Source organism: Azomonas macrocytogenes, from assembly GCF_014191985.1.
GTDB classification, from domain to species: Bacteria; Pseudomonadota; Gammaproteobacteria; order Pseudomonadales; family Pseudomonadaceae; genus Azomonas; species Azomonas macrocytogenes.
Genome location: NZ_JACHXI010000001.1, coordinates 456,465 through 512,022, shown reverse-complemented (window position 1 = coordinate 512,022; position 55,558 = coordinate 456,465). Strand labels below are relative to the sequence as shown.

The following is a 55,558-nucleotide window of genomic DNA, read 5'->3' as shown; positions in this document are numbered from 1 at the left end:
AAGGAGCTGGGCCATCGCGTCACCGGCTCGGACGCCAATGTCTATCCCCCCATGAGTACCCAGCTCGAAGCCCAGGGCATCGAGCTGCTGCAGGGCTATCTGCCCGAGCATCTGGAGCCGGCGCCCGATCTGGTGGTGATCGGCAATGCCCTGTCGCGTGGCAACCCGGCGGTGGAGCATGTGCTGAACCAGGGCCTGCCGTATGTATCCGGTCCGCAGTGGCTGGCTGATCACGTGTTGCAGGACCGCTGGGTACTGGGTGTGGCCGGTACCCATGGCAAGACCACGACCACCAGCATGCTGGCCTGGGTGTTGGAGCATGCGGGCATGAGCCCAGGCTTTCTGATTGGTGGCGTGCCGCAGAACTTCGGTATTTCGGCGCGCCTGGGGGGAACGCCGTTTTTCGTGGTCGAGGCGGACGAGTACGACAGCGCCTTCTTCGACAAGCGTTCGAAGTTCGTTCACTACCGCCCGCGCACGGCGATCCTCAATAACCTGGAATTCGATCATGCGGACATCTTCCCGGATCTGCCGGCCATCGAGCGGCAGTTCCATCATCTGGTGCGTACCGTTCCCGGTGACGGATTGATCATCCATCCGACCACTGAGCCGGCGCTGGTGCGGGTATTGAGCATGGGTTGCTGGACGCCGGTGCAGACGACCGGTGACGGTGGCGAATGGCAAGCCAGGTTGCTGAGTGAAGACGGTTCATGTTTCGAGGTCATTCTGGCTGGCGAGATACAGGGTACGGTGACCTGGGCACTGACCGGCCGGCATAACGTGGCCAATGCTCTGGCGACTCTGGCAGCTGCACGGCATGTCGGGGTAACGCCGGCCCAGGGCATCGCTGCGCTGGCCGGGTTCAAGAGTGTCAAGCGGCGGATGGAAAAAGTCGCCCAGGTAAATGGTGTGACGATCTACGACGATTTCGCCCACCACCCGACCGCCATCGCCACGACGCTGGATGGCTTGCGCAAACACAGTGGCGATGCGCCGATCATCGCGGTGATCGAGCCGCGTTCCAATTCCATGAAGCTTGGCGCGCATCGCGATGGTCTGCCTGAGTCTGTCGCACAGGCTGATCGAGTGTTCTGGTACGCACCGCCGAATCTAGGCTGGGATCTGGCCGGCACCGTCGTTGGTTCGATCATCCCTACCGAAGTCTGCGCTTCGCTGGAGGCGATCATCGCTGGAGTCAAGACGCATGCCGTGCCGGGGACTCAGGTGGTGATCATGAGCAACGGTGGTTTCGGCGGGTTGCACGGTAAGTTGGCCGGAGCGCTGAAATGAGTGGGCCGGGACGCGTTACGCTGGCCATGACGGGGGCCTCCGGTGTTCAGTACGGGCTGCGCCTGCTCGATTGCCTGGTGCAGGAAGAGCGCGAGGTGCATTTTCTGATTTCCAAGGCTGCCCAACTGGTGGTGGCGACCGAGACGGATGTCAGCCTGCCGGCCAAACCACAGGCCATGCAGGCCTTTCTCACGGAGTATACAGGTGCCACGCCGGGGCAGATCCGCGTCTTCGGCAAGGAGGACTGGCTGGCGCCGCCGGCTTCCGGCTCCGGGGCACCGAGCGCCATGGTGGTGGTGCCTTGTTCCACCGGCACACTGTCGGCAATCGCCACCGGTGCCTGTAACAATCTGATCGAGCGGGCCGCCGATGTCGCGCTGAAGGAGCGCCGCCAACTGATTTTGGTACCACGCGAGGCACCGTTTTCCAGTATTCATCTGGAAAACATGCTCAAGCTGTCCAATCTGGGGGCGGTGATTCTACCGGCGTCGCCGGGTTTCTATCAGCAGCCGCAGAGTATTGACGATCTGGTGGATTTCGTCGTGGCGCGCATCCTCAACCAGCTCGGTATCCCGCAGGATATGCTGCCGCGTTGGGGTGAACATCATTTGGTCAGCAATGAGGATGAGTAACGCAACCGGGAGCACAGCAATAAAACCGATCGTCGGCCGTGCACAGCATGGCCGGTGGCCGTTGCCGCTGGTAGCGTTGCTTGCACTGGTTCTGCTGCCAGGCTGTGCCAGTTTTCGCACGCTCAATAGCAAGCAGCCGAACGTGCCGCTTATCTATTCCGGTACACGCCTGAACTGGTATGCACTCCACGATGGCTGCTGCGCCAAGGAACGTTTCGGCGCGCAAGCGCCAAAACATGCCGCCATCGATCTTCCGGCCAGTGTATTGCTGGATACTCTGGTGCTGCCTTTTACCGTGGCGGCCGAACTGGGAGTCAATCTGGGAATAAGGGGCGGAATGTAATCGAGTTTGTTGTTGGCGATGTCATCCGGTCATCCATTCGGAACAAGAGCCGAATATAAAGCCAGCGGTCAGATTTATGGCCGAATTGGGCACCCGCTTCAAGCGGGCGCCCGATAGAGGGTCACTCGTATTCTACGACGATATCTTCATCGCGAACGATCATCTGGCAGGCCAGGCGCCATGTCGGTGGCATGTCACCAATTTCAGAATTATCCAGTTCTTCCTCGTTGTTGAGTTTGCCATGCTCTTTCAGCACAACTTTCTCTTTCTCGGTAAGGAATCCACCCATGCGCGGTTTATGACTCAGGCTTTTGACCTTGACTAGACAAGTACCGCATTCACCATTTTCACAACTGAAGTTGATCGGGATTTTATTGGCGCGGGCAATGGATAGAATTGTTTCCGTATGACTACCAGCAACGGCATAGACAGTCTTGTCACGGTATTTAGGGTTGCTGAAGGTAATGTTCGCCATCTTATCAAATCCTTTCTTCTATACTTTGTTACTTATTGCTTGTTTGTCGCGAATATCGGCTTCAAGCAGGTTTTACCACAACTCTTCCACCCAGTATCTGGGCCTGGCAAGCCAGTCGTTGATGACGTCCTGCTGCGTTCTCGCGCAGGATACGGTCTTCGACGACCGATGGCTGGCTGAGGTTTTCCCAGCCATCCAAGACATCCATGATGCAGGTGGCACAGTCACCTTCTCGGCAACCGTAGACGATTCCAGAATTTTCTTTTTCGGAAACTTCGATGACACGTGTTCCAGTCGTGACGGACACGGTTTTATTGATGTCTTTGAATGTCAATTCTGCCTTGGCCATAACGGTTCCTTCTTTCTTTTATCTTTATGTGCAACTTCTACTCGTCGACAGATATACAGGTTATTCGTTCCGCTTGAAATATTGCCTGTTAGAAGTTCTCCCTAGCTTCGAATCTGTCTAGCGTTTTCATAACAACACTATTATTCGTGTCTGACAAGTCACTCTTCGAATATCGAATAAAAATAATTGATAGCATTGCAAACTAATGATTTTGGTCATTAATTAATGAATTTTAATTACAGAATCAAGAAGTAATTGAGAAGTTTTTCAATTGTTGGTTTGAGGGTTTTATATTTAATAATGTTTATTTTGTGTTTTTGATATTTATTTGCATATGGGTTTTTATATTGTTTGTGACGATGCAAACAGGATTGATCTGGCTGGCGCGTTGATTCATTCCGCTTCCAGCCGCGTCATTGGGGGGAACGTGCGCTTCTGGCGTAGATGAATCAACGCCTCACCAGCAGTACTCCGCTTTCCATATGCTGGGTATACGGAAATTGATCGAACAGGGCGCATCGTTCGATCCGGTGCGTGTCCTGCAATTGCGCGATGTTCTGTACCAGGGTTTGTGGGTTGCAGGATATGTAGAGGATGCGCTCGAAGCGCCGAGTCAGTTCGCAGGTATCCGGGTCCATGCCGGCGCGGGGCGGATCGACGAAGACCGTGCCGAATTCATAGCTTTTCAGATCGATCCCGGCCAGGCGACGAAAAGGGCGGACTTCGTTGAGCGCCTGGGTCAATTCTTCTGCGCAGAGACGCACTAACGTCACATTATCCACGCCATTGCCAGCGAGGTTGGCCTGGGCTGCGTTGACCGAAGTCTTGCTGATTTCGGTGGCCAACACCTTGCGTACACGGGTAGCCAGCGGCAGGGTAAAGTTACCGTTGCCGCAATAGAGTTCCAGTAGATCGTCGCTGCGCTGACCCAGAGCATCGCAGGCCCAGGTGAGCATTTTCCGGCAGACTTCGCCATTGGGTTGGGTGAAGGCTCCTTCTGGCTGGCGATAACGGTAAGTGCGGCCGGCGACCTGGAACTCTTCTTCCACATAATCACGACCGATGACTGAGCGCTTGCCTTTCGAGCGACCAACGATGCTTGCACCCAGTTCGCTGGCGAGGCGTTCGGCGGCGGCTTGCCAGGCGTCGTCCAGCGGGCGGTGGTAGCAGAGGGTGATCAGTGCATCATCGGCAAGGGTGGTAAGAAATTCCACTTGAAATAACTTGAAGCCCAGCGCCGGGTCGGCCCAGGCAGCTTGTAGGCGCGGCATCAATTCGTTGATACGGCGACTGGCGATGGGGAAATCCTGCAGCAGAATCGCTTTGCGCTTGTCGCCTGGCTCGAACATGGCGTAATGGCGTGCCTCGCCTTCGCGCCAGAGGCGGAATTCGGCACGCAGGCGATAGTGCTCGCGAGGGGATTCGAAAACTTCCGGTTCAGGCGCAGAGAAGGGTGCCAGCAATTCGCTCAGGCGAACCTTCTTCTCGGCGAGTTGGGCAGTGTAGTGGTGCGGGGCGAAAGTCGCTTGGGTCATGGGGATTCTTTGTCGGGGCGAAAGGAGTTTCTGGTGGAAAGCGCTGTGCGGTTTCCCATGTAACCGATGGAAAGGTGCGGGTGGATCATCAGGCATACCCGCCCAGTTTGACGATGAACAGCCGTGCGAGAATGATCATCACCAGATTCAGCCGGCGCTAGGGGGCTCAGATTGTGGATAGGCGTGTCGTCCAATAACGGCGGCCATTTTAGCCTGTTCAGGCAGTGACGGAACCGGGTCGCGTCGCACCCTTGCAGTTTTGCTGCACCCTTATATCGGCAGCGGACGCAGAGCTCGGTATGCCGCAATACACCTGTTCGGTGTCTGGAGCAGTGAAGTAATGATCGGGTAGGTTGTAGCCAGGATCGATGCCCAAGTCGGGAAGATCACTCATGAGGCGACCCGGCGTTTCATCGCCAGCCAGTTGGAGGCGCTGTCTACCCGTGGGCGCCAGTCACGACAAATGACTGGAGGCCGGCTGCATTGGGCGGGGAAGCTCTGGCAGGAAAATTCATGTCTCAAATGATAAGTATACGCATTATCTGGTGTGGCGGTATGATTCCGCCCCGGTGTGCGGTTTTGGTGGATAAGCCCGTGCGCCTGTTGCGTCCGCTAGTGCCACGGGTATTTATACTCCCCATCTTTACTATGGAACAGCGGCATGGACTGGCTCGAACAACTTCGTTCGGTACGGACTTGTTTCGCCGACCTGTGCAGCGCGTCACTGGTCTTGCCGGTACCTGCCATCCAGGAGATCCTTTAGTGAGCAAACCTCTCTTCCTTGCCTGTACCTGTATTTCGGCCATTCTGCTGTCGGCTTGTTCGTCAGATGGCGGCGGCTCGGCAAAAGACCGTCAAAGCGAACTCGATGCGGCCATTACAGCCGCTTCAGCCGGCTCTGGCTCGGCTGCCACCTCCTCCAGTAGTGGTGCCGCCGAGCCATCGCCCGAGCAGCAGAGCTTTCTGGAAAATGGTTTTCTCGACCAGGATGTCGCGTCCATGGCCTCACGCATGGGAGGCGATATTCCCAATTCGCCGCGTCTGGTTCGGCAGGGGAGCGAACGCAGCAGCATTCTGGTTGACCAGCAATATATTGATGTGCAGGGTGAAGCCTCGCTCAATAAAAACGTTTTCGCCCAGCGCCTGTTGAGAGAGTTGCAGCAGCTCAATACCTCCAACATAACCTATGTTGACCGGCGCGCGGCCAGTAGCTCGAATAACCTGGGCAATTCGAGCAGTAAAAGTGGCAAAAGCGGTGGCGGGAGCAGCAGCACTCATAGCAGTCGTCCCAGTGCTGGCCAGGGCGGTGCGGCCAATTATCGGTTGGAATGTACGGTGACTGCGATGCCGGCGACTGCGGAACATGCCCGGATTCAGCGCTACGCTTTTCAGGTAGTCGACAACCGTACCCATGCACCGATCTGGATGGGCGATTTCGATATCGACGCCCCGTTGAAGCCGAGCGAGACTCCCCAGGCCAAGTAATACACGCCTGGGTGCTTACAAAGCTGTAGCCGGTCCTGGCCTAAGCTGTTTCGCCCTGCCCGAAATGTTGTTTCGACTCCACCATCCGGTCGCGCCCGGCCAGGGTCGGGAACAGTTTGATCCAGAGCCCGGTGACGACCAGCGTACCGACACCGCCGATCAGCACGGCCGGGACAGTACCGAACCAGTGTGCAGTAATGCCGGATTCAAATTCGCCGAGTTGGTTCGAGGCGCCGATGAACAGGCCGTTCACTGCGCTGACCCGGCCGCGCATCTCATCCGGGGTTTCCAGTTGCACGAAGGCACCACGGATGACCATGCTGATCATGTCCGCTGCGCCGAGCACGGCCAGCGACATCAGGGAAAACCAGAACGACGTGGAGATGCCGAAGGCGATGGTCGCCAGGCCAAACACCCCCACGGAGATGAACATCGTGCGTCCGACCTGGCGCTGGATGGGGACATAAGCCAGCCAGAACGACATCAGCAGCGCTCCTGCGGCTGGCGCCGAGCGTAGCAGGCCCAACCCCCAGGGACCGGTATGCAGGATATCGCTGGCATACACCGGCAGCAGCGCACCGGCACCACCGAGCAACACGGCGAACAGATCCAGCGAGATGGCACCGAATACATCCGGCCGGCTGCGGATGAAATGGATGCCGGCAAGCATCGACTGCAGCGAGGCTTTTTCCTGTTTCAACGGCTGCTGGCGGGCCGGCAGGCCGAGCATCAGCGCGACGGCGAGAAAATACAGCACAAGGGTCGGCCCGTAAGCCCAGCCCGGCCCAAAGGCATAGAGTAGGCCACCGAGCGCAGGCGAAACGATGGTCGCCGACTGGATCGCCGAGGCTGAAGCGGCCACTGCAGCAGGAAACAGCTCGGCCGGCACGATGTTCGGTAACAGCGCCTGAGTCGTTGGCATTTCGAAGGCGCGAGCCGTGCCGAACACAAAGGCGATGACGAAGATCATCTCCCGCGTTACCGAATCGGTGGCGCTACCGATGATCAGGGCCAGTGCGGTCAGGCCCTGAGCGAACTGGCACAGCGCGGATACCTTGCGCCGGTCGTAGCGGTCGGCAACGTGCCCGGTATGCAGCATGAACAGTACGCGCGGCAGGAATTCCACCAGCCCGACCAGACCCAGGTCGAGTACGTTACCGGTCAGCTGGTACATGTGCCAGCCGATGGCCACAGTAACGATCTGGAAGCCGCTGGCGGTGCAGACGCGAGCCAGCCAGTAGGCGACGAATGGGCGGTGGTGACGCAACTGGAGCTTGCCGTGGACTGACATGAGAGAGCGCCGGGAAGGAGATGGCTGGTCAGGATAGCATGCAGGTAACCGGATGTTTCGGAGTCGGGCTGGCTAACCGACCCCGAAAGATTTTCAAGCGATAACGCAGGGAAGCATGGCATCGTCACGCGTAAAATGTAGCAGCGATCCCTTGAAAGCCTCGCCATTGTCCAGCGTGCAATTGGCACAGCTTATCTGCGCGCTATATTCCAGTTCCTCCATTTCCTGGCAAAACTTCGCTTTGTGACGTCGATTCGGATCGATGATAAGCACCTCGACGCATTCAGCCGAGTGCAAGTCGATGAAATTGGCCAGGAGCGCCGGATGGCCATGATCGTAGATGATGTCGCTGCCGATGATCAGATCGAACTGACCCAGCTCTGTATTGGATTTCGACCAGTCGGCAGCTTGATACTTGATCGGCCCAAGATCATTCAGCCGCAGATTCTCTTCAAGAAAAACCGGGATCAGCGGATGGAAGTCGCTCACGGTCATATTACCGCCGCGCCGGTGCACAACCAAGCTGGCCAACGCCAGGCCGGCACCGAGTTCGAGAATACGTTTGCCGTGCAGATCCATCGTCTGCATGGTTTTGGCCAGCACGAAGCTCGACGGCCATAGCTGTCCGAATAGAGGCCAGCTTTCCGGGGAAATACCCAGGCGCTCTGCCGCGCCGTCGGGGTCATGGTATTGCTCGTGATCGAGAAGCGAGCAGATATTGAACTGCATAGTTCCGATCGTAATATCCTGGTGCCTGATCTTGTAGCCCGACATGGGGACGTTTTTCCATAGTGGATATTTCTTTGACGACAGAAATTGAATGAATGATTTTCAAACAGGAGTTGCTCGAAAGAGCACGAAGAAATATCCGGGCACGTCCGCTGGAAAACAGCTTTGGCTTGAATTGCAGGCAATAAAAAAGCCCCGTTGAACGGGGCTTTTCTTAGCAAAGCGATCAGGCGATCTGTACTTGATCTGCCTGCAGGCCTTTTTGGCCCTTCACTACGAGGAAGGTGACCGCTTGGCCTTCTTTCAGGCTTTTGAAGCCTGCGCTCTCGATCGAGCGGTAATGGACGAAAAGATCCGGGCCTTCTTGGGGAGTGATGAAGCCGAAACCTTTTTCATCGTTGAACCATTTGACTGTGCCACTTTTGCGTTCGGACATGATGCTTCTCCAGGTTGGAAAAAATTACGGCGCTGATTCAGTCAGGCCGAAACTGTAATGCAGAAGTAAAACGAAACGAGGAGATGAAGAACATCAAGTCAGTATCGAAATGACAATTGCAATCAGCGAAAACACTCTACTCTATTTATGAGTTACGTAAACCTTTATTTTCGATTTAGCTGAATCGAAGAATTCAAATGGATAAAATTGAACTTTTCAACGGGTTGGCGTCAAGGAGCCTTTTTGACGCATGGCTACTTCAAGGCCCGCAGAATTACGAACTTGGGCGTGGCAGCCATTTGCTCAACCTGGCGAAACAGCCGCTTGAGCTTGGCATGGTAACCCAGGTGACGATTGCCGACGATCCATAACGCGCCACCCGGAACCAGCGCGGTGCGGGCCTGCTGGAACATGCGCCAGGCGAGAAAGTCGCCGATCACCTGTTGCTGATGGAACGGTGGGTTGCACAGCACCAGATCCAGCGAGCCCGTCGGCTGTTCGGCAAGGCCATCGCCGGCGCGGATATCCACCGAGCGCTCACCCAGCAGCGCCTGCCAGTTTTCCTGCGCTGACTGCACGGCCATGTAGCTTTCGTCTACCAGCGTCAGTTCGGCGTCGGGATTGTGCAGAGCATGGGCTATACCCAGCACGCCGTTGCCGCAGCCAAGATCGGCCACGCGTTGTTTACACGTATCACGCGGCAGATGCGCAAGAAACACACGAGTACCGATATCCAAACCTTCGCGGCAGAACAGGTTGGCATGGTTGACTAGCTCGATGGCCGGTACATCCAGTCGATAGCGGGTCGGGTAGGGTGAGGCGGGAACAGGTTTCGGTTCGGGCGTGACGAACAGCAGCCTGGCTTTCTTCATCGCCAGCGAGGCCCGAACCGGGCCGATATAGCGTTCCAGCAGATCTCCCGCCGCGCGTGGCAGGTGCTTGACCATCGCCGCTGCGATCACCCGCGCACCGGGTGCGAGTCGGCCATGCAGGCGGATCAGTTGTTCCTCCAGTAACGCCAGCGTCTTGGGTATACGGATCAGCACCAAATCGAAGGGACCCTGCGCGATTGCATTGGCTGGTACGAAGTCGACGTTCGCTACTGCCAGGCGGTTGCGCGCGAGATTTTTCTGCAGAGCCAGATAGCCGAGGTGCGAGTCGCCGCTGCCGGTCACCTGTGCATGGCTGGCCAATGAGCAGGCAAGAGTGCCGAAGCTATCGTTGAGCAGCAGTATCCGTGTATCCGGCGCGATACCTTGCTCGTATACCTGCCCAAGCAGGTATTCGTCGGCGGCATCGAAGGCCTGCAACGGCTCGTTGGGTTGCTCGGGCTGGCGCAGCAGATCGAGGTGGGCAAAAGGCGTATCGAGAGTCGGCATGGAAACTGGCAGTGTTCGTTGGCGTCGGAAAGGAGTATCAATGGGCCGATAGCGTGCCGGATGGCGCGACGACCCGGAAGCATTCTGCGCAAGGAGCCAAGCAAGTATGACTGCCAGCGAAGAGAAGTTCACCCGTCAACGCCTGCTCGAAGTCGAGACACTGACGCCCAACCTGTTCACGCTGCGTACCACGCGTGATCCGGGGTTTCGTTTTCGCGCCGGACAATTCGCCCGCCTGGGCGTGCGCAAGGCCAGCGGCAGTATCGTCTGGCGCGCCTATTCGATGGTTTCGGCACCGCACGATGAATTCCTCGATTTCTTTTCCATCGTGGTGCCGGGCGGCGAGTTCACTAGCGAACTGAGTCGGCTCCAACCTGGCGCTGAGTTGTTGGTGGACAAGCAGGCGTTCGGTTTTCTCACCCTTGACCGTTTTCCCGATGGTCGCGACCTCTGGCTGCTGGCTACCGGCACTGGCGTCGCACCTTTTCTCTCCATCCTGCAGGATTTCGAGGCGTGGGAGCGGTTCGAACGCATCCTGCTGGTCTATAGCGTGCGCGAATCCCGTGAATTGGCCTACCGGAAACTGATCGATGAGCTACCCCAGCGGGAGTATCTGGAAGGGTTGGGCGACAGGCTGACCTTTATCCCGGTGGTTACCCGCGAGAAAGTACCCGGCACGCTGTATGGGCGCATCACCACCCTGATCGAGAATGGCGAACTGGAACATGCCGCCGGATTGACGCTGGAGCCCGAGCATTCACGCATCATGCTTTGCGGTAATCCACAGATGATCGAGGACACCAGGGCATTGCTGAAAGCTCGCGACCTCAACCTCAGCCTGGTACGGCGACCGGGGCAGGTGGCGGTGGAGAACTACTGGTAGTATCGACAGTTCTTGGCAAGCGGCTCCACGCTTCGGAAGCGACCTGCCGGGGAGCCGTGGTGAACAGGGTTTCTCGAATACCCGGGAAAATCAGGCCATGCGCTTGAGTGTGCCATCCTTCATGATGAACTGGTGATAAAGCGCCAGCAGTACATGCCCGGTCACCAGCCCCAGAAAACACCAGGCTATCGGCGTGTGCAGGTTACCGATCCCGCTCAGTGCCGACACGCCTTGTTTGCTTTTGGCAATCAGCTCTACATCGAAAAAATACAATCCATGCCCTTTGCTCAGCATGTACATGATTCCGGTGAAAGGCATCAGCAACATGCACAGGTACAGCAATCCATGACCGATCCTCACGGCCGTCTGGGTGGTGCGCGGATAGCGCGGACGGTATTCGAACTGATTCAGGGCCCATAGCAGGCGCAATATGGCCAGCACCAGAATCAGCAACCCCAGCGAAACGTGCCAGGTGCCGGAAAGCCTTGCCAGCCAGTGCTCGCCATTGCCGATCCGTTCGGTGAATCTGAAGAACTGATGCAGGATCAGTAGCGCCATCGTCCAGTGAAAGAAGCGGCTCAGGGCGCCATAGCGCTGGTATGAATCGGTGATCACCGAAAATCTCCTTATTTTACGGATATGAAGCGTACGGGCTTGGATGGCCGGTTGATTAAGTCAAGTTCGGACGATCAAGGTTCCGCGAAAAGGTGCTTCGGGCAATGATGTCTCGAGCCGAATCTGCTGGAGTAGCTGGTTCAAGCCAGCGGGTTCGTCGCCATGTCACTGCCAGGCAGCCTCCTGCGGAGGGCCTTGTATCTGAGCGGCAGGGAGGACCGAGTGTTCAGTGACGGGCGAGGAAATTGTTGCAGCGAGAGCAAGACCGAGCGAGCGGCAGGCCATGATGCTCTTCGCAGCGCTCCGGTTTCCTTGAGTATTTGCACGAGAGAAGCAGCCGATGAGGCAAATGAAACCCGCCATATCGGCTGTGGAACACCAGCGGCAGGTTGCGCTTCACCGGGTGGAGAAAGCGCAGCGGACCTTTCATTTCCAGCATTCGTTTACGGTCGCCGAGCCCGTTTCGCTCCGCGCGCCAGCTTCATCCAGCCCGAGGTTTGCGCACTTGCTGTCGTGAGCCTGGGCATTCTGGGCGGTGGCGGTGAGTGTATAAGTGTTGGCCGAGACGTCCTTGATGCTCAGTTTGTAGAGCTTGTTGGACGAGTCTTCCGGCATGTTCAGCTTGGCAACGGTATCGGCATAGGTGCCGTTCTGAGCAAAGTAGCGCTCCTGCCGGGCGGCCGCCTCGTTCAACAACGCCATGCCCTCGGTACGATTGCCGCGCAAGATGTATTCCTGATAGTTCGGATAGGCAATGGCCGCCAGGATCCCGATGATCACTGTGACGATGACCACTTCGATCAGGGTGAATCCCTGCTGGTGTCTGCTTTTCATTTTTCAGGATCGCTCTCGTCGCTGCTGGCGGCCGGCAGCAGACGCCAGCTTTGGCGACCGTTGGCTTGGTTGCCTGCAGAGAGTTTTTTGGAGGTGCCATCGGTGTAGTACTGGCGGGTGTTGCTAATGGTGAAACCGCCAGCAGGGGTTTCATAGCCGGAAACAACCTCGCCATTGAGGCCGTCCAGGTAATTCACGATGCCGTCGTTGTTCAAATCAAACACGTCGTAGGTCGTACGTTCACCAGCTAGATTGATGGCATAGGTGAAGCCTTTGAGGTTCGCTGTGCAGATATCCGAGTCCGGTATGACTGTAGAAAAAATGAGTCCGCTACCGTACAAGGCCATGTTGTTGATGAGTCGCTCACCATCGGCGCTATCGTCCACCTTGAGGTCCATATACCAGCCCCAGGTCTTCACGGCATCCGGATCACCAAGGTCGGTAGTATCAGGCTTGTACCAGGTAATGGATTTTCCAGTGATCAGGCGCCTGGTGTTGTCATTTGGAGCCGCACTCAGCGTCGATTCACTCAAATTACTGCGACTCTTGTCGGTATCGTCCTCGCTTGTATCCTGGCCTGCGGTCTGTAGATCCCATATGCCATAGAGACTTTGAGTCTGGGTGCTCGCCTTGTCTGGAAGGGTCAGGTATCGACCTGTGCCGAACGCTACCAGATAGCCGGTCAGCAGCGGGTGCCGGATCAACGTCGGGGCGGCGCTGATAGGCTGGCGCTTGCCTTCGCCATCCTTGGCAACATAGAGCGGTTTGCCGCCGAAGGACACCCGGAACTGATCCTTGATAGCCGAGCAATTTTCGGTGCATTTGCCAAACGTGATGGTGACAGTCGGGTCGTACAGGTCGAAGCGCCAGAGGTTGCCTAACAGATCCCCTGCGTAAACATAATCGGTTATGCCATCGCTGTTGAAATCTGCCGTCCGGATATTCGAAAGTCCGTTGCTGGCATCCGTATAGGTGTCGTCCGGATCGGTTTGGGCAGCCAGCTTGCTGATGATCTCCCCTGTTTCGATATCAAGTGCAAACAGGACGGCTTTGTTTGCCGAACTGTTGTAGCCATTGGGGACCAGCGCAGCCCACTGACCACTGTGCAAACGGGTAATTTCCGGTTTTGGAATGCTGTATCCCATATCGGCATCGTTGTCGCTGGTGAACTCCCAGAGCAATTCAGGCGCGGCGGGGTCGGTAATATCGAGTGCGAAGACACCTCGTCCTCCAGCACCCAGGCTGCCAACCAGGACGGTATGCCATGCGTTGCCAAAGTAGACATCGGCAACGGTAGGGGTGCCGTTCACGTAATACTGATGGTTGCCTGATTCGCCACCATATTCTGTAGATGTCAGCAGGTTGAGGTTTTCGATCACCGGCGTAGGCACGAAGGCGAAGGCTTCAACGCCGGTATTGGCATTGAATCCATGCAGCATGCCGTCGTTGGCTCCTACGTAAACCATGGGCGTACGGTTTTTTATGGCGTTCTGGAAGGTTATATAGGATGGTGTTCCGCCATCCAGAGCCCCGGCGCGATAGGCCAGGTATTGCGCGTTTTTTACCAGTGCCGGCGATGAGTCAATGATATCGCCCAGTATCGAGGTGCGACTCCGAAAGGTCGTACAGCCGCTGATTCCCTGGCAGCTGCCACGCACGAAGGCAACTCGAGCCTCGCCGTATCCATCGGTATTGACGGCATCCGGGCTTGCCTTGTTCAGGGCCGTCTGGAGATTCTGCCCCTTGAAAGTCTTGTCCTGCAGGTTGTCCCACTCGAACGGGACCAATTCACTATTCGTGTCGTCGGCCATCCAGATTTTTCTGGAGATTGGGATAGGGATATTTTCACTGGCTTTCCAAACGGTGCTGCTGGCAATGCCAGTGCTGGTAGAGATTTGCTTCTGCTTGATCAAGTCTCCGGTCCAGTCGTCAATATCGAAATCCGTGCGATAGACATAGGCTGTGTCATCGGTGGTAGCGCTACTGCGGTCCACCGACGGGCTGTTGACCGAGGCATTGTTCTGCAGGATTTTGTTGAAGGCGCTTCTCAATTGCTCCTTCAGGGTCAGGGCGTTAGTGACCAGAAAGTAGTTGTCAGGGTCGCCGTCGATGGTGGTGGTGTCTCGTCCGGCGATACCGTATTTGGCCGCGTACCAGAGAGGGTTGTTCAGGGTTGTGGCGGCAGGCGTTTGGCTGGGGATGAAGGCTTGAGTGCTGGTATTTGCCGGCTGCCCGTTGAGCTTTCCCGTCCCGTTGATCCAGGGCAGCTTGGCGCAACCTGCCGGAAAGGAGGTAGGGTCACCCTTCTGAGAGGGGGTTGGGTTGCAGTAACCCGCATTTTGGTCCGGCGGCACATTGAGGAAATAATTAAGGCTTGTGTTCTTGTCCTGCACCACAAGGTAGACACCGTCGCGATCCGTACCGGATATCACGTAGCCCAGGTTCTGGTTGCTGCCGGTGGACTCAGCGGTTGGAGTGACTTGGACAATCAGCTTGCCCTCCAAGATCTTGATCTCATAGGTCACCATGACATCGGTGTCGAAGTCGCTACCTTGCTCGTCCGCCTCGAAGTTGACGCGGAACTTCGCTCCGGTGGCGGAGTACTCCTCGACATAGAGATCGGCGATGGGGTCGGTGGGCTGGTACTGATCCTTGGTGCGATCGGCGCCTTGCCCCTTGATCGTTTTTGCGAATGGCACCAGGGAAATTGTATTTTCACCTACTGTGAATTCGAATTTCGGCAGGGGAGAGGCCAGGGCCACGACATAGGTATCCGTGGTCTGGTCGCCGGATGTGGAGCTTCTCAAGTCGGTCGTGCTGCCGTAGCGGGCGATAGAGGCAGAATAGTAGCTACCCTGCTTGGTCGGCTCTTCCGGCGACAGGCCGCGGATATTGCCGAGTGTGGTGACCTGTTTGGCCGTCGGGGCATAGTCCTCGTTGTCGCCAACCGCCCCGATGAAGCGTAGGCCCGGCACACTGGATTCGAAAGTAGTGATCTTATCTGCCTGCGTGCTGACATTCAGTTTATCGAGATCTCCGCTGAATGATCCGAATGCACTCCCGGGCAACTGGTCGGAATCGTAGGAAACGTTCAGGTTGCTCATCACCAGCATGTTGGGCTTGGCGCACCACTTGGCCTTGGCGGCGCTGTTGCTGGCGTAGGGGTCGTCCCAGGTGGCGGATGTCAGGCCGACGGCACTGTCTTGAGTGCTGGAGCCGCTGACCTTGAAGGCCTCGGTAGGCGATTTTTTGCCGGCGAAGTAGCGCAGCGTCTCGTACATCATTTCGCCGATCGGGTTGCCCCAATCCACATAGTGGCCTTCCTCCATGATGCCGGTGCGGTAGTAGATTTTGTAGGGTTGGTTACTTATCTTGTCATTGTAATATTCACTGCTTGTCTTGCCGTTGTTGTAGTCGCGGATACGCAGGTTGTTCAGGGCTTTGACAATGGTGGCGTTGGAGGAGAACCGTCCCGTTTGAGCGTCGATTTCGTCCTGGAATTGGGAGACGACCTTGCGTAGTACGCCCCCGGACATGTTCTTGTCGTAGCTGCCGGTCAGCAGACCGAACAGCATGGTGCCGTCCTCGCCAAACTCATGCAGCAGACCTACGGGCTTGTAGTGGCCGTTCGAATAGCGCTTGCAATCGGTGCTGGAGCTGTTGGCGCTAGGATAGTCGTCGCTGCACACCTCAACCCGTACGGTGTAGTTTTTACGAGAGCCTTTATGTGTGTTGCCGTTCAAAACCGGGCTTTCGGACGATGCCCAGTCCCAGACGCGAGCCGTGCTGTTGGTGACTACCGACAGGTAGGGGGGGAGGTTGCTGCAGTTGCTCAGTGTTTTGCAGTTCGTGCTGGCGCCCATGGTGACATTACCGAAGAAGTGCCGTTTTCCCGTCTCCGGTTGGCTCAGTGGGGTGTAGTCGCTGATGAGATAGCCGTCTTCGGTCTGGCTGGTGTACTCCTTGGCCCAGGAATGGCTGTCCTGGGGAATGTAGGCGCGGCGAAGGATGGTTTGTGTTTCGGTATCGGTCTCCCGGTGGCCGCCATAGAGCACCTTGCGCAGTGCGTCGATCCGGCTGGTGGTGACATAGTTCAGCCAGTTCCCGGACCATTGGCCAGGGCATTTCCACTGAGCACTCTGGGAGGTTGTCCCGGCCGGGGTAAATAGATCGCTATTAGCGCTGCCGCCCGAGTGGCTGTAGCAGAGATTCGAATCGAACAGGCCGTAATACTGGATGCTCGGCTTGAAATGCAGATCCAGTACGCTATCGCCGTCTATATCGCTGGCATCGTTATAGGCTTCGAAGAACAGGGTGTGATCGCGGCCCAGGACGAGCATGCTCAGCGGAGGCACTGCCTTGCTGACAAACAAGGGAATCTGAGAGAGGTTGATATCGGCGTGTGTCAGTCGACCGGCGGCTAGTAGGCCGAGAGTGAGTAGGGTTTTGCGCAGCATGGCGTTCTCCAACAGGGCTGCTAATTACTGACTCTGATGACCGAGCGTAGGCAGAGAGCCTCAGGGCCACATTCCTTGTAGTCAGCGTTGCCTTGAAAGGCTTGAGCGTTGATTTCGTAGAAAACAGGACAGTTCCCGCTTTCGTCCGGGGCGTTGTTCAGGTAATTCTGGGTGCAGCTAGATTGATTGCTGGGCGGGACTTCGCGGATATACCAGCGAGCGCTGCGCTCCAGGGTTGTCGAACTATCCAACCCCTGGTACTGGAACGACTCCTCGAAGTTGGTGGCGTATGAATCTGCAGTGAGCTTGTCACTGAAAAGACAGGGTGTGCTGCCATCGGCGTCCTCGACGCACAGATTTGGAAGAATGCCTTTGCTGGTTAGCTTGGCGATACGCCGCTCGCCTTCGCGCAAGGCCGATTCGGCAGCGTTGTTCAGGCGTTTCTGTTCGATCAGGTTGCCGGTAATGCGGGCTTCCAGGGTCACTTCGCGCATGCTGGTCGTGGCCAGCAAGGTGATGATGAGCAGCATGAACAAGGTGACGACAAGGGTTGCGCCGCGCTGTTGCAGTGGCCTAGCGGAAAAATGTCGAGAACCGGTCATGGCATCAGGTTCCTTACGGCCATGCCGCTGCTGACGATCCGGTAGAGGCGTTCGTCCTGGCAGGGGCTGTCCTCCTGGCCGGTGAGTGCTTTCCATTGCCCGCAGGCCACGTTCTCCATGCCCTGGTTGAGTTGGCCCTGGGTACTGGCCAGCAGAATGGAATAGCGCAGGCTGCGGATGACCGGGTTGCTGGCATCGAGAGTGCTGGTGTAGCCGGTCACTGTCTTCGTTCCGAGCGGGCCAGTACCTAATTCGAAGTGGATGTCCTCGATCCCTGCGACCAGTTCCTGCCCGTTGCAGCGCAGGCTGCTGTTGTTTTTGTCGAGAGTGATTATTTCGATGAAGGCCGGTGGGTTGGTTATCGGGGTGGTGTAGGGCTGGGAAAGGTCGGTAGTACCGCCTGGGCCGTTGCCCGCACAGTCTCGCTCATCGGCATCACGGGGCTGGTAGCGCAGGCAGATGCTGGTAGCGTCGATTTTACTGATCGATATTCCACTGCCCAGGGCGCAGGTTTTGCCACCAGCGGTCTTGGAAGTGGCGGGAAAAGCCTGTTCCATATCGACATCGGGACGCCGCCGGTAGCCGGCCTTGGCCAGTTGCTGTTCCAGCAGTAGTAGCGTGAAGCGGCCATTTTCCTGGTTGTCGGATTGGCCCTGCTGGTAGAGGTAGTGGCGTTTGTTGTCGATGTAGATCTGGCTGACGCCCAGCAAGAGAAAGCAGCTGAGGGTCATGGCGACCATCAGTTCGACCAGGGACAGTCCGTGTTGTCTCGTCGAATGACGCATGGCGGTTCTTCCTCAGAGTTCTGTGCGAAGCCGATAGCGACAGGTGACTTTTTCGTCTTCTTCGCTTGCCGTGGCGTCCAGGCATTCACCTTTTTTCACTTGCCAGGCGAGCTGGATTTCGATGGCCGAGCCATTGGTGGAGCAGTTCGTTGGGGTGGCGGAGCGGCAGATATAGAAGTCGCTGCTGAGCAGATCCGCCGCGCCAGGCAGGATCTCGCCGGTTTTTTTTGCCCAGCAGCTCAGGCGCTGCGAGGCGCTGGCAGGCAGTGGCGAACAGGTCTCGGGCGCATTCGGAAAGGTACTGCTTTTGGCCTTGTAGTAGCCCGATGTGCTGGGTGGCAGGCCATTGCTATCGACGATGTCCGCGCTGCGGATGATTTCGATCAGGTCGTCGGCCAGCATGGCGGCGGCATTGCGTTGTACCGAATCCTGGGTGAAGGTGATGGTCCTGGCTTGCATGGCCACCATGCCCAGTACACCGATGGCGACCAGTACGATGGTGACCAGCATTTCGATCAGGCTGAAGCCTTGTACGTGTGGGGTCGGGCTGATGGTCTTCATTCGTTCGTCGTTTTCTCGGCTTTGATAAAGCCCGGTGGACTGACGCTGACGGTATAGGTGACAGGCGTTCCGGTGCTGCTGAAGATGACGTTTGCCGCCGTGGCGGAGCCGTCGGTCTGGAACGTGATATTACTAATGCCCGGAGTGGCCATCACACTGTCGGGTAGCGTTATTGTGCGGACGGTCGCATTACTTTGGGTGGCTTTCCAGGTTATCGAGTCGTCTTCCTGGCTGACCTTGATGGGGACACGTTTGGTGACGGCATCGGCGCGAGCTGCCTGCAACAGGGCCTGGAACTCGGCTGCCGCGGCCTGGAGGCGGTGGTTGCGGATGATATTTTCGAAGGCGGGTACCGCTATCGAGATGAGGATGGTCAGCAACAGGATGACGGTCATCAGTTCGATCAAGGTAAAGCCTGCCGAAGGTTTTCTTGCTGGCATGAACTGTTCCAGATATTGGGTGGTTTCGTCGTATTCGGAAAATCCGTGGGATACGGTTGTCATTTTCCAACGCATACCGTTTGGTTTGCCGGGGGTACGGCCTGCCCGGTTTCGCTGCGAACGCGCCCCTGACGATTGAGGATGACCCGCCAGGCGACTTCTTCCTTCTCGTTGCATAAGGTGAATGTGCCGTTGCTGACAGGGGTCAGCCCGCCAGCCTGAAAGCGAATCTGCTTGGAGCCGGACCAATACAGCCGGTGTCCGCTGGTCAGCAGGTTGAACAGCAGGGGCGAGCCATCTGCATCCTTGTGGCGGAGCAGCCAGCCACGTTCCCAGGCATCGTCGCAGGACTGGCCCTGGCTGGAGCCACATAGCCTGACTTCGTGGTTATGTTCGATGCTGTAGGCCCGGGCGCTTTTGAGGAAGGCGACCAATTCGTTGCGCAGGGCTTCGTGGCGGCTGCGTTCGACCCACGCGGCCAGTTCCGGTATGGCAAGTGCAGTCAATAGGGCGAGTAGAGCGATGCAGCAAAGCAGTTCGAGCAGGCTGAAAGCCCGGCAAGTCATGTGGTTCATAACCCGATTCCTTTCCCTGGCAAGGTGTGTATCCTTACAGCCACCTTCATGATCGATGACGATATCAGAAGCGATGATTAGAGAATGTGATAGTGCCGAGGTAGTTGTGATCGGGGCTGGAATCCTGGGGTTGCTATCCGGGCTGATGCTTGCCCGCGAGGGACTGCAGGTCGTTCTGGTCGAGCAGGGCAAGGCTGGCAGCGAGGCGTCCTGGGCGGGAGGAGGGATCGTCTCGCCACTCTATCCCTGGCGCTACAGTACGGCCGTAACGGCCCTGGCGCATTGGTCGCAGGATTTCTATCCGCAACTGGGCGAGCGCCTGTTGGCCGAGACGGGAATCGACCCACAAGTGCATGTTACCGGCCTTTACTGGCTCGATCTTGAGGATGAGGCCGAAGCCCTGGCCTGGGCGCGGAAGTTTGATCGTCCTCTGCGTCCGGTGTCGATGGAGGCTGTCCATGCCGCAGTACCGCCGTTGGGCGCCGGCTTTTCCAGTGCGATCTTTATGGCGAACGTGGCTAATGTCCGCAATCCGCGCTTGTTGCAAGCCCTGCGCGCCAGTCTCGAGCGTATGCCGAACGTGCGCTTGATTGAGCAGTGCGAGGTGACAGGCTTCCTGCGCGAAGGCGAGCGGATCGTTGGCGTGGAGTCTTCTCAGGGAGCATTGCGCGGCGAAAATGTCGTGGTGACGGCTGGGGCCTGGAGCGGCAACTTGCTGGCTGGCCTGGGGCTGGAGTTGCCGGTCAAGCCCATGAAGGGCCAGATGATTCTCTTCAAGTGCGCGGAAGACTTTCTACCCAGCATGGTCATGGCCAAGGGGCGTTATGCGATTCCCCGGCGGGATGGGCACATCCTGGTCGGTAGTACCCTGGAGGATGTAGGGTTCGACAAGGTGCCTACGGAGGATGCACTGGAGAGCCTGCAGGCTTCGGCGTATGAGCTCCTGCCGGCGCTGCAGGAGGCGACGGTGCTCAAGCACTGGGCTGGCTTGCGTCCCGGTTCGCCCGATGGCATTCCCTATATCGGTGCGGTAGCGGGGGCCGAAGGGTTGTGGCTGAATTGTGGCCACTTCCGCAATGGTCTGGTGCTGGCTCCGGCTTCCTGCCGGTTGTTGACCGATCTGATGCAAAAGCGCGAGCCGCTCATCGATCCTGAGCCCTACCGGCCGCGGTTGTCGGCCCGCAGCGCCTGAGCGCGCTGCTTCTGATCATTGCAACGCTTCTTTATGAAAATGCTGGAGAGCTTCCCGTGAACAGGAAAACCACGTCTCTGGCCGGGCTCGGCGGGCTGGTGTATTCCACCGACAAGGGCCGTTGCTGTCCGGAATGCGGGCATCCGACGAATGCTTGTGTCTGCCAGCAGTCCATGGTTCCGGCGGGCGATGGAATCGCCCGGGTTCGCCGTGAAACCAAGGGGCGTGGCGGCAAGACGGTGACCTCCATCAGTGGCGTGCCTCTGGCTGAAGCCGAGCTCAAGGAGCTGGCCAGTGCCTTGAAACGGCGTTGCGGTACGGGAGGTTCGCTCAAGGATGGTGTCATTGAAATCCAGGGGGATCATGTTCAGTTGTTGATCGATGAATTGGTCGGCCGTGGTTTCAAGGCGAAGAAAAGCGGTGGCTGATGCATCTGCAGAAAATATGATCTTCTCTTCACGTCCCGGAACCAAACAGTGATAGGGAGAGCTCGATGTCTGTACGACGCACGCGCAAATCGGACGGTAGCCAATGGACTGCGGCAGATAGCCGTAGTCTCTACGGAATCCGTCACTGGGGGGCTGGATATTTCGCCATCAATGATGCCGGTAGCGTGGAAGTACGGCCCCAGAGCGACTCCGGTAAGCCTATCGATTTCGGCTATTTGATCGGTCAACTGCGCGAAGCCGGATTGAGCCTGCCTCTGCTGGTGCGCTTTCCTGACATTCTGCAAGATCGGGTCCGCCGCCTGACCGGGGCTTTCGACACGCATATCGACAAGCTCGATTACAGCGGTCGCTATACGGCTTTATTCCCGATCAAGGTCAACCAGCAGGAAGCGGTAATCAAGAGCATCATCGCCACGCGAGACGTCGCCATCGGGCTGGAAGCCGGTTCCAAGCCGGAACTGATGGCGGTTCTGGCGCTGGCACCGAAAGGCGGTACCATCGTCTGCAATGGCTACAAGGATCGCGAATTCATCCATTTGGCGCTGATCGGGCAGAAGATCGGCCACAATGTTTTTATCGTGATCGAGAAGGAATCCGAGGTGGAGCTGGTCATCGAGGAGGCCAGGCAGCTTGGCTTGGTTCCGCAGCTCGGTTTGCGGGTTCGCCTGTCGTCGCTGGCCTCCTCCAAGTGGGCGGATACCGGCGGCGAGCGAGCCAAGTTCGGTCTGTCTGCGGCCCAGCTATTGTCGGTGATCGAGCGTCTACGCGAGGCTGGTATCGAGCAAGGTGTCCGCCTGCTGCATTTTCACATGGGGTCGCAGATCGCCAATCTGGCCGATTATCGCCAGGGTTTTCGGGAAGCTATCCGTTATTACGCGGAACTGCGTGCCCTGGGCTTGCCGCTCGATCATATCGATGTTGGCGGCGGGCTGGGGGTGGATTATGACGGAACCCATTCCCGTAACAGCAGTTCGATCAACTATGACATGGATGAGTACGCCGGTACGGTGGTTGGCATGCTCAAGGAATTCTGCGATCGACAGAATCTGCCGCATCCGAATATTTTCTCTGAAAGCGGCCGTGCGATGAGTGCGCACCATGCCGTGTTGGTGATTCAGGTTACCGACATCGAGCGGCACAACGATGAGCTGCCTCAGGTCGAAAAGCGTGACGAACTGCCGGATACCGTGCGTGCGCTGGTCGATCTGACCGGCCCGACGGATGCGGAGATGGTTACGGAAACCTACTGGCGTGCGACTCACTACATGAGCGAATCGGCTGCCCAGTATGCTTCCGGCAAGCTGACGCTGACGCAGAAGGCTCTGGCCGAGCAAAGCTACTTTGCCATCTGTCGCCGTTTGTTCGAACAGCTCAAGGCCAGTCAGCGCTCGCATCGGGCGATTCTGGATGAGCTGAACGACAAGCTGGCCGATAAGTACATCTGCAACTTCTCGGTTTTCCAGAGTTTGCCGGATACTTGGGCCATCGGGCAGATCCTGCCCATCGTACCCCTGCAGCGCCTTGTCGAGGAGCCTGTGCGCCGGGCGGTCCTGCAGGACCTGACATGTGATTCCGATGGCAAGATTCGCCAGTATGTCGACGAGCAGAGCATTGAAACCAGTATGCCAGTACACGAAGTGCAGCCAGGAGAGGAGTATTTTCTAGGCGTATTTTTGGTGGGTGCGTATCAGGAAATCCTGGGCGACATGCACAATCTGTTTGGCGATACCGATTCGGTCAATATCTATCAGCGCCAGGATGGCAGTTATTACCACAGCGGGATCGAGACTCACGACACTATCGAAGACATGCTGCGCTATGTGCACCTGTCTCCGGAAGAGCTCATGACACGCTATCGCGACAAGGTTTCCGGTGGGCATCTGACGGCCAGGGAGCGCACCCAATTCGCCGATGCCTTGCGCCTGGGGTTGACGCGCTCTTCATATCTCATGCCCTGAAACGGGAACACATGGTGAATGATAAAAGAATTCGGACAGAGCATTTTGGTCTGATATTTGAAGCTAGGATGAGGAAAAAGAAGCTCCCAGGACGAAAACGACCATCGCCTGGCGATGAACAATAACCTCTGTTGTGTTGGAGAACCCCGATGGAATCTCTCAGAACTCGGCTCAGGGAAATTTCCGTTGCCTGGCACGTTCAGGCAGATGGTGCATTTTCAAGTTTCCCGCTGGATACGCAGGATGGATATCGGCGCTTTCTCGAAGCTCATGCCTTGGCATTGGTGCCGCTGGAAGAAGCTTTGGAGCGAAGGGGAATCGGGCGTTTGTTGCCTGACTGGATGGAACGTCGTCGACGCTTCGTATTGACGGAGGATATCCAGGTGCTGGGTGGGCAGATCCCAACGCCTGCCAGGGTCGAGTTGCCTGAGAACGATGCCTGGCTATGGGGCGTAGCCTACGTCCTGGAAGGTTCGCGTATGGGCAGCCGCATGCTGGGGAAAAAGATTCATGAGTCCGACAACGCGTGGGCAAAGAAGGCTACAGGCTACCTGACCCACCGCCAGGACGAAGCGATCTGGCCGAAGTTCGTTGCCTGTCTCGAAGAGGCTGCGGATCGACTGGATGAACACTCAGCGATCGCTGGCACGAAGCAGGCTTTCGAGCTGTTTCTGCAAGCAGGCAGGGCAAAAGCAGCTCAGGCTTCCTGATATTTGGCAGGGCCAAGGCAGAGCATTCTGGCAAGCTGCCGCCTGGAACGCATGATGAAGGTGGTGGGCCTTCCCGGGCTCGAACCGGGGACCGAGCGATTATGAGTCGCGCGCTCTAACCAACTGAGCTAAAGGCCCCCAGAAGGCGGGGCGGATTATACCGATCACTTTCCCGACGCAACAAGCTATTGAGCGAAAATCACTTGAATTTACTTTTCACTCGCTGGATGCCTTGCCAGCTTGCTGGCTGCGCAGTTTTAGCAAATCCGGGCGGTGTATATCGAATACGCCGGGTTTGCTACGGCTGAGGATTCCTTCGCGAGCCATTCGGTTGATCAATGATGAAACGGTTTGCCGAGTTGTGCCGAGCAGGCGGGCGATATCTTCGGTGTTGAGGTCGAGTTCCAGTCGATGGCTGTCATTGTGCAGGCGTCCCTTGCGAGCCAGCATGCCATCGAAAAAGCGGGCCAGCCGACCTTCCACATCCCGAAACGCCAAATCCTCGATGATCCGCATGGAGTTGCCGAGCGTTTGACCCAGCACGCGGATGATGATGGGAACGGCACCAGGCATCGAGCTCAGCTTGCTGAGCATCAGTGACGTTTCGCCCAGCAGGACTTCGGTGGGTTTTACCGCTTGCAGGTAGGCACCGCTGTGAGTGCTGTAGATATCCCCGGCTTCGAGAAAGGTCAGGGTATATTCCTTGTCTTCGAAAGCGAGAAAGACGCGTATTCGTCCGTTCTGGACAATGAATACGCTGTTGCGAGAGCCACCTGGACTGCCAAGCAGTTCTCCTTCGATCAGCTCGCGTCGATGGAATCCCTGCAGCAATGCAGGATCATCGAAGGCCTGGAGAGGATGGCCGGGAGCTCGTTTGTCTGTTTCGCTCATGCTTGTCGTTTTGGATTGCCGTTATTAAACATCAGCAAGCATAGCTGGTCAGTAACGGCTTGGTCCAAATCGGGAATAAAGAAGAGAAAGGCCTCCAGCCAGTCGCTGGAGGCCTTCGATCACTCGTCGAGGAACGAACGCAGGTGTTCGCTACGAGTAGGGTGACGAAGCTTGCGCAGTGCCTTGGCCTCGATCTGGCGGATACGCTCGCGCGTGACATCGAACTGCTTGCCGACTTCTTCGAGGGTATGGTCGGTATTCATGTCGATACCAAAACGCATCCGCAGTACCTTGGCTTCACGTGCGGTCAGGCCTGCGAGAACTTCGCGTGTGGCTTCCTTGAGGCTTTCGACTGTAGCTACGTCGATCGGGGATTGCATGGTGGCGTCTTCAATGAAGTCGCCCAGGTGCGAATCCTCGTCATCCCCGATCGGTGTTTCCATGGAAATGGGTTCTTTGGCGATCTTGAGTACCTTGCGGATCTTGTCCTCGGGCATTTCCATGCGTTCGCCAAGCTCTTCCGGCGTTGGTTCGCGGCCCATTTCCTGCAGCATCTGCCGGGAAATGCGATTGAGCTTGTTGATAGTCTCGATCATGTGCACCGGGATCCGGATGGTGCGGGCCTGGTCGGCAATCGAACGGGTGATCGCCTGGCGAATCCACCAGGTTGCATAGGTCGAGAACTTGTAGCCGCGGCGGTATTCGAATTTGTCTACCGCTTTCATCAGGCCGATGTTGCCTTCCTGAATCAGGTCGAGGAATTGCAGCCCGCGGTTGGTGTATTTCTTGGCAATGGATATCACCAGACGCAGGTTGGCTTCGACCATTTCCTTTTTGGCTCGGCGGGCCTTGGCTTCGCCGATGGACATGCGGCGGTTGATATCCTTGATCTCGCCGATGGAGAGATTCGTTTCCTTTTGCAGTTCGAGCAGCTTGTGCTGGCAGGCCTGAATGGCTTCCCGATGCTTGGCAAGGGCCTCGGCATACTTGCTCTTGCCGGCAGCAAGTTTTTCGGCCCAGCCGAGCTCGGTTTCCTGACCGGGGAACAGACGCAGGAAGTCTGCACGAGGCATGCGGGCGTCACGCACGCAAAGCTGCATGATGCTGCGTTCCTGGGTGCGAACCTGGTTGAGCGTGCCGCGCACATGTTCGACCAGTGCATCGTATTGCCGGGGAATGAGCTTGATCGGCATGAACAATTCCGCCAGGGCAGCTTGTTCAGCAAGGCTCTGTGCGCTGTTACGGCCATGTTTTTGCAGGGCTTTCTCGGTTTTTTGCAGTTGCTCGGCTACTGCACCGAAACGCAGACGAGCCACTTCCGGGTCGGGGCCACCGTCGCCTTCTTCTTCTTCGGTATCTCCATCGGCGCTTTCTTCTTCGTCGTCGTCCTTGCCTTCGGTGGCGGCAGCCTTGGTGGGTGCCTGTGGCGCGACAGGTTCGACTTCCTCGGCGGAGGCGCCGTCGTCATCCGGGTCGATATAGCCACTGAAAATATCGGACAGGCGGCCGCTTTCGCTCACGACGCGATCGTATTCGGCAAGAATGCTGGCGACGCTGCCAGGGAAATGGGCTATGGCGCCCATGACTTCACGAATGCCTTCTTCGATACGCTTGGCGATTTCGATTTCGCCCTCGCGAGTCAGTAGCTCGACTGTACCCATTTCACGCATATACATGCGCACAGGGTCAGTGGTGCGGCCGATATCCGTTTCGACTGCGGCCAGTGCCGCCGCAGCTTCTTCTGCGGCGGCTTCGTCGGTTTCGGCTTCGGCTAGAAGCAGAGCATCGGCATCCGGGGCACTCTCGAATACATTGATGCCCATGTCGTTGATCATGCGGATGATGTCTTCCACCTGTTCCGGATCGGAAATATCCTCCGGAAGGTGGTCGTTAACCTCGGCGTAAGTCAGGTAGCCTTGCTCGCGGCCACGCTGGATCAACTCTTTGAGGCGGGATTGCTGTTGCGCTTTTCCGGACATAGAACCCTATCCACTGATGGTCTGGCGGGCTGAACACAAGCGAAGAATTATAGCTCAATTTTGCTTGTGTGTGCCAGTTGAGGCCGGGGTCGGCAGTGAAGTGCCGTGTTGCAGCAGTTCACAAAGCTGCTCTTTTTCTTCTTTGCTGAGCTCGCTTTCGCGGGCTTTGCAGAGAAGCGATTCGAGTCGTTGCTCATGTTGTCTGGCTGCAAGTTTGTTTATGGTGTCGAAAAATTGTTGTTCAAGGTTATCCTCGGATATTAGCCATTCCTTTTCTGCCAGGGCCCGTAGCAGGCGGCCTTGATCGGTTCCGTGCCAGCGCGCCATAAGTTGCAGCGAGCGCAGGTTCGGACTTTTCTGCAAGGCTCCCAGCAGGGCTACGAGTAGTTGAAAGTAGGTGTCTTCTTCTGCGGCAAAGTTACTGGCGTCTTCGACTTTTTGCGCGAACTCCGGATAGCGTAGCAGGGTACGAAGAGTTGTCAGGATTGGTGGTTCGACCGTGCTTGGTCGGTATGAGAGGCGAGGTTGATAGTCCTGCCGTTGAGGTCGTCGGCCTATCTGCTTTTGAGAAATTGGTGCCTGTTGGCCCGGGTCGCTATCTGTAGCGGCATCGCGAAAATAAGGAAGCTGCGCAGGAGCGGTTACAAGGGTAGCGCTTGCCGCCTGCAGGGCTTCGTCATTGAGTCCAGTAAGTTCTGACAGGCGCTGGAGCATCAAGCGGCGCAGGTTGGCGCCTGGAATCTGATCGATAAGCGGGGCGGCGAGTGCGGCCAGGTGCGCCTTGCCTTCCAGTGAATTGGGCGCAGCCTCTTCGCCAAGTTTCTGGAAGAAGTAGTCGGCCAGAGGCTGGGCTTGCTGTTGCATGCGAGCGCGAAAGGCATCCGGGCCTTCGCTACGCACCAGGCTATCCGGGTCTTCGCCTTCGGGTAGAAATAGAAAACGGGTGCGGCGACCGTCCAGAAGGCAGGGCAGGGCCGCTTCCAGTGCGCGCCAGGCTGCCTTGCGTCCAGCCTGGTCGCCATCAAAGCAGAACAGGATACTGGGCGTTATGCGGAACAGCCGCTTGAGGTGTTCCGTGCTGGTTGCCGTGCCCAGTGTCGCGACAGCGTTGCGCAGGTTTTGCTGAGCAAGCGCTATGACATCCATGTAGCCTTCCACAACAAGGATTTCGTCGAGGTGGCGGTTGTGCTGCCTTGCTTCGAACAGTCCGTACAGTTCCTGCCCTTTGTGGAAGATCGGTGTTTCCGGCGAGTTGAGATACTTGGGCTTGTCGTCGCCTAGGACTCGGCCACCAAAGGCGATTACCCGGCCGCGGCTATCGCGAATAGGAAACATGATACGGTCGCGGAAACGGTCGTAGCGCTTGCCAGTCTCAGGATTTTCGATCAGTAGACCGGCATCGATCATTGCCTTTTGTTGCAGGGCATCGCCACCCAGGTGCTTGAGCAGGTTGTCCCAGCCTGGGGGCGCGAGACCGAGGCCGAAATCGCGGGCGATGATTCCAGTCAGTCCGCGTCCTTTCAGGTAATTGATGGCCGGGCCTCTGGATGAGTGGCTTTTGAGTGCCTGGCGGTAATAGTTGGATGCGGCGGCCATCAGGGCATATAGCGGGGAGTCCGTTGCCTGGCGTGGCTTGGGGGGAAGGCCGGTTTCTTCGCGTAGAACCTCGACGCCTGCTTGTCTGGCCAGTTCCTCGACAGCCTGGGGAAAATCCAGGTGGTCGTGGTCCATCACAAAACCAAGGGCGTTGCCACCGGCTCCGCAGCCGAAGCAGTAATAGAATTGTTTGTCCGGGCTGACAGTAAAGGAGGGAGTCTTTTCGTTGTGGAAGGGGCAGCGTGCGGAGTAATTCTTACCAGTTTTCTTGAGCGTGATACGTGAGCCGATTACATCGACGATATCCGTACGATTCAGCAGATCATCGATGAAAGGTTGGGAAATCAGTCCGGCCATGGCTCGTCAGTATCAGGTGGGCCGGGAGCAAGAAAACCCCGAACATTCGCTTGTGCGATGCGGGGTCTCCGTTCGGCTTCCATTCAACAGGAAGCCTGCTTGCTACTGGCGTATCAGTAGAGGCGAACGCTGCGGCGCTGTTCGCGCTGCACTTTCTTGGCATGGCGCTTGACTGCTGCTGCCGCCTTGCGCTTGCGTTCGGAGGTGGGTTTCTCATAGAACTCGCGGCTACGAACTTCAGCCAGAATACCGGCCTTTTCACAGGAGCGCTTGAAGCGACGCAGGGCTACGTCGAAAGGTTCGTTTTCTTTAACTTTGACAGCAGGCATCCAGGGCGTACCTTCACTTGATTACCGGTTTGCAGCGTACTTCGGTCGGTGGCTCGCAAGCACGCTGATTTTTAAGGGTTGCGGATGGTACCCCGTCGACATGTGGAATGCAAAGTTTCCGGCGGGAAAAGCACTGGTCTAGCAATGACCGAGGCGATTAATATGCGCGCCTTCTTTTGATGGCTTCTCAAGGTACGAGCCCATGCGAGTGCTAGGGTTGGAAACGTCCTGCGACGAAACCGGTGTTGCGCTGTACGATAGTGAGCAGGGGTTGTTGGCCGATGCTTTGTTCAGTCAGGTTGACCTGCATAGTGTCTATGGTGGCGTGGTTCCCGAGCTGGCGTCGCGTGATCATGTGAAGCGTCTGTTGCCGCTGATTCGTCAGGTTCTGGACGAAGCTTGCTGTGAGGCTTCCGGGATTGATGCGCTGGCCTATACGGCCGGACCCGGTTTGGTCGGGGCCTTGCTCGTTGGCGCATCCTGCGCTCAGGCATTGGCTTTGGCCTGGAATGTCCCGGCTGTGGCAGTTCATCATATGGAAGGGCATCTTCTGGCGCCGATGCTGGAAGAGGCGCCACCGACTTTCCCTTTCGTCGCCTTGCTGGTTTCCGGTGGGCATACGCAACTGGTAAAGGTCGAAGGAATCGGTCGTTACGAGCTGCTTGGCGAGTCCATCGACGATGCGGCAGGCGAGGCCTTCGACAAAACTGCCAAGTTACTCGGTCTAGGGTACCCAGGTGGGCCGGAAATCGCTCGTCTTGCCATGACTGGCACGCCGGGGCGTTTCGTCTTGCCACGACCGATGACCGATCGCCCCGGTCTGGATTTCAGCTTCAGTGGCCTCAAGACGTCTGCACTGAATACCTGGACCAGATGCCGTAATGCCGGAGATGATGGCGCTCGGACCTGCAGCGATATCGCGCTGGCCTTCCAGCAGGCAGTGGTCGATACGCTGACGATCAAGTGCCGCCGGGCTTTGCAGCAGACTGGCCTGACACGTTTGGTTATCGCTGGTGGAGTAAGCGCCAACCAAGCTTTGCGCGATTCGCTGGCATTGATGTTGGCTGAAATGAATGGACAGGTTTTCTATGCCCGTTCCCGGTTTTGTACGGATAACGGTGCAATGATTGCCTATGCTGGCTGTCAACGGTTGTTGGCCGGTCAACACAATGGGCCAGCGATCGAAGTGCAGGCCAGATGGCCGATGGAGCGCCTCGAGGCGATCTGAAGCGAATAGCTACCGGGGAGCTGGCCTGAGACCGTGCCGATCAAGGTTACAGCGGCTCATGCTGTCTTGAAGTGTTGCCTGGTCAGCTATTGCTAGCAGTGCAGCAATTATATCGAGACCATTCAATCCTTCAAAAGCCACGGGTAACTAACTAAATGGTCAACTCTGAGCGGCATACGGGAAAATAGTGTGGATACGGTTTTTATCGAGGGGCTGGAAGTAGAAACCCTGATTGGAGCCTACGAATGGGAGCGCAATATCCGACAGTGCCTGTACCTGGATTTGGTCATGGGCTGGGATATCCGTCCTGCAGCCGCAGGGGACGCCCTGGACGAGGCACTTGACTATGCGAAGGTCATTGCCAGCGTCGAGCAGTTTGCCGCGCAGGCCGATTACATATTGGTCGAGACATTTGCCGAGGATTTGGCGAGCATGCTTATGCGCGAATTCGGCATTCCCTGGCTGCGGGTGCGTGTGAACAAGCCAGGTGTCCACCCTTGTGTGCGTAGTCTGGGCGTGGAGATCGAGCGCGGATGTCGATGATTTCTGTGTTGCTTGGCCTTGGGAGCAATGTCGAGCGTGAAAAGCATCTGGTCGCAGCATTGGATGAATTGGCCGGCATCTTTACGGATATGCGTTGTTCTGCAGTCTTCGAAAGCCTGGCGGTCGGCTACAAAGGTGATAATTTCTATAATCTAGTGGTCGCTGGACTGACAAGTCTGCCGGTACTGGAGCTGGACCGGCGACTGAAACTCATCGAGGCGGACAATGGCCGTTACGCGCCGGATCGTAGGGGGCTGCCGCTGGATATCGATATATTGGTTTATGGCGATCAAGTGGGCTCCTTTGGTGGTCTGGTGCTGCCGCGCCCGGAGATTCTCAAGAATGCCTTTGTGCTATGGCCGCTTGCTTTGCTGGTTCCGCAGTTGGAGCACCCATTGGCAAAGATGAATTTTGCCGATTTATGGCAAGCGGCCCGATTCGATCAAGGTTTGTGGCCGGTGCCCTTCCAGTGGCAGGGAATGGCGTTGACGCCACAGTCGTTGATCGACCCTGATACGCCTGTGTAAAGTCCTTTGAGATCATGCCTGATTGGCAGAGTGAGCTGTCTTGTAGCTCGATAAGGCATGCAGGCGTTCTTGTTTCAAGGCCTCACCCAATTCTGCCCCCTGATAACCTTTTGCAAGTAGTGGCTGTACTGCAATAGCGCGTGCGGTGTCCGCTGCACCACGCAGATAGGCTGCTTGAAGGTATGTCCGGTCCTGCATGTCCTGGCGACCCCGGGCATCCATTTCGCAGGCGGCCAGATACTGCTCGAAGCGTTCCGGTCGGCGATAGATATCGAAATGCTGCAACAGCTCAAGCAGCGTGGATGGACGAAGTTCCAGGGCACGATGGGCATGAGTGTGGTATTGGCCGACCAGTAGCGATAGCTCCTGGCAATCGCGCGGAGATTTGCAGCGTTGATTGACTGCTCGAATCAGCGCGATTCCATTTTTCTCGTGACAGATATGGCGCGGCCAGTTTTCCGGGAGCGTCGCTCCCTTGCCCAGGTCATGCAGTAGGCAGGACCAACGTACTGCCAATGGCTGTTCATGCAGGGCGCACTGTTGCAGCACCAGCAGGATGTGCAGGCCGGTATCTATTTCCGGATGGTGTTCGGCCGTTTGCGGCACACCGAACAACGCATCCAGTTCTGGAAGTAATTCCTTGAGGGCTCCACAGTCATGCAGTACCTGAATGAAGACATCCGGATAAGGCTCCATCAGGGCGCGAGATATTTCTTTCCAGATACGTTCGGGCGTAAGGGCCTTGAGTTCGCCCGATTCGCTCAATTGGCGCATCAGTTGATGCGTTTCTTTTGCGATGCGAAATCCTAGCCCTGCGTAGCGAGCGGCAAAGCGAGCCACACGCAGCACGCGCAGTGGGTCTTCGCTAAAAGCCGGAGAGACGTGGCGCAGTACACGCGCATCGAGATCCTGCCGGCCCCCGTAAGGATCGATAACCGTACCTTGTTCGTCTTCGGCCAAGGCGTTGATGGTGAGATCCCTGCGGATAAGATCCTGTTCCAGGGTCACTTCCGGGGCGGTATGGAAGGTAAATCCTCCATAGCCTCGCCCGCTTTTGCGTTCGGTGCGGGCGAGGGCGTATTCCTCACCGGTCTTGGGGTGGAGAAATACCGGAAAGTCAGCGCCAACCGGGCGATAGCCCAGAGCCAGCATGTCATCCACCTTGGCACCCACTACCACCCAATCCGTTTCGGTTACCGGGCGTCCCAGTAAGCGATCTCGAACTGCACCACCAACTTTGTAGATTTGCATATGACCTCCGTTGGGCGCGGAGGATAAGAGAAACAACCTGAACGTGCATCTATCTGGTAGCGAATCACCAGATAGATGCTTTTCAGTGAAGGGCCTTAAACCGTCACGATCAGATCCGTACGTCGGCTTTCCTCGCGGGCCGGCATATGATGCACGGTGATCAGGTTGTCGTCCTGGCGTGATTCCAGATGCACATCGAACCCCCACAGCCGATGCAGGTGCCTGAGCACATCGTTGGTAGAGTCGCCCAACGGCTTGCGATCATGCTGTTGATGACGCAAGGTCAGTGAACGGTCGCCACGCAGATTGACGTTCCAGACCTGGATATTCGGCTCGCGGTTACCCAGATTGTATTGGGCTGCCAGCAGCTCACGAATGGTCCGGTAGCCTTCTTCGTCGTGAATCGCAGGAACCAGGAGATTCTCCTGGCGATCGTCGTCGAGAATGCTGAACAGCTTGAGATCGCGTATGACCTTGGGTGACAGAAATTGCAGGATGAAGCTTTCGTCCTTGAAGTCACGCATGGCGAACTTGATGGTCGATAGCCAGTCGCTGCCTGCAATGTCAGGGAACCAGTGCTTGTCTTCTTCGGTCGGATTCTCGCAGATGCGGCGAATATCCTGGAACATCGAAAAACCCAGTGTGTAGGGGTTGATTCCGCTGTACCAGGGGCTGTCGAAACCAGGCTGCAAGATGACGCTGCTGTGTGATTGCAGAAATTCCAGCATGAAGCCGTCGGTAACCAGCCCTTCGTCATAGAGCTCGTTGAGCAGAGTGTAGTGCCAGAATGTTGCCCAGCCCTCGTTCATGACCTGCGTCTGGCGCTGCGGGTAGAAATACTGGGCAATCTTGCGCACGATGCGCACTATTTCGCGCTGCCAAGGTTCCAGCAGCGGGGCATGTTTTTCGAGGAAGTACAGGATGTTCTCCTGTGGCTCGACAGGAAAGCGCTTGCGTTGCTCCGGGCCTTCGTTCTTGTCGTTCGGGCGCGGAATTGTGCGCCACAGATCGTTGATCTGCCGCTGCATGTGTTCTTCACGATCTTTCTGCCGACGCCGTTCCTCTTCTGCTGAAATCGGATAAGGACGCTTGTAACGATCCACGCCGTAATTCATCAAGGAGTGGCAGGAATCGAGCAGATCCTCCACTGCATCGATACCGTAGCGTTCTTCGCACTGGCTGATGTACTGCTTGGCAAAGACCAGATAGTCGATGATCGAGCTGGCATCGGTCCAGGTGCGGAACAGGTAGTTGCCCTTGAAGAAGCTATTGTGTCCATAGCAGGCGTGGGCGATAACCAGCGCCTGCATGGTGACGGTGTTTTCTTCCATCAAATAGGCGATACAGGGATCGGAGTTGATCACGATTTCGTAGGCCAGACCCATCTGGCCACGTTTGTAGCCTTTTTCAGTCGAAAGGAAATGCTTGCCGTAGGACCAGTGGTGGTAGCCGATGGGCATACCTACCGAGGCGTAGGCATCCATCATCTGTTCGGCGGTAATGACTTCGATCTGGTTGGGGTAAGTGTCCAATCCGTAACGTTCGGCGATACGACCGATTTCTCGATCGTATTCCTGGATCAGCTCGAACGTCCATTCCGAACCGGTGGAGATGGGTTGACGTTTCATATTCTCCCTTCCTCAACTGGCAAGCCGACGCTGGAAAAGGTCGCGGAATACCGGGTAGATATCCGCAGCGGAAACCAGCTGTTGCTGGGCGAAGCATTCCGGGAACGCTTCGTGTACGTTTTCATATTCGTACCACAGGGCCTGGTGCTCGCGGGGCGTAATTTCCACATAGGAAAAGTATTGGACGAACGGCATGATCTGATTAATGAGTATGTCGCGACAGACGGGTGAATCGTCGTTCCAGTTATCACCGTCCGAAGCCTGGGCTGCGTAGATGTTCCACTCATTGACCGGATACCGCTGCGCCATGATCTCCTGCATCATCTTCAAGGCACTGGAAACGATGGTACCGCCGGTTTCACGCGAATAGAAAAACTCCTCTTCGTCGACTTCCTTGGCGCTGGTGTGGTGGCGGATGAAGACGACTTCGATCTTGTCATAGCTACGCTTTAGGAACAGATAGAGCAGGATGAAGAAGCGCTTGGCGATGTCTTTGGTGGCTTGCGTCATCGAGCCGGACACATCCATCAGGCAGAACATCACGGCCTTCGAGCTGGGGTTGGGATGTTTCACCAGCAGGTTGTATTTCAGGTCGAAGGTATCCAGGAACGGCACACGATGAATGCGTGCGCTCAGTTTCTCGATTTCATGCTCTACTGCCTCGATTTCATCGAGATTGTCGGGCTCGTCGCGTTTCAGCCGTTCGAGCTCGTCCTTCATTTCTCGCAACTGGATACGGCTGCTGCCCGACAGGGCAATACGCCGGGCATGGGCCGAGCGCAACGTGCGGACGATATTGATGCGTGAAGGGTTGCCCTCACTGCTGATACCCGCGCGCACTGTCTTGAAAGTATCGGTGCCGGTCAGGTGGCGCTTGACCAGGTTGGGCAGTTCCAAATCCTCGAACATGAAATCGAGGAATTCTTCCTGTGTGATCTGGAAGACGAATTCGTCCATTCCTTCGCCGCTGTTGCTGGCCTGGCCTGAACCCTGGCCGCTGCCACCTCCATTGGGGCGGGGGATGCTTTCCCCGGCAGTGAATTCCTTGTTGCCGGGATGGATGATGGTCTGGCGACCACCGCGGCCATGGTGTAGTACCGGTTCGTCGATATCGCGACCGGGGATGCTGATTTGCTCACCATGCTCCATATCGGTAATGGAACGTCTGCCGACAGCTTCTTCTACCGCTTTCTTTATATGACCACGATAACGTCGCAGGAAACGCTGGCGGTTTACCGTGCTCTTGTTCTTGCCATTCAGGCGTCGGTCGATCACATAACTCATAGGCCCCTCCAGGGGAGCTTCAGGCGGCAAGCCCCAGACTGCAGAAAGAAGCAGGATTGTGACGTTGCTTCTTCCTGTCGCCTGAAGCCTGTAGCTTACTGCTGCTTGTTGCCGCTTGCGGCAGGCTTACTGCGATTTCCTGACCCGCAGATACCACTCGGACAGCAGGCGAACCTGTTTCTCCGTGTAGCCACGTTCGACCATGCGGGTAACGAAATCATTATGCTTCTGCTGATCTTCCTTGCTGGCCTTGGCGTTGAAGCTGATGACCGGCAGCAGGTCCTCGGTATTGGAGAACATTTTCTTCTCTATAACTGCGCGCAGCTTCTCGTAGGAGAGCCAGCTCGGATTCTTGCCGCTATTGTGAGCACGGGCACGCAACACGAAGTTGACGATTTCGTTACGGAAATCTTTCGGGTTGCTGATGCCGGCCGGTTTCTCGATCTTCTCCAGTTCCTCATTCAAAGAGGCACGGTTGAGGATCTCGCCGGTTTCCGGATCACGGTATTCCTGGTCCTGAATCCAGAAGTCTGCGTACAGCACATAGCGGTCGAAAATATTCTGGCCGTACTCGCTATAGGATTCGAGATAGGCCGTCTGGATTTCCTTACCGATGAACTCTACGTAACGCGGCGCCAGATATTCCTTGATGTAGCGCAGGTAGCGTTCGCGCACTTCGGCCGGGAACTGCTCCTGTTCGATCTGCTGCTCCAGGACATAAAGCAGATGAACCGGGTTGGCAGCTACTTCGTTCGGGTCGAAGTTGAAGACCTTGGAAAGAATCTTGAAAGCGAAGCGGGTCGAGAGACCATTCATGCCTTCATCCACACCAGCCGAATCGCGATATTCCTGCATCGACTTGGCTTTGGGGTCGGTATCCTTCAGGTTTTCGCCGTCGTAGACGCGCATCTTGGAATAGATGTTGGAATTCTCCGGTTCCTTGAGACGAGAGAGCACGGAGAACTGCGCCAGCATTTTCAAGGTATCCGGGGCGCAATGAGCCCGGGCAAGCGAACTGCTGATGAGCAGCTTGTCGTAGATCTTCACCTCGTCGCTGACCCGCAGGCAGTACGGTACCTTGACGATATAGATCCGGTCGATGAAGGCCTCGTTGTTCTTGTTGTTGCGGAAGGTGTGCCATTCCGATTCGTTGGAGTGCGCCAGCAGCACACCGTTGAACGGGATTGCACCAAGGCCTTCGGTGCTGTTGTAGTTGCCTTCCTGGGTCGCGGTCAGCAGTGGATGCAGCACCTTGATCGGTGCCTTGAACATCTCGACGAATTCCATCAAACCCTGGTTGGCCCGGCACAGTGCGCCCGAGTAGCTGTAGGCGTCGGCGTCATTCTGGGGAAACTCTTCCAGCTTGCGGATATCCACCTTGCCGACCAGGGCCGAGATGTCCTGGTTGTTCTCGTCACCTGGCTCGGTCTTGGCCACCGCGATCTGGTTGAGGATCGAAGGGTAGAGCTTGACCACGCGGAACTTGCTGATGTCACCACCGAATTCTTGCAGGCGTTTGGTGGCCCAAGGCGACATGATTGAGCTCAGGTAGCGCCGCGAAATACCGTAATCCTCTTCGAGGATCTGCGCATCTTCGGTCGGATTGAACAGGCCCAGCGGCGATTCGAATACAGGCGAACCCTTGATAGCGTAGAAGGGGATTCTTTCTATCAGTTGCTTGAGTTTTTCCGCCAGCGACGATTTACCGCCACCTACCGGACCCAGGAGATAAAGGATCTGTTTCTTCTCCTCCAATCCCTGGGCGGCATGACGAAAGTAGGAAACGATTTGCTCGATGCTGTCTTCCATGCCATGGAAATCGGCAAAGGCCGGGTAGCGGCGAATTACCTTATTGGCAAAAATGCGCGAGAGGCGTGGGTCGTTAGCAGTATCGATAAGCTCTGGTTCGCCAATAGCCATCAGCATGCGCTCGGCAGCAGAGGCATAGGTTTTCGGATCCTGTTTGCACAGGTCGAGATATTCCTGGAGCGAATACTCTTCTTGGCGAGTAGATTCGAAGCGTTGTTGGAAGTGACTGAAAATACTCATGAACTTCACCTCAGGTCGATGCTCGGAGCCGGCTGATCCTCAGGCGCTTGCGGTGCGGCCGACTGGAGGCCGCTGGGCGATGGCGTCTGGGGGTGAATTCGGTGGTCTGAAAACCACTAAGGCCCACAAGGCCTGCACAAGGCCCTGCAAATGGAATGCCGCCTGCTCCCATGGCTTGGCTTTGACTTGAGCACTACGCCAAGTCGGTTATTGGAATCGTTGGCGTTGCTGCCTTGAATCGGCCGATTTCTAAAGGCCTTTAGCCGGTTCTCTCTTTTTGAGAACCTGGGGCAAAGGATAGTTCGCTTTTCTGAATGTGAAGGTTAAAGAGGCTATTAGGCCATATGGAAAGCGCTGCATGCTGGTTGGTGATCATTTATGGTGCGTGATCGGTGCAGCGAAGACCTTTATTGAGTCACTGTTCGCGAACAACCCTTTCCGGATATAGGCTGCGCCACAATTCAAAGCCACCGTCTAGGCTGTAGACTTCCGAAAAACCACGGCTGGCCAGATAGGCTGCGGCGCTCTGGCTCGAATTTCCGTGATAGCAAGTGACGATCAGAGGAGTTTCGAGGTCGGCACTGGCAATGAAGTCAGCCAGCAAGTGATTGTCCAGGTGCCTGGCTCCAGGGATATGACCACTGATGAAACTTTGTGGATCACGGATATCGACGATTTCTGCACCTTTTCCGAGCATGGTAAGCGCGGTGTCTGGATCGATTCGCTTAAAGTCGTTCATTTACCGAGCTCCTTGCAATCGCAGCGGAGTGTTTCGTTGTTGTCGAGGTTCATCAGAGTCAGGGCATTACCCCAGACGCACCCGGTATCCAACGCATAGACATCGGGTTCGTCACAGTGCCCTTCAAGCGCTGCCCAGTGGCCGAATAGCAGTCGGTGGCCCCGGCTCTTGCGATTGGGGTGGGAAAACCAGGGGGTAAATCCTTCCGGTGCAGTATCGATGCCTTCCTTGGCAACCAGGTCCAGGGTGCCGTCGGCCTGGCAGAAGCGCATCCGGGTAAAGTAGTTGGTGATGATCCGCAGGCGTTCGATACCAACCAGGGCTTTATTCCACTTGACTGGTTGGTTGCCATACATGCCATTCAGGTAAGGCAGCAGGCTTGCATCGTCTCGTAAGGCACTCTCCACTTCGGCTGCTCGTTTAAGCGCCTTGGGTATGGACCACTGTGGAGGAATTCCGGCATGCACCATGGTGATATCACGGGCGGAATCATGATGAATCAGCTCCTGCTGGCGCAGCCAATCGATCAGATCTTCGCGGTCGGGGGCTGCGAGAATGGATTCGAGCGTGTCGGATTTTTTCATCCGCTCGATATCGAAGGCTACTGCCAGCAGATGCAAGTCATGGTTGCCAAGCACGCAGACAGCCGAAGACCCGAGATCATGCACGAAACGTAAGGTTTCCAGCGATTGCGAGCCTCGGTTGACCAGGTCGCCAGTCAGCCAGAGGGTGTCACGGGAAGGATTGAAATCGACTTGTTCCAGTAGATTTTTCAGTGGATCCAGACAGCCTTGCAGATCGCCAACAGCGTATAGCGTCATAAGCACTCATCTCTCCATAGTCGATCCCTGCCGCGTCAGTGCAGGGCTCCGGGTACGGCAAGCCGAAAAGGTGCGATCTCCGCTTCGAAATTCTGGCCATCCTCGGCCAGCATCTGATAGCTGCCCTGCATGCTGCCTACCCGGGTGGCCAGCAACGTCCCGCTGGTGTAGATGTGACGCTGCCCCGGGGGAATCACCGGTTGCTCTCCAACTACTCCAGCACCTCGTACCTCCTGCACTTTGCCATCGCCATCAGTGATGATCCAATGCCTTGAAAGCAATTGTGCGGATACTTCTCCTTTGTTTTCTATGGTTATTTTATAGGCGAAAGCATAGCGGCTCTGCCCTGGTTCGGATTGTTCCGGCAAATACCGCGTACTGACATTGACATCGATATGGTAGCGAGTTTCGGTCATGGGAACTTCCTTTTGATGGCCGTGACGTCAGTGACGTGCGGCCAGTTGGTCGGCCAGTCTGACGAATGCTGCCAGATCCAGTTGTTCAGGGCGCAGGCTGCCATCGACACCGGCTGCTTCGATGGACTGGGCATCCATGAGTCCCTTCAGTGTATTGCGCAAGGTCTTGCGACGTTGGTTGAAGGCCTCACGCACGACCAGTTGGAGCTGGTGCGGATCCTGTGCTTTGCAAGGCGGAATGGCATGCGGTACCAGGCGCACGATTGCCGATTCGACCTTGGGGGCCGGCTTGAAGGCTCCAGAACCAACGTTGAAAAGATGGTCGACCTGGCAATGGTATTGGACCATGATCGACAAGCGCCCCCAGTCGCCATTGCCCGGCTCGGCCGCCAGTCGTTCCACTACCTCTTTCTGTAGCATGAAATGCATGTCCTTGATCCAGTGCGCGTGTTCGAGCAGATGGAATATCAGTGGCGTCGATATGTTGTAAGGCAGGTTTCCGACAATGCGCAGGCTGTTGAGAGTAGCGGTTGTCGAGGCGAAATCGAAGCGCAGTGCGTCACCTTGATGCAGGTTGAAGCGTTCGTTCGAGCCGAAGCGTGTGAGTAGAAGCGGAATCAAGTCCTGGTCCAGCTCGATGACGTCAAGTCTTGCGCCGCTTTCCAGTAGTCCTTCGGTCAATGCGCCCTGGCCTGGGCCGATTTCGATCAGATGATCTTCCCGGCCTGCATGGATGGCGCGCAGGATTCTGTGGATAACGCCGGCATCATGCAGGAAATTCTGGCCGAATCGCTTACGGGCCCGATGTTGAAAGGTCTCTGCCATTGAAAAGCTCCACGCTTCAGCCTTGGCTGCAAGTGACAATGGGCTGTAAGCAGGAAGCGAACAGCGAAAGCCCGTGATTCTAGCAGCTAAGCCCAAGGCAAGAAGCCATGGGGCTGGATCGAAACAGGTGTGAAACCTGTCTTGTCGAAGTGTTTGGTCAACTGGCCGATGGTGTTTGCTACAAGCGGCTTTCGGCCATTCGATAGGCTGTTTCCAGAGCGACCTGCAGGCTACCTGTGTCTATCCTGCCTGTTCCGGCAAGCTCCAAGGCCGTGCCGTGATCCACGGATGTGCGAATGATCGGCAGGCCCAGGGTGACGTTGACCGCAGCGCCAAACCCTTGATATTTCAATACCGGTAATCCCTGGTCGTGGTACATCGCCAGGACGGCATCACAATGTTCCAGATTCCTGGGGGTGAAAAGAGTATCGGCAGGAAGCGGGCCGATCAGATTCATTCCCTCGCTACGCAGGCGCTGGAGGCAGGGTTCAATGATGTCGATTTCTTCTCGGCCTAGATGTCCACCTTCCCCGGCATGTGGATTCAAGCCGCATACCAGGATGCGTGGTTCAGCGATACCGAACTTGTTTATTAGATCCGCATGCAGAATACGCGTGACTTTTTCGAGCCGCTGATCCGTGATTGCCTCGGCAACCTTGGCCAGGGGCAGGTGGGTGGTGACCAGGGCGACGCGCAGATTGCGAGTCGCCAGCATCATCACTACCTGTTCCGTGCCGGTGAGCTCGGCGAGAAATTCGGTATGGCCGGAAAAAGGGATGCCTGCCTCATTGATCACGCCCTTGTGTACCGGCGCTGTGATCATGCCTGCAAAGTCACCGGCGAGGCAGCCTTGGCCGGCACGAGAAAGGGTTTCCAGGACGTAGGAACTATTGCACGGGTCGAGAATGCCGGCCTGGACCGATGCTGCCGGGAGTGGTGTTTCCCATACGTACAAGGTGCCCGCTTGCGCCGGCTGCACGGGCCAGGCGGCCGGCGTGACTGGCACAAGCTTTATCTGCAGGGCCAGTTGTGCTGCGCGTTGCTCCAGCAAGCTGCAACTGGCTATGGCTATCAGTATCTGTGGTTGTGCAGCACGGGCCAGCAGCAGGCAGAGATCCGGGCCGATACCGGCAGGTTCTCCGGGGGTTAGTGCAAAGCGCTGGAAGCTTTTCATATCTTGATATCGACGTAGGCTTCATCACGAATCTGGCGCAACCAGGTCTGTAGTTCCTCGTCGAACCTCCGGCTGCGTAGCAGGTTCATGGCCTGCTGCCGACGGATGTCTTCGGTGCTGTTGGTCGCCCGGCGGCCAAGTACCTGTAGTACGTGCCAGCCATACGGGGTGCGGAAAGGCGGAGAAAGCTCGCCGCTTGGCGTGCTCTGCATCATTCGGCGAAATTCTGGAACCAGCATGTCGGGATCGATCCAGTTCAAATCCCCGCCATTGAGTGCCGATCCTGGATCTTCCGAGAAATTACTGGCCAATTCTGCAAAATTTTCACCGGCAACGATACGGCCGTGCAGGCGTTCGATGATCTGACGGGCTTCATCTTCCTTGCGGACTTCGCTGGGCTTGATCAGGATATGGCGTACATGTACCTCGTCGCGTACCTGGTTTTCTCCGCCGCGTTTCTCGAGCAGCTTGAGCAGGATATAGCCAGGTGGTGTCCGGATCGGTTCAGTGACACCGCCAACCGGCATTCCGCTTACGAGATCATCGAACGGTGGGGGTAGCTGGACCGCCTTGCGCCAACCCATGTCGCCGCCTTCCAGGGCATTCTCGCTGGCGGAGCGGGCTACGGCCAGGCGTCCAAAATCGACACCTTGCAGCGATTGCTGATAGGTATCCCGCGCCATTCGCTCGGCTGCCTGGATCGCAGCAGCGTCGGCGGCTTCCGGGATCGGAATCAGGATATTGGCCAGGTGATATTCTTCGGACAGCTGAATTTTTCCGAGGTCGGAGGCAAGGAAGTTGCGGATTTCCTGCTCGGAAACCTGGATTCTTTCGTTTATCCGGTGTTGCCGGACCCGGCTGATGATCATTTCGCGGCGGATTTGTTCACGGGCTTCGGTGGGGTCCAAGCCATCTTTGATCAATGCCTGACGAAATTGCGCGAGGCTCATGTTGTTGCGCTGGGCAATGGTTTCCAGGGCGTCGTTCAGTTCTTCGTCGGAAATGCGAATTCCGGAGCGCTCGGCAATCTGCAATTGCAGGCTTTCTATGATCAGGCGTTCCATGACCTGCTGGCGCAGCACGTCTTCCGGCGGCATTTCCGCGCTGCGCTGGGCGATGGTGTTGTGGACTTCCCGCAGACGCTGCTCCAGTTGGCTGCGCATGATCACGTCGTTGTCGACGATCGCGACGATGTGATCCAGTGGCTGGACCTGGGCCAGGACCGGTGTTGCGGCCATGATTGCGCCGAGCAGCAGGGCCCATAGGGTCAAGGAGCTCAGGCGGTCAGCGAGCTTGATCTTCACGTGTGCGATAACCTTCGATGGTTTGGTCGAGGAACTTGTCGGTTTGGGCACCAATGGCGTTACCCAGTCCCTTGAGCGTGACCTGGAAGAAGATGCCGGTATTTCCCTTGTCGTTCGAATCGGGGTTGAGGCTGTAGTCTCTGTAGTTGATCCAGTAGCGATTGACTACACGTAGCTTCCAGCAGCAGCTGTCGTATTCGAAACCGCCATACGCATCCAATACCCGGTCTCGGTTGAGGTCGTACTGCAAACGGGCAATGACATTCCAGTGTGGAGCGAGCGGCCAAATGGTCGAGAAGTCGGTTTGCTCGATCTTGTAGTAATCCTTGATGTAATTAGGATTCCTTGCTCTATTGCCGGAAGCATCGGTTATCCATTTTTCACCGAAATCATCATTATATTCCCAGCGACCGGTCGACTGGTTGAAGCGCATGGTTTCGGTCCGATAGCGGAAGCCCAAGTTGACGATTTTGTTGATGTTATCGACCGGCTGGTAATGGAAGATCGCACTGCTGGAAAGTATCTGACTATTTTCGATGTCCCAGTTCAGGTCAGAGGTGAAACGCCAGTCGCTGTTATGGCGATACATGTATTCCGCAGCGACAGGCGATACTGTGGCCGTATCCCGGTCGCGCCTCTTGTAGTCGATACCTGGCAGTTCGACTTTGCGATCTCTGAAAAAGTAGGTTTGGCCGATGCTGAACGTTTGCCTCTCCAGGCCATTGTCATCGATCCAGCGGCTGGTAACGCCAAGGGATATCTGGTTGGCGTCAGCGATGCGATCATGACCGGAAAAGCGATTGTCGCGCCATAGTGACGAATAGTTGAAGGTGTATTCGCCTGTATCGAAGATCGGGATATCGTCCTGATTTTCCTTGGGAACATAGAGGTAGTACAGGCGTGGCTCCAGTGTCTGGCGATAATTTTCGCTGAAAAGCTGGGTTTGCCGATCGAAATACAAGCCGCTGTCGATGCTGACCATTGGCAGGGAACGGGAGGGGCTTTTCTTGTACTTCTCGAAATCCCAGATAGTGTTTTTGCCCTGCTTATCCAGATCTATATCGTAGCTGGTGTAGGCGTACTTGATCGTTGGCTTGAGATAGCCCCATGTCCAGTTGAGCGGCAGGCTTATGCTCGGCTCAAGATGAAGGCGGTCACCGTCTGCCCGGGCCAGCCCTCTCAACTGCTCGTCATACCATTGTTGCGAATTGCCGTTTTCATTGATGAAGTCGCCGCTGCGCAGATTGCGCTCGAATTTGACGAATTCGGTATCGTAGCTGAGGCTGAGTCCGCCGGGCTGGAAGGGGAGCGTCCCATTCAGGCTCAGCTGTGGCAAGCGATCATAAGGGGTAATGTCCGAAATGGTTGCACGCTCGAATGCATGCATGTTCGCCCTGGCCGTAAACGAATCGCCCCGGTAGGTCAGCGTGGCGCGTTGGTTCAACTGGTCGGCATAGTTGACCTGCAGGTTGGTCTGCAGGTCCCGGAAATAATAGGGATCGCTGATATCCGTGTAGTCGACTTCAGCCATCCAGCGCGAGTCCAGACCGGTACGATGCTGCCAGCTGTACATCCAGCGGGTCTTCTTGTAGAGCGATTGATCCTCGCGCTTGTCATCTTTGTCGCTCAGGATGCCACCGCCGACCTGTCCTTCGCTGCTTTGAGTCAAGTAGCGGAATTCCCCTTCCATCATCGGGCCGCGCTTGGCCATGTAGCTCGGGAAGAGAGTCGCATCGAAGTTGGGTGCCAGGTTGAAGTAGTAAGGCGTCAGTAAAGTCATCCCGCTATTGCTGGACGAACCAAAGCTTGGCATCAAAAAGCCTGACTTGCGGCGATCATCGATAGGGAAGCTGAGATAGGGCGTATAGAACACCGGAATCTCATGGACGCGTACCGTCACGTTGGTGCCGTGGCCGTAGCCCTCGGTCGGATCGATGACGATGTTGTTGGCTTGTATGTACCATTCGTTGCTGCCGGGTTCGCAACTGGTGTAAGTGCCGTCTTTCAGACGCAGGATCGAGGTTTCCTCGCGTTTGGCGTATTGCGCATTACCACGAGTGCGGGAGCTGTGCAGAACGTATTCGAGGTTTTCAACTTGGGCCTCGCCATTATCGAGCTGTAATTCGGCCCGGTCGCCGACCATCAGGGTGTCGTTGTCGCGCAGACGTACATTACCCGAGAGTTCGCCCGTGTTTTCCAGGCGATGCAGCCTGGCTTCGTCCGCTTCCACCTGCATGCTGCCCTGACGCAGCACTACGTTCCCGGCCAGGACCGAGTCTTCGGTGTCCTGCTCATGGCGCGAGGCTTTGGCCGACACATAGATAGGTGCTTCGCTTTTCGGGGTCTTGTCGAATCGGCCAGGGCGGTCCGGCTCGACATAGGTGCCGGTACAGTAGGGTGAAAGCTCTGCCATCTGGGCGGCCGTCAGTTTTTCCCGAGGTACCCAGTCGAGATGGCTGTAGTCTTCACTGCGCGATTTCAGCGCCTTACCGCCAGCGTCGCTGACCTGGGTTATGTCGCTGCCGTACAAGCCATCGCCGCCGGAAGCTGTGGGGTCGCTCGGGCGCGGCGCCATCTGCTTGGGGCGGGCACCGGTCGTGCAGGCCCAGCCGCCACCGGAACCCGCCTTGCAGGTATATTCTTCGGCCGCTGCCAGCACCAAGGATGTGGCCATCGGCTGTAAGGCAAGTAGGCTGCCAGTGACCAATAGCGGGAATTTTTTGCGGAACAAGGGGTGCTTGACTGCCATAACTGGTTTTCGGGGTCCTGGCTGCCTGCGAGCCATCGGCTCGGCAATGAGCCTCTTGCCATCTCGATAGGCTGCAAAATATCCGGATAATAAAGCATGACCTGTCTATCGGCCAGCGCCGTGGAGAACCCTTGATGTCGTATGAAGACCAACGTCTGCAAGACCTGAATACCTGGCTGAGCCAGCAACTGCCCGCGCTTTGCGCCGCGCGCGGTTGGGGTAACCCGCCGCCGGTCGAGCTGCAACCGGCCAGTAGCGATGCCAGTTTCCGGCGGTATTTTCGCTGGGCGGCCGCTGGGCACAGCCTGATCTTGATGGATGCTCCACCGCCCCAGGAAAATTGTCGTCCTTTCGTCAGAATTGCCGAGTTGCTGGGGCGGATTGGCGTGCATGTGCCCGAAATTCTGGCCGCGGATCTGGAGCGAGGCTTTTTGTTGCTTGACGATCTTGGGCGGCAGACATATCTCGATGTGATCGACGAGCACAATGCCGATCAACTGTTCGCTGCCGCCATCGATGCGCTGCTGACTTTCCAGCAACTGGCGCTGGACCCATCCATGCCTGCCTATGACGAAGCCCTGCTGGATCGCGAGCTCCAGCTTTTTCCAGCCTGGTACGTGCAGCGTCATCTCGACATTACGTTCGACAAGCAGCAGCAGGCCTGGTGGGATGACAGTTGCCGGTTGTTGATCGATTCGGCCCTGGCCCAACCACAGGTTTTCGTGCATCGGGACTATATGCCCCGCAATCTGATGCTGAGCACGCCGAATCCGGGTGTCCTGGATTTTCAGGATGCAGTACGCGGACCGATTACCTACGACATTACTTCACTATTCAAGGATGCTTTTCTCAGCTGGCCGGAGGAGCGAGTGCTCGGTTGGCAGCGCAATTACTGGCAGAAGGCGCAGGAAATCGGTATCCCCGTTCCGGCTGATTTCGATGAGTTCCGTCGGGCCAGCGACCTGATGGGCGTGCAGCGCCACTTGAAAGTCATCGGCATTTTTGCACGAATCTGCCATCGCGATGGTAAACCGCGCTATCTGGGCGATGTTCCACGCTTTTTTGCTTATCTTCGCACGGTCCTGGCCAGACGCCCGGAGCTGGCCGGATTGGCTGCGCTGCTTGATAGTCTGCCGCAAGAGGTTCGTTCATGAAGGCCATGATCCTGGCAGCCGGCAAGGGTGAGCGGATGCGTCCCTTGACCCTGCACACGCCCAAACCGCTGATTCGTGCCGCTGGCGTACCCTTGATCGAATATCACATCCACGCTTTGCGAGCCGCCGGTTTTCTCGAACTGGTCATCAATCACGCCTGGCTCGGCCAGCAGATCGAAGCCTATCTTGGTACCGGCGAACGACTGGGCGTGCGGATTGGTTACTCGCCCGAAGGCGAGCCATTGGAGACCGGCGGTGGCATCCAGCGAGCACTGCCCTTGCTGGGTAACGATCCTTTCCTGATCGTGAATGGCGATGTTTGGACCGATTACGATTTTTCCCGTCTGCGGCGTCCCTTGCCAGGAATGGCGCACCTGGTGCTGGTCGATAACCCTGCGCATCATCCCGAGGGCGATTTCCACCTGCAGGGCGATACGGTGAGTGATACGGGTAAGCCACGCCTGACCTACAGTGGTCTGGCAGTGCTACATCCTCGCCTTTTCGAGGGCTGCCAGGCCGGCTCCTTCAAGCTGGCGCCTTTGCTGCGTCAAGCCATGACCAACGGGCAAGTGACTGGAGAGCGGCATGCCGGGCGCTGGGTAGATGTCGGTACGCTGGAGCGGCTGGCCGAGGTCGAGCGATTAGTGCAGGAGCGCGCCTGAATGTTCTGGCCGGTCACACTACTCGGAGCATTGACTGGTTGGCTGCTGGCCGGTATTCCGGGTGCTCTGCTGGGAGCTCTGCTGGGACAGGTCGTCGACCGTCGCATGCAATTGGACTCCTGGTCGGCTTGGCACCGATTTTCGTACCGCCAGCCGGAGCTGCAGGGCGACGAATTGTTGTTTGTCCTGCTGGGCTGCCTGGCCAAGGTTGGTGGGCGGGTCCATGAAGCGCACATACGGACTGCCCGAGCCGAGATGCAGCGGCGCCAACTGGGTAAAACTCAACAATTGTTGGCGATCAAGGCCTTCAATCGTGGTAAATCCGGCAAAGACAGCCTGCGCGAATCGCTGGAGCGTTTGCAGAGCAACCCACAGGAAGCCAAAACCCTGCTGCAAGCCTGCTGGCGTATGGCGCGTGCCGTTGAACAGAGCGATACGCGTGAACGCGAACGGATTCTGTTGTGGGGCAAGTGGCTTGGTTGGGCGCCGGAGGCGGTCGTTGCTCTGGATGTCGGGCGGCGGCAAGGTTTTTCCTCTGGTCGTCCAAGCGCGTATCAGGATGCATTACGGCTGCTGGGTGTAAATACCGACAGCGAGCCGCAGGCAATCAAACAGGCCTATCGGCGCCTGCTGAGCCAGCATCATCCGGACAAGCTGGCGGGATTGGGCGCCAGCCCTGCTCGAATTCGTGAAGCCACCGAGCGAACCGGTGAGCTACATGAGGCCTATCTGCTCGTTCGGCAGCGGCGAGGATTTCGCTAGGCAATCAGTGGGTGCGAGCTGGCTTCGTTTCGGTTATCTGCCGATCCAGCCAGCCGCGAACCCTGCGCACCAATTGCTCCTGGGTATTGGTCGGGTCGCCAGTCGATGCCGATATGACAATTTGGGTATAGGTTGTCTGTTTGGCGCGGCGGCTGGCAGCGCGTCGCAGAGCGGCATGTTGAGCTGCGTTCCCCTCCCGATAATAAAAGTCGCCGGTGATGGTTTTCAGGTCGCCGATCAGATCTTCCAGTTCTAGTTCCTGATCGCTTGGTTCGCTGGGGTCGATCATTACCAGATGGCGGATTTCTTCGGACTTGCCTTGAGCCAGGTGCCGAACGGCCCAATAGCCTCCTGTGCCGTGACCAAGCAGAATCAATGCGCCCAGATGCTGGGTGCGGGCGAAGGCCAGGGCCGCTTCGATGCGGGCGTCGATGCGTTCCGGGTAGGTCGGTGGTTCCTTGGGCGTCGTTGCTTCTGCCATTGGCGGCTGCGGTTCGGGCGCTGGCGTGGTTTCGGCAACTTTTTCTTCCTCGGTGTTTTCTTCGTGCGCCGGTTCAGGCTGTTCGGCTGGCGGTTCTTCTGTCGGCGTTGCCGGTTCGCTAGCAGGTGGCGGTGGTTCTGGTTGCGGCAGGGCGATGTCCGGCAATTGGGGCGAATAGATGGCAGGCAGGGCTGCTGGCTGCGGGTCGGGCAGCGTCACTGCCATGGTGCTCCAGCCATGGTCGGGAAGGCCGCGGCGCAAGGGGCCGATGATATCCGGCCAGTCGGCTGTTTCACCTGCGCCGGGCAGAATGATCACTGCACCTTTTGGTGTATCGGTGCTGGCTGGTTGCCAGAACGCTAGGAATTTCTCCTCTGCACCAGTCAATTGCCGAGTCTGTCTCGGCAGGTTTTTTGAAAGCTCCAGTGCCTCCAGATCGCTGCGCTGGAACAGCGGTGCAGGTTCGACCCGGGCAGGTGGCGTTGCCGTTGCGGGGGCTTCGGCCCGGACGCTGGAACTCAAGACGAAAGTCAGGACGATCAGCAGTGATCTGGGTAACATCGGGCAGGCTCCTTGCCTTGGCAAGCGCGTCAGCCTAGCTTCGACGGACACGCTTGACCAGCCGCGCACAGGTTGGCTCGGGTACACTAGGCGACTCTTTTCAGGCCGAGGTTTGTCATGCAGTCGTTCGCCATCGCTCCGTCGATTCTGTCCGCGGATTTTGCCCGTCTGGGCGAGGAAGTCGACAAGGTTCTCGCTGCCGGTGCCGATATCGTCCACTTCGATGTGATGGACAACCACTACGTGCCCAACCTGACCATCGGCCCGATGGTCTGTACGGCGCTGCGCAAGTACGGCATCGAGGCGCCGATCGATGTGCATCTGATGGTCAAGCCGGTGGACCGGATCATCGGCGATTTCCTCGAGGCCGGTGCCAGCTATATCACCTTTCATCCCGAGGCCAGCGAGCATATCGACCGCTCCTTGCAACTGATCAAGGCCGGTGGTGCCAAGGCCGGCCTGGTATTCAACCCGGCAACACCGCTGGACTGCCTGAAGTACGTGATGGACAAGCTCGACATGATCCTGCTGATGAGCGTCAACCCTGGCTTCGGTGGGCAATCCTTCATTCCAGGCACGCTCGACAAGCTGCGCGAAGCGCGAGCATTGATCGAGGCTGGCGGTCGCGATATCCGCCTGGAAATCGATGGCGGCGTAAACGTGAAGAATATCCGCCAGATCGCCGAAGCCGGTGCTGATACCTTTGTCGCTGGCTCGGCGATCTTCAGCCAACCCGACTACCAGGCAGTCATCGACGCCATGCGCGCCGAGTTGGCTCAGGTGAATAAATGAATCCCCTGCAGCGTTTGTTCGATGGCCGCCTGCCGCGCCTGGTCATGTTCGATCTGGATGGCACTCTGATGGATTCGGTGCCCGACCTGGCTGCCGCCGTGGATAAGATGCTCCAGCAATTGGGGCGTGAGCCGGCTGGTGTGCAGCGCGTGCGCGACTGGGTCGGCAACGGCGCACCGGTGCTGGTGCGTCGGGCTTTGGCCGGGCAGTTGGAGCACAGTGCAATCGCTCAGGCCGAGGCCGATAATGCGTTGCGCCTGTTCATGGCTGCCTATGGCGGCGGGCATGCCTTGACCTGCGTCTATTCCGGCGTGCTACCGGTATTGGACTGGATGAAAGCGCAGGATATCAAGCTGGCAGTCATCACCAACAAGCCTGAACAGTTCGTGGCTCCGTTGTTGCAGGAAAAAGGTCTGGGCGGTTTCTTCGACTGGATCGTCGGTGGCGATACATTGCCGCAGCAAAAGCCTGATCCGGCTGGTCTGCTGTATGTAATGGCGCAGGCTGGTATTGATGTGAGCGAGTCATTGTTCGTCGGTGACTCCCGTAACGATGTGCGTGCAGCCCGCGCCGCCGGTGTCCGCTGCGTGGCGCTGACCTACGGTTACAATCACGGGCAACCGATCGCCGAAGAATGTCCAGATCTGGTGCTGGACGACCTCCGCCAACTCTTGGCCGGTTGATTCGTCAGCCCTGCTGCGTTAGTGTGACAGACTCTTTCATTTTACCCTGCGAGATCAGACACGTGGCGGTTACCTGTAAACCTAGGTACACAGAAACCTGGATGACTTCCATCAGGGCTCTGGCACGTTGGCGCTGGCGCGCCTGAATCGTACCGGTCGGCACTGCCCGGCACGTTTGCATGCACCGAATTTTTTTTCTGCTTCCGCCACGAGCTGATCATGACCCGCGACGAATTCTTGCGCTTGGCCGCCGAAGGCCACAATCGCATCCCGCTCTCCTTCGAAGTCCTGGCTGATTTCGATACGCCGCTTTCGCTGTATCTGAAACTGGCCGACGCGCCCAATTCCTATCTGCTGGAATCCGTGCAGGGCGGGGAAAAATGGGGGCGTTATTCCATTATCGGCTTGCCGTGCCGTACTGTGCTGCGTATTTATGAGCAGCAGGTCCGCGTGACCGTCGATGGCATCGAGACGGAAAACACCGAGGTTGAGGACCCACTGACATTTGTCGAGGCCTTCAAGGCGCGTTACCGAGTCGCTCCTGTCGCTGGATTGCCGCGTTTCAACGGTGGGCTGGTCGGCTATTTCGGTTACGATTCGGTGCGCTATGTGGAAAGCAAGCTGGCGCATTGCCCGAATCCTGATCCGTTGGGCACGCCGGATATCCTGCTGATGGTGTCGGATGCCGTGGTGGTATTCGATAATCTGGCCGGCAAGCTGCACTGCATTCTGCTGGTCGATCCGGCCGAGGCGGATGCCTACGAACAGGGTCAGCAACGTCTGCGCGAGTTGCGTGAAAGGTTGCGCTTGCCCACTGTTCCGCGTCCGGGGCTGGAAATCGGGGCGCTGCCCGAGCATGAACCGGTATTCCGCGCCAGTTTCACCCGTGAGGACTACGAACGCGCAGTGGGGCGGATCAAGGAATACATCCTGGCCGGCGACTGTATGCAAGTAGTGCCGTCGCAGCGTATGAGCATCGACTTCCAGGCCGCGCCGATCGACTTGTATCGCGCCTTGCGTTGTTTCAACCCGACACCCTACATGTACTTCTTCAATTTCGGCGACTTCCACGTGGTGGGCAGTTCGCCGGAAGTGCTGGTACGCGTCGAGGAGGGCCTGGTCACCGTGCGCCCCATCGCCGGCACCCGTCCGCGTGGCGCCAGTGAGGAGGCTGATAGCGCCTTGGAGCAGGACCTATTGTCCGATGCCAAGGAGATCGCTGAACACCTGATGCTGATCGATCTCGGGCGCAACGATGTCGGCCGGGTCAGCGAGACGGGTTCGGTGAAGGTCACTGAAAAAATGGTGATCGAGCGCTATTCCAATGTGATGCACATCGTCTCTAACGTCATCGGGCGCCTGAAGGCTGGCTTGAGCGCGATGGATGCACTGCGCTCGATCCTGCCGGCCGGCACCCTGTCCGGCGCGCCGAAGATCCGTGCCATGCAAATCATCGACGAGCTGGAACCGGTCAAGCGCGGCATCTATGGTGGCGCCGTCGGCTATCTGGCCTGGAACGGCAACATGGACACCGCCATCGCCATCCGCACCGCGGTGATCAAGGACGGCGAACTGCATGTACAGGCCGGCGGCGGCATCGTCGCTGATTCCCAGCCGGCGCTGGAGTGGGAAGAAACCCTGAACAAGCGCCGCGCCATGTTCCGCGCAGTGGCCCTGGCAGAATACCGCGGCGAATAAGGGAGAGAGAGCCATGCTGCTGATGATCGATAACTATGACTCTTTCACCTACAACGTCGTGCAGTACCTGAGCGAGCTGGGTGCCGAGGTCAAGGTGGTGCGCAACGACGAGCTGACGATTGCCGGAATCGAGGCGCTGCAGCCCGAACGCATCGTGGTTTCGCCTGGCCCTTGTACTCCCAGCGAGGCCGGGATATCGCTGGAAGCGATCCGGCATTTTGCCGGCAAGCTGCCGATTCTCGGCGTCTGCCTCGGCCATCAGAGTATCGGCCAGGCATTTGGCGGCGAGGTAGTACGTGCCCGGCAGGCCATGCATGGCAAGACCAGCCCGGTCTTTCATGCCGACCTGGGCGTTTTTACCGGTTTGAACAAGCCGTTGACGGTAACGCGTTACCATTCCTTGGTAGTCAGGCACGAAACCTTGCCGGAATGCCTGGAGATTACTGCCTGGACCCAGCTCGATGACGGTGCTGTGGATGAAATCATGGGGTTGCGGCATAGGGAATTGAATATAGAAGGCGTCCAGTTCCACCCTGAGTCCATCCTGACCGAGCAGGGGCATGAGCTGTTCGCCAACTTCCTCAGGCAGACCGGAGGCCTTCGCTGATGGATATGAAGAGCGCGCTTAGGCGAGTGGTGGAGCGAAGTGATCTTTCCACCGAAGAAATGAAAATCGTCATACGCCAGATCATGACTGGTCAATGCAGCGATGCGCAGATCGGTGCCTTTCTCATGGGGCTGCGCATGAAGGGCGAGACTATTGACGAAATCGTCGGCGCCGTGGAGGTCATGCGTGAGTTGGCCGAGCCGGTCCATTTCGAGACGGAAAACCTGCTGGATACCTGTGGTACCGGTGGCGACGGGATGAATATCTTCAATGTATCCACCGCTTGCGCTTTCGTCGTCGCCGCGGCCGGCGGCAAGGTGGCCAAGCATGGCAATCGTGCGGTTTCCGGCAGTAGCGGTAGCGCTGATGTGCTCGAGGCGGCCGGCGTCTATCTGGATTTGACGCCGGAGCAGGTGGCACGCTGCGTGGATACCGTGGGGGTGGGTTTCATGTTCGCTCCGGCACATCATGGGGCGATGAAGCATGTCAGTGGTCCGCGCCGTGAGTTGGGCTTGCGTACGCTCTTCAATATAGTGGGCCCCATGGCCAATCCTGCCAGCGTCCGCCACCAGGTTGTCGGCGTATTCGCCAAGGAGTTGTGCCGACCACTGGCCGAAGTGCTTTCCCGCCTGGGCAGCAAGCACGTGCTGGTGGTACATGCCTGGGATGGACTGGATGAAATAAGCCTGGCGGCGCCGACCCATGTCGCCGAGCTAAACGGCGGGTCTATTATCGAATACGTTATCGAACCGGAGCAGTTCGGCATCGAAAGTCAAAATCTGGCGGGGCTTACGGTAGAGGATGCCAAATCCTCGCTGGCGTTGATTCGCGATGCACTTGGCAAGCGTAAAACCGAAAACGGGCAGAAAGCCGCCGATATGATCATCCTCAATACTGGCGCTGCGCTGTATGCCGGGGATCTGGTCCAGAATCTGGAGCAGGGCGTGGCGCTGGCCCATGATGCCTTGCACACTGGCCTTGCTCTCGAGAAGCTCGAGGAATTGGTCGCCTTTACCGCTGTGTTCAAGCAGGAGAAGCAAGAATGAGCATCCCCACCATCCTGGAGAACATTCTTCTCCGCAAGGCCCAGGAAGTCGCCGAGCGTAAATCCTGCGCCAGCCTGAGCGAGCTCGAGCGAGTTGCCGCATTGAGCGAGCCTGCCCGAGGCTTTGCCGAAGCCATCAGAAACAAGGTCCAGAACAAACAGCCGGCAGTGATCGCCGAATTAAAGAAGGCTTCACCAAGCAAAGGTGTGCTGCGCGAGAGTTTCATCCCGGCCGAAATCGCCAAAAGCTATGAAGCCGGTGGTGCGACCTGCCTATCGGTGTTGACCGATGTGGATTTTTTCCAGGGTTCCGATACCTATCTGCAGGAAGTACGCGCTGCCTGCCCGCTACCTTTGCTGCGCAAGGACTTCATGATCGATCCCTATCAGATAGTCGAGTCGCGAGTACTCGGAGCGGACTGCGTTTTGTTGATTGCCAGTGTGCTGGACGATGCGCAAATGGCTGAACTGGCTGCTGTTGCCAAGGCGCAGAATCTGGATGTGCTGGTCGAAGTGCATGATGAAGCCGAACTGCAACGAGCATTGTCCCTGGATACGCTGTTGATCGGTATTAATAACCGTAACCTGCATACCTTCGAGGTTCGCATCGAGAACACGCTGGATCTGCTGCCACAGGTCCCGCAGGATCGCATCGTGGTGACCGAAAGCGGGATTTCGAACCGGGCGGACATTGATCTGCTGGAGATCAGCGATGTGCATGCCTTCCTGGTTGGAGAGGCTTTCATGCGGGCAGATCAGCCAGGCGTGGAACTGCAACGCCTGTTCTTCCCTGACCGAAAATGATGGGGTTGCCGGCTGTGGTCTAGCGAGTACCGAAGACCACCATCGTCTTACCTTTTACGCTGACCAGCCCCTGTTCTTCGAGGTTTTTCAGGACGCGACCGACCATTTCCCGCGAGCAGCCGACGATGCGGCCGATTTCCTGACGAGTGACCTTGATCTGCATGCCGTCGGGATGGGTCATGGCATCGGGTTGCTTGCAGAGTTCCAGCAGGGTGCGGGCAACGCGCCCGGTAACATCCAGAAAGGCCAGGTCACCAACCTTGCGGGTAGTATTGCGCAACCGTTCGGCCATCTGGCGACCGATCGCGTAGAGAATGTCCGGCTCGTGCTGGGTCAGTTCGCGGACTTTGGCGTAGCCTAGTTCAGCCACTTCGCACTCGGTCTTGGCCCTGACCCAGGCGCTGCGTTCCTGGCTGTTCTCGTCCATGTCGAACAAGCCCATCTCACCGAAGAAGTCACCGGCGTTGAGGTAGGCAATGATTATTTCCCGCCCGTCATCGTCTTCGATAAGAATGGTGACCGAGCCTTTGATGATAAAAAACAACGTTTCGCTGCGATCACCTGCATAAATGATGGTGCTTTTGGCGGAATAACGGCGACGATGGCAATGCGCT

Annotated in this window: 55 protein-coding genes and 1 tRNA gene (2 of these 56 only partly in view); 21 read left to right on the top strand and 35 right to left on the bottom strand. The window is 57.1% G+C overall.

What is annotated here, in order from left to right; all coding sequences use genetic code 11:
• The 3 genes in view from mpl to FHR87_RS02425 are tightly spaced (at most 28 nt apart) and all read left to right on the top strand, a layout consistent with a single transcriptional unit that may run on beyond the window.
• On the top strand, window positions 1–1,290 hold the 3' portion of the coding sequence (gene mpl / locus FHR87_RS02435; RefSeq protein WP_183165083.1) for a UDP-N-acetylmuramate:L-alanyl-gamma-D-glutamyl-meso-diaminopimelate ligase. Its footprint begins 60 nt before the window's first position; only the last 1,290 of its 1,350 coding nucleotides appear in the window; its start codon lies beyond the left edge, outside the window; its stop codon occupies window positions 1,288–1,290.
• Window positions 1,287–1,922 (top strand): flavin prenyltransferase UbiX, encoded by a 636-nt coding sequence (ubiX, locus tag FHR87_RS02430; protein WP_183165082.1) that lies wholly within the window; start codon window positions 1,287–1,289, stop codon window positions 1,920–1,922. The genes mpl and ubiX overlap by 4 nt, the downstream gene beginning before the upstream one ends.
• 28 nt (window positions 1,923–1,950) lie before the next feature.
• Entirely contained in the window at window positions 1,951–2,265 is a 315-nt protein-coding gene (locus FHR87_RS02425; protein WP_420826715.1) for a YceK/YidQ family lipoprotein, read from the top strand.
• Between the two features lie 121 nt (window positions 2,266–2,386).
• On the opposite strand, the gene FHR87_RS02420 is transcribed toward FHR87_RS02425, so the two are convergent.
• From FHR87_RS02420 to FHR87_RS02405, 4 genes are all read right to left on the bottom strand, one after another.
• A complete protein-coding gene (locus tag FHR87_RS02420; protein ID WP_183165080.1) occupies window positions 2,387–2,740 on the bottom strand; it encodes a 2Fe-2S iron-sulfur cluster-binding protein in 354 nt (117 codons plus the stop codon).
• 61 nt (window positions 2,741–2,801) lie between these two features.
• Window positions 2,802–3,089 carry a 2Fe-2S iron-sulfur cluster-binding protein gene (locus FHR87_RS02415; RefSeq protein ID WP_183165079.1) on the bottom strand — a complete coding sequence of 96 codons (288 nt, stop codon included), beginning with the start codon at window positions 3,087–3,089 and terminating at the stop codon, window positions 2,802–2,804.
• 449 nt (window positions 3,090–3,538) lie between these two features.
• On the bottom strand, window positions 3,539–4,624 hold the full coding sequence (trmA, locus tag FHR87_RS02410; RefSeq protein ID WP_183165078.1) for a tRNA (uridine(54)-C5)-methyltransferase TrmA: 1,086 nt from the start codon (window positions 4,622–4,624) through the stop codon (window positions 3,539–3,541).
• A 217-nt stretch (window positions 4,625–4,841) separates the two neighbouring features.
• The gene (locus FHR87_RS02405; RefSeq protein WP_183165077.1) at window positions 4,842–5,018 is read right to left on the bottom strand and encodes a hypothetical protein; all 177 of its coding nucleotides are present in this window, start codon (window positions 5,016–5,018) and stop codon (window positions 4,842–4,844) included.
• 368 nt (window positions 5,019–5,386) lie between these two features.
• On the opposite strand from FHR87_RS02405, the gene FHR87_RS02400 reads away from it, so the two are divergent.
• Entirely contained in the window at window positions 5,387–6,109 is a 723-nt protein-coding gene (locus FHR87_RS02400; protein ID WP_183165076.1) for a penicillin-binding protein activator LpoB, read from the top strand.
• A 40-nt stretch (window positions 6,110–6,149) separates the two neighbouring features.
• Here FHR87_RS02400 and FHR87_RS02395 read toward each other — a convergent pair whose 3' ends face one another.
• The 4 genes from FHR87_RS02395 to FHR87_RS02380 all read right to left on the bottom strand — a co-directional run bounded on the left by FHR87_RS02395 (window position 6,150) and on the right by FHR87_RS02380 (window position 9,944).
• Window positions 6,150–7,400 (bottom strand): MFS transporter, encoded by a 1,251-nt coding sequence (locus FHR87_RS02395; protein WP_183165075.1) that lies wholly within the window; start codon window positions 7,398–7,400, stop codon window positions 6,150–6,152.
• 93 nt (window positions 7,401–7,493) lie between these two features.
• Entirely contained in the window at window positions 7,494–8,129 is a 636-nt protein-coding gene (locus tag FHR87_RS02390) for a class I SAM-dependent methyltransferase (RefSeq protein WP_221189686.1), read from the bottom strand.
• Between the two features lie 226 nt (window positions 8,130–8,355).
• Window positions 8,356–8,565 carry a cold-shock protein gene (locus tag FHR87_RS02385; RefSeq protein WP_183165073.1) on the bottom strand — a complete coding sequence of 70 codons (210 nt, stop codon included), beginning with the start codon at window positions 8,563–8,565 and terminating at the stop codon, window positions 8,356–8,358.
• 254 nt (window positions 8,566–8,819) lie between these two features.
• Entirely contained in the window at window positions 8,820–9,944 is a 1,125-nt protein-coding gene (locus FHR87_RS02380) for a methyltransferase (protein WP_183165072.1), read from the bottom strand.
• A 106-nt stretch (window positions 9,945–10,050) separates the two neighbouring features.
• Here FHR87_RS02380 and FHR87_RS02375 point away from each other — a divergent pair, with 106 nt between their 5' ends.
• Window positions 10,051–10,827, top strand: a complete 777-nt coding sequence (locus tag FHR87_RS02375; protein WP_183165071.1) for a ferredoxin--NADP reductase — start codon at window positions 10,051–10,053, stop codon at window positions 10,825–10,827.
• Between the two features lie 90 nt (window positions 10,828–10,917).
• Here FHR87_RS02375 and FHR87_RS02370 read toward each other — a convergent pair whose 3' ends face one another.
• The 9 genes from FHR87_RS02370 to FHR87_RS02335 all read right to left on the bottom strand — a co-directional run bounded on the left by FHR87_RS02370 (window position 10,918) and on the right by FHR87_RS02335 (window position 19,696).
• Window positions 10,918–11,442: a cytochrome b/b6 domain-containing protein gene (locus FHR87_RS02370; RefSeq protein WP_183165070.1), complete on the bottom strand. Its 525-nt coding sequence runs from the start codon at window positions 11,440–11,442 to the stop codon at window positions 10,918–10,920.
• A gap of 226 nt (window positions 11,443–11,668) precedes the next feature.
• Entirely contained in the window at window positions 11,669–11,872 is a 204-nt protein-coding gene (locus FHR87_RS18930) for a hypothetical protein (protein WP_221189685.1), read from the bottom strand.
• Window positions 11,869–12,276, bottom strand: a complete 408-nt coding sequence (locus FHR87_RS02365; RefSeq protein ID WP_183165069.1) for a type IV pilin protein — start codon at window positions 12,274–12,276, stop codon at window positions 11,869–11,871. The genes FHR87_RS18930 and FHR87_RS02365 overlap by 4 nt, the downstream gene beginning before the upstream one ends.
• Window positions 12,273–16,733 carry a pilus assembly protein gene (locus FHR87_RS02360; RefSeq protein WP_183165068.1) on the bottom strand — a complete coding sequence of 1,487 codons (4,461 nt, stop codon included), beginning with the start codon at window positions 16,731–16,733 and terminating at the stop codon, window positions 12,273–12,275. Before FHR87_RS02360 ends, FHR87_RS02365 begins: the two co-directional genes overlap by 4 nt.
• Window positions 16,734–16,753: 20 nt before the next feature.
• Window positions 16,754–17,335, bottom strand: coding sequence for a pilus assembly PilX family protein (locus tag FHR87_RS19595; protein WP_183165067.1), 582 nt, complete (start codon window positions 17,333–17,335; stop codon window positions 16,754–16,756).
• On the bottom strand, window positions 17,332–18,120 hold the full coding sequence (locus FHR87_RS02350; protein ID WP_183165066.1) for a prepilin-type N-terminal cleavage/methylation domain-containing protein: 789 nt from the start codon (window positions 18,118–18,120) through the stop codon (window positions 17,332–17,334). Before FHR87_RS02350 ends, FHR87_RS19595 begins: the two co-directional genes overlap by 4 nt.
• A gap of 12 nt (window positions 18,121–18,132) precedes the next feature.
• On the bottom strand, window positions 18,133–18,681 hold the full coding sequence (gene pilV / locus FHR87_RS02345; RefSeq protein WP_183165065.1) for a type IV pilus modification protein PilV: 549 nt from the start codon (window positions 18,679–18,681) through the stop codon (window positions 18,133–18,135).
• On the bottom strand, window positions 18,678–19,184 hold the full coding sequence (locus FHR87_RS02340) for a GspH/FimT family pseudopilin (RefSeq protein WP_183165064.1): 507 nt from the start codon (window positions 19,182–19,184) through the stop codon (window positions 18,678–18,680). The genes pilV and FHR87_RS02340 overlap by 4 nt, the downstream gene beginning before the upstream one ends.
• The gene (locus tag FHR87_RS02335; RefSeq protein ID WP_183165063.1) at window positions 19,181–19,696 is read right to left on the bottom strand and encodes a GspH/FimT family protein; all 516 of its coding nucleotides are present in this window, start codon (window positions 19,694–19,696) and stop codon (window positions 19,181–19,183) included. Before FHR87_RS02335 ends, FHR87_RS02340 begins: the two co-directional genes overlap by 4 nt.
• A gap of 73 nt (window positions 19,697–19,769) precedes the next feature.
• On the opposite strand from FHR87_RS02335, the gene thiO reads away from it, so the two are divergent.
• The 4 genes from thiO to FHR87_RS02315 all read left to right on the top strand — a co-directional run bounded on the left by thiO (window position 19,770) and on the right by FHR87_RS02315 (window position 24,005).
• Entirely contained in the window at window positions 19,770–20,888 is a 1,119-nt protein-coding gene (gene thiO / locus FHR87_RS02330; protein ID WP_183165062.1) for a glycine oxidase ThiO, read from the top strand.
• A 56-nt stretch (window positions 20,889–20,944) separates the two neighbouring features.
• Window positions 20,945–21,316, top strand: a complete 372-nt coding sequence (locus FHR87_RS02325) for a translation initiation factor Sui1 (protein WP_183165061.1) — start codon at window positions 20,945–20,947, stop codon at window positions 21,314–21,316.
• 65 nt (window positions 21,317–21,381) lie between these two features.
• Window positions 21,382–23,295 (top strand): arginine decarboxylase, encoded by a 1,914-nt coding sequence (gene speA, locus FHR87_RS02320; protein ID WP_183165060.1) that lies wholly within the window; start codon window positions 21,382–21,384, stop codon window positions 23,293–23,295.
• A gap of 149 nt (window positions 23,296–23,444) precedes the next feature.
• Window positions 23,445–24,005, top strand: coding sequence for a biliverdin-producing heme oxygenase (locus FHR87_RS02315; protein ID WP_183165059.1), 561 nt, complete (start codon window positions 23,445–23,447; stop codon window positions 24,003–24,005).
• Window positions 24,006–24,066: 61 nt separating this feature from the next.
• On the opposite strand, the gene FHR87_RS02310 is transcribed toward FHR87_RS02315, so the two are convergent.
• The 5 genes from FHR87_RS02310 to rpsU all read right to left on the bottom strand — a co-directional run bounded on the left by FHR87_RS02310 (window position 24,067) and on the right by rpsU (window position 29,157).
• Window positions 24,067–24,143 (bottom strand) — tRNA-Ile (locus FHR87_RS02310).
• Between the two features lie 78 nt (window positions 24,144–24,221).
• Window positions 24,222–24,896: a Crp/Fnr family transcriptional regulator gene (locus FHR87_RS02305; protein ID WP_183165058.1), complete on the bottom strand. Its 675-nt coding sequence runs from the start codon at window positions 24,894–24,896 to the stop codon at window positions 24,222–24,224.
• A 119-nt stretch (window positions 24,897–25,015) separates the two neighbouring features.
• The gene (gene rpoD / locus FHR87_RS02300) at window positions 25,016–26,875 is read right to left on the bottom strand and encodes an RNA polymerase sigma factor RpoD (protein ID WP_183165057.1); all 1,860 of its coding nucleotides are present in this window, start codon (window positions 26,873–26,875) and stop codon (window positions 25,016–25,018) included.
• Between the two features lie 54 nt (window positions 26,876–26,929).
• On the bottom strand, window positions 26,930–28,828 hold the full coding sequence (dnaG, locus tag FHR87_RS02295) for a DNA primase (protein ID WP_183165056.1): 1,899 nt from the start codon (window positions 28,826–28,828) through the stop codon (window positions 26,930–26,932).
• A gap of 113 nt (window positions 28,829–28,941) precedes the next feature.
• Entirely contained in the window at window positions 28,942–29,157 is a 216-nt protein-coding gene (gene rpsU, locus FHR87_RS02290) for a 30S ribosomal protein S21 (protein WP_144572094.1), read from the bottom strand.
• Window positions 29,158–29,359: 202 nt separating this feature from the next.
• Between rpsU and tsaD the strand changes: the two genes are divergently transcribed.
• From tsaD to folK, 3 genes are all read left to right on the top strand, one after another.
• On the top strand, window positions 29,360–30,385 hold the full coding sequence (tsaD, locus tag FHR87_RS02285) for a tRNA (adenosine(37)-N6)-threonylcarbamoyltransferase complex transferase subunit TsaD (RefSeq protein WP_183165055.1): 1,026 nt from the start codon (window positions 29,360–29,362) through the stop codon (window positions 30,383–30,385).
• Window positions 30,386–30,574: 189 nt separating this feature from the next.
• Window positions 30,575–30,928: a dihydroneopterin aldolase gene (gene folB, locus FHR87_RS02280; protein WP_183165054.1), complete on the top strand. Its 354-nt coding sequence runs from the start codon at window positions 30,575–30,577 to the stop codon at window positions 30,926–30,928.
• Window positions 30,919–31,455 (top strand): 2-amino-4-hydroxy-6-hydroxymethyldihydropteridine diphosphokinase, encoded by a 537-nt coding sequence (gene folK, locus FHR87_RS02275; RefSeq protein ID WP_183165053.1) that lies wholly within the window; start codon window positions 30,919–30,921, stop codon window positions 31,453–31,455. Before folB ends, folK begins: the two co-directional genes overlap by 10 nt.
• A gap of 12 nt (window positions 31,456–31,467) precedes the next feature.
• Here folK and FHR87_RS02270 read toward each other — a convergent pair whose 3' ends face one another.
• The 11 genes from FHR87_RS02270 to FHR87_RS02220 form a co-directional block, all read right to left on the bottom strand.
• Window positions 31,468–32,706, bottom strand: coding sequence for a multifunctional CCA addition/repair protein (locus FHR87_RS02270; RefSeq protein ID WP_183165052.1), 1,239 nt, complete (start codon window positions 32,704–32,706; stop codon window positions 31,468–31,470).
• 95 nt (window positions 32,707–32,801) lie between these two features.
• Entirely contained in the window at window positions 32,802–34,334 is a 1,533-nt protein-coding gene (locus tag FHR87_RS02265; protein ID WP_183165051.1) for a SpoVR family protein, read from the bottom strand.
• A gap of 12 nt (window positions 34,335–34,346) precedes the next feature.
• On the bottom strand, window positions 34,347–35,618 hold the full coding sequence (locus FHR87_RS02260) for a YeaH/YhbH family protein (RefSeq protein ID WP_183165050.1): 1,272 nt from the start codon (window positions 35,616–35,618) through the stop codon (window positions 34,347–34,349).
• A gap of 126 nt (window positions 35,619–35,744) precedes the next feature.
• Window positions 35,745–37,667 (bottom strand): PrkA family serine protein kinase, encoded by a 1,923-nt coding sequence (locus FHR87_RS02255; protein WP_183165049.1) that lies wholly within the window; start codon window positions 37,665–37,667, stop codon window positions 35,745–35,747.
• Window positions 37,668–38,082: 415 nt separating this feature from the next.
• Window positions 38,083–38,406, bottom strand: a complete 324-nt coding sequence (glpE, locus tag FHR87_RS02250) for a thiosulfate sulfurtransferase GlpE (RefSeq protein WP_183165048.1) — start codon at window positions 38,404–38,406, stop codon at window positions 38,083–38,085.
• The gene (locus FHR87_RS02245) at window positions 38,403–39,227 is read right to left on the bottom strand and encodes a symmetrical bis(5'-nucleosyl)-tetraphosphatase (protein ID WP_183165047.1); all 825 of its coding nucleotides are present in this window, start codon (window positions 39,225–39,227) and stop codon (window positions 38,403–38,405) included. The genes glpE and FHR87_RS02245 overlap by 4 nt, the downstream gene beginning before the upstream one ends.
• 35 nt (window positions 39,228–39,262) lie before the next feature.
• The gene (gene apaG / locus FHR87_RS02240) at window positions 39,263–39,643 is read right to left on the bottom strand and encodes a Co2+/Mg2+ efflux protein ApaG (RefSeq protein WP_183165046.1); all 381 of its coding nucleotides are present in this window, start codon (window positions 39,641–39,643) and stop codon (window positions 39,263–39,265) included.
• 27 nt (window positions 39,644–39,670) lie between these two features.
• The gene (gene rsmA, locus FHR87_RS02235) at window positions 39,671–40,468 is read right to left on the bottom strand and encodes a 16S rRNA (adenine(1518)-N(6)/adenine(1519)-N(6))-dimethyltransferase RsmA (protein ID WP_183165045.1); all 798 of its coding nucleotides are present in this window, start codon (window positions 40,466–40,468) and stop codon (window positions 39,671–39,673) included.
• 178 nt (window positions 40,469–40,646) lie between these two features.
• Window positions 40,647–41,642, bottom strand: a complete 996-nt coding sequence (gene pdxA / locus FHR87_RS02230; RefSeq protein WP_183165044.1) for a 4-hydroxythreonine-4-phosphate dehydrogenase PdxA — start codon at window positions 41,640–41,642, stop codon at window positions 40,647–40,649.
• A complete protein-coding gene (locus tag FHR87_RS02225) occupies window positions 41,639–42,946 on the bottom strand; it encodes a peptidylprolyl isomerase (protein WP_183165043.1) in 1,308 nt (435 codons plus the stop codon). The genes pdxA and FHR87_RS02225 overlap by 4 nt, the downstream gene beginning before the upstream one ends.
• Window positions 42,927–45,695 (bottom strand): LPS-assembly protein LptD, encoded by a 2,769-nt coding sequence (locus FHR87_RS02220; RefSeq protein WP_183165042.1) that lies wholly within the window; start codon window positions 45,693–45,695, stop codon window positions 42,927–42,929. The genes FHR87_RS02225 and FHR87_RS02220 overlap by 20 nt, the downstream gene beginning before the upstream one ends.
• A gap of 134 nt (window positions 45,696–45,829) precedes the next feature.
• On the opposite strand from FHR87_RS02220, the gene FHR87_RS02215 reads away from it, so the two are divergent.
• From FHR87_RS02215 to FHR87_RS02205, 3 genes are read left to right on the top strand one after another with little or no spacing between them, the layout of a single operon-like run.
• Window positions 45,830–46,849, top strand: a complete 1,020-nt coding sequence (locus FHR87_RS02215) for an aminoglycoside phosphotransferase family protein (protein WP_183165041.1) — start codon at window positions 45,830–45,832, stop codon at window positions 46,847–46,849.
• Window positions 46,846–47,511 carry an N-acetylmuramate alpha-1-phosphate uridylyltransferase MurU gene (gene murU / locus FHR87_RS02210; RefSeq protein WP_183165040.1) on the top strand — a complete coding sequence of 222 codons (666 nt, stop codon included), beginning with the start codon at window positions 46,846–46,848 and terminating at the stop codon, window positions 47,509–47,511. The genes FHR87_RS02215 and murU overlap by 4 nt, the downstream gene beginning before the upstream one ends.
• Window positions 47,512–48,273 carry a DnaJ domain-containing protein gene (locus FHR87_RS02205; protein WP_183165039.1) on the top strand — a complete coding sequence of 254 codons (762 nt, stop codon included), beginning with the start codon at window positions 47,512–47,514 and terminating at the stop codon, window positions 48,271–48,273.
• 4 nt (window positions 48,274–48,277) lie between these two features.
• On the opposite strand, the gene FHR87_RS02200 is transcribed toward FHR87_RS02205, so the two are convergent.
• Entirely contained in the window at window positions 48,278–49,315 is a 1,038-nt protein-coding gene (locus FHR87_RS02200; RefSeq protein ID WP_183165038.1) for a DUF3530 family protein, read from the bottom strand.
• 117 nt (window positions 49,316–49,432) lie between these two features.
• On the opposite strand from FHR87_RS02200, the gene rpe reads away from it, so the two are divergent.
• From rpe to trpC, 6 genes are all read left to right on the top strand, one after another.
• Window positions 49,433–50,107, top strand: coding sequence for a ribulose-phosphate 3-epimerase (gene rpe / locus FHR87_RS02195; RefSeq protein ID WP_183165037.1), 675 nt, complete (start codon window positions 49,433–49,435; stop codon window positions 50,105–50,107).
• Window positions 50,104–50,790, top strand: a complete 687-nt coding sequence (locus tag FHR87_RS02190; protein WP_183165036.1) for a phosphoglycolate phosphatase — start codon at window positions 50,104–50,106, stop codon at window positions 50,788–50,790. The genes rpe and FHR87_RS02190 overlap by 4 nt, the downstream gene beginning before the upstream one ends.
• A 219-nt stretch (window positions 50,791–51,009) precedes the next feature.
• The gene (trpE, locus tag FHR87_RS02185; protein ID WP_183165035.1) at window positions 51,010–52,488 is read left to right on the top strand and encodes an anthranilate synthase component I; all 1,479 of its coding nucleotides are present in this window, start codon (window positions 51,010–51,012) and stop codon (window positions 52,486–52,488) included.
• A gap of 13 nt (window positions 52,489–52,501) precedes the next feature.
• On the top strand, window positions 52,502–53,095 hold the full coding sequence (locus FHR87_RS02180; RefSeq protein ID WP_183165034.1) for an aminodeoxychorismate/anthranilate synthase component II: 594 nt from the start codon (window positions 52,502–52,504) through the stop codon (window positions 53,093–53,095).
• Window positions 53,095–54,141 (top strand): anthranilate phosphoribosyltransferase, encoded by a 1,047-nt coding sequence (gene trpD / locus FHR87_RS02175; RefSeq protein WP_183165033.1) that lies wholly within the window; start codon window positions 53,095–53,097, stop codon window positions 54,139–54,141. The genes FHR87_RS02180 and trpD overlap by 1 nt, the downstream gene beginning before the upstream one ends.
• On the top strand, window positions 54,138–54,944 hold the full coding sequence (gene trpC / locus FHR87_RS02170; RefSeq protein WP_183165032.1) for an indole-3-glycerol phosphate synthase TrpC: 807 nt from the start codon (window positions 54,138–54,140) through the stop codon (window positions 54,942–54,944). Before trpD ends, trpC begins: the two co-directional genes overlap by 4 nt.
• Window positions 54,945–54,963: 19 nt before the next feature.
• On the opposite strand, the gene crp is transcribed toward trpC, so the two are convergent.
• A protein-coding gene (crp, locus tag FHR87_RS02165; protein ID WP_183165031.1) for a cAMP-activated global transcriptional regulator CRP crosses the window boundary here: on the bottom strand, window positions 54,964–55,558 show its 3' portion. Its footprint extends 50 nt past the window's final position; 595 of the gene's 645 nt are visible here — the last part of the coding sequence; the start codon falls outside the window, past its right edge — the gene reads right to left on this strand; the stop codon is at window positions 54,964–54,966.

Bases quoted from the DNA above. Each gene is read 5' to 3' on its own strand.
- FHR87_RS02245 (WP_183165047.1), bottom strand. From the start codon at position 39,227: ATGACGCTATACGCTGTTGGCGATCTGCAAGGCTGTCTGGATCCACTG.
- FHR87_RS02220 (WP_183165042.1), bottom strand. From the start codon at position 45,695: ATGGCAGTCAAGCACCCCTTGTTCCGCAAAAAATTCCCGCTATTGGTC.
- FHR87_RS02190 (WP_183165036.1), top strand. From the start codon at position 50,104: ATGAATCCCCTGCAGCGTTTGTTCGATGGCCGCCTGCCGCGCCTGGTC.
- speA (WP_183165060.1), top strand. From the start codon at position 21,382: ATGTCTGTACGACGCACGCGCAAATCGGACGGTAGCCAATGGACTGCG.
- thiO (WP_183165062.1), top strand. From the start codon at position 19,770: ATGATTAGAGAATGTGATAGTGCCGAGGTAGTTGTGATCGGGGCTGGA.
- glpE (WP_183165048.1), bottom strand. From the start codon at position 38,406: ATGAACGACTTTAAGCGAATCGATCCAGACACCGCGCTTACCATGCTC.
- FHR87_RS02335 (WP_183165063.1), bottom strand. From the start codon at position 19,696: ATGAACCACATGACTTGCCGGGCTTTCAGCCTGCTCGAACTGCTTTGC.
- FHR87_RS18930 (WP_221189685.1), bottom strand. From the start codon at position 11,872: ATGAAAGGTCCGCTGCGCTTTCTCCACCCGGTGAAGCGCAACCTGCCG.
- FHR87_RS02315 (WP_183165059.1), top strand. From the start codon at position 23,445: ATGGAATCTCTCAGAACTCGGCTCAGGGAAATTTCCGTTGCCTGGCAC.
- folK (WP_183165053.1), top strand. From the start codon at position 30,919: ATGTCGATGATTTCTGTGTTGCTTGGCCTTGGGAGCAATGTCGAGCGT.
- FHR87_RS02395 (WP_183165075.1), bottom strand. From the start codon at position 7,400: ATGTCAGTCCACGGCAAGCTCCAGTTGCGTCACCACCGCCCATTCGTC.
- FHR87_RS02360 (WP_183165068.1), bottom strand. From the start codon at position 16,733: ATGCTGCGCAAAACCCTACTCACTCTCGGCCTACTAGCCGCCGGTCGA.
- FHR87_RS02305 (WP_183165058.1), bottom strand. From the start codon at position 24,896: ATGAGCGAAACAGACAAACGAGCTCCCGGCCATCCTCTCCAGGCCTTC.
- rpe (WP_183165037.1), top strand. From the start codon at position 49,433: ATGCAGTCGTTCGCCATCGCTCCGTCGATTCTGTCCGCGGATTTTGCC.
- FHR87_RS02215 (WP_183165041.1), top strand. From the start codon at position 45,830: ATGTCGTATGAAGACCAACGTCTGCAAGACCTGAATACCTGGCTGAGC.
- rpoD (WP_183165057.1), bottom strand. From the start codon at position 26,875: ATGTCCGGAAAAGCGCAACAGCAATCCCGCCTCAAAGAGTTGATCCAG.
- FHR87_RS02265 (WP_183165051.1), bottom strand. From the start codon at position 34,334: ATGAAACGTCAACCCATCTCCACCGGTTCGGAATGGACGTTCGAGCTG.
- FHR87_RS02405 (WP_183165077.1), bottom strand. From the start codon at position 5,018: ATGAGTGATCTTCCCGACTTGGGCATCGATCCTGGCTACAACCTACCC.
- dnaG (WP_183165056.1), bottom strand. From the start codon at position 28,828: ATGGCCGGACTGATTTCCCAACCTTTCATCGATGATCTGCTGAATCGT.
- tsaD (WP_183165055.1), top strand. From the start codon at position 29,360: ATGCGAGTGCTAGGGTTGGAAACGTCCTGCGACGAAACCGGTGTTGCG.
- FHR87_RS02350 (WP_183165066.1), bottom strand. From the start codon at position 18,120: ATGCGTCATTCGACGAGACAACACGGACTGTCCCTGGTCGAACTGATG.
- FHR87_RS02365 (WP_183165069.1), bottom strand. From the start codon at position 12,276: ATGAAAAGCAGACACCAGCAGGGATTCACCCTGATCGAAGTGGTCATC.
- trpD (WP_183165033.1), top strand. From the start codon at position 53,095: ATGGATATGAAGAGCGCGCTTAGGCGAGTGGTGGAGCGAAGTGATCTT.
- trpE (WP_183165035.1), top strand. From the start codon at position 51,010: ATGACCCGCGACGAATTCTTGCGCTTGGCCGCCGAAGGCCACAATCGC.
- FHR87_RS02415 (WP_183165079.1), bottom strand. From the start codon at position 3,089: ATGGCCAAGGCAGAATTGACATTCAAAGACATCAATAAAACCGTGTCC.
- FHR87_RS02420 (WP_183165080.1), bottom strand. From the start codon at position 2,740: ATGGCGAACATTACCTTCAGCAACCCTAAATACCGTGACAAGACTGTC.
- apaG (WP_183165046.1), bottom strand. From the start codon at position 39,643: ATGACCGAAACTCGCTACCATATCGATGTCAATGTCAGTACGCGGTAT.
- FHR87_RS02255 (WP_183165049.1), bottom strand. From the start codon at position 37,667: ATGAGTATTTTCAGTCACTTCCAACAACGCTTCGAATCTACTCGCCAA.
- FHR87_RS02270 (WP_183165052.1), bottom strand. From the start codon at position 32,706: ATGCAAATCTACAAAGTTGGTGGTGCAGTTCGAGATCGCTTACTGGGA.
- FHR87_RS02385 (WP_183165073.1), bottom strand. From the start codon at position 8,565: ATGTCCGAACGCAAAAGTGGCACAGTCAAATGGTTCAACGATGAAAAA.
- FHR87_RS02200 (WP_183165038.1), bottom strand. From the start codon at position 49,315: ATGTTACCCAGATCACTGCTGATCGTCCTGACTTTCGTCTTGAGTTCC.
- FHR87_RS02375 (WP_183165071.1), top strand. From the start codon at position 10,051: ATGACTGCCAGCGAAGAGAAGTTCACCCGTCAACGCCTGCTCGAAGTC.
- FHR87_RS02205 (WP_183165039.1), top strand. From the start codon at position 47,512: ATGTTCTGGCCGGTCACACTACTCGGAGCATTGACTGGTTGGCTGCTG.
- FHR87_RS02380 (WP_183165072.1), bottom strand. From the start codon at position 9,944: ATGCCGACTCTCGATACGCCTTTTGCCCACCTCGATCTGCTGCGCCAG.
- FHR87_RS02180 (WP_183165034.1), top strand. From the start codon at position 52,502: ATGCTGCTGATGATCGATAACTATGACTCTTTCACCTACAACGTCGTG.
- trpC (WP_183165032.1), top strand. From the start codon at position 54,138: ATGAGCATCCCCACCATCCTGGAGAACATTCTTCTCCGCAAGGCCCAG.
- ubiX (WP_183165082.1), top strand. From the start codon at position 1,287: ATGAGTGGGCCGGGACGCGTTACGCTGGCCATGACGGGGGCCTCCGGT.
- FHR87_RS02340 (WP_183165064.1), bottom strand. From the start codon at position 19,184: ATGACAACCGTATCCCACGGATTTTCCGAATACGACGAAACCACCCAA.
- murU (WP_183165040.1), top strand. From the start codon at position 46,846: ATGAAGGCCATGATCCTGGCAGCCGGCAAGGGTGAGCGGATGCGTCCC.
- FHR87_RS02260 (WP_183165050.1), bottom strand. From the start codon at position 35,618: ATGAGTTATGTGATCGACCGACGCCTGAATGGCAAGAACAAGAGCACG.
- FHR87_RS19595 (WP_183165067.1), bottom strand. From the start codon at position 17,335: ATGACCGGTTCTCGACATTTTTCCGCTAGGCCACTGCAACAGCGCGGC.
- trmA (WP_183165078.1), bottom strand. From the start codon at position 4,624: ATGACCCAAGCGACTTTCGCCCCGCACCACTACACTGCCCAACTCGCC.
- pilV (WP_183165065.1), bottom strand. From the start codon at position 18,681: ATGAAGACCATCAGCCCGACCCCACACGTACAAGGCTTCAGCCTGATC.
- pdxA (WP_183165044.1), bottom strand. From the start codon at position 41,642: ATGAAAAGCTTCCAGCGCTTTGCACTAACCCCCGGAGAACCTGCCGGT.
- FHR87_RS02390 (WP_221189686.1), bottom strand. From the start codon at position 8,129: ATGCAGTTCAATATCTGCTCGCTTCTCGATCACGAGCAATACCATGAC.
- rpsU (WP_144572094.1), bottom strand. From the start codon at position 29,157: ATGCCTGCTGTCAAAGTTAAAGAAAACGAACCTTTCGACGTAGCCCTG.
- rsmA (WP_183165045.1), bottom strand. From the start codon at position 40,468: ATGGCAGAGACCTTTCAACATCGGGCCCGTAAGCGATTCGGCCAGAAT.